The organism is Paenibacillus taichungensis, assembly GCF_047302525.1.
Taxonomy (GTDB): Bacteria; Bacillota; Bacilli; order Paenibacillales; family Paenibacillaceae; genus Paenibacillus; species Paenibacillus taichungensis_B.
Window position 1 is genome coordinate 171,923 of sequence record NZ_CP168020.1, and the last position, 57,671, is coordinate 229,593.

Here is a 57,671-nt window from a genome sequence, read left to right on the forward strand (position 1 = left end):
CACCATAGGTTTTGCCTTCAAAATCTTTGGGAGATTTGATGTTCCGATCCGCAGGAGCGGCAAATCCGGACGTGTTATGCTGAATGACTGCAGCGATGGACACGAGCGGTACGCCCTGTGTGCGGGCCTGGGTTACACTCTCCTGATAACTTACGCCAAAAGGCACTTCGTTCGAAGCTACCATTGTATCGGCGCCTCCGGCACCTGGCTGTACTATCTCTACATTTAAGCCTTCGGCTTTGTAAAAACCTTGATCTACGGCCGCATACAGGCCGGTATGATTCGTATTTGGTGTCCAGTCCAGCACCACTTTAATGTCCTTGAGGGCTGCGTTGTCACCTTCATTGCTGTTTTCGGTGTTGCTGCTGCCATTTTCTCCTGAAGGTGCTGCTTCTTTGCCGCCACATGCGGCCACAGCCACGAGTAGTACGCACAAGAGCATTAGGCCCATCATTTTACGCCATCTCATCTTCATTTCTCTCCTTCATGTTGTCCGGCCAGTGGCGCGGGGTACTCCTTGGCTTCATATCCAAGCTTCTTGCATAAATCGACAGATTTATACCAGCTATGATCCGGATGACGTCACTTTTTTTAGCTCTCTGGCTATATAAAAGAACATTAAAAAAGCGCCCCGTTAATCCGGGACGCGTGCAGGCGTTAGAGATGTGGCACTCAGCAAAGAGGCTGGGCCAATTCGATATACTCCGATTCCTACGCTGGCATGATCCAGATCAGGTCTAAGGGTCAGTATCTTGGTGGGATACACTCTCAGCCGGCCTATTCCGACTCCCCTGGGAAACTATGAAGTTACGGGCATTACTAGGTGTAATTATAGGCCAGAGGCCTACGCATGTCCAGTCAGGAACTGGATAGGGGCACGTATGAATGAATCAAAGAGGCCATTATACATGCGTATAACGACCTCTCTAGATGTGTTATTTTCAACAATTATCGTGGCGAATCATATAAGGAAATCTGACTGAGTGCAAAAGCATCGGATTTCGGGTCATAGCCTACCTGTTTCTGAGTGGTTCCCAGATTCAATCGTTTAAACCGATTATTCGAGATCCCATGCAGTATGGTGAAGGGCTCCAGATCTGTAGTTGTAATTGCTTTGAACATCAAATCACACAAGTCAGCCGGACTAATATACGCGCTCATATCCCTTGCCTCCAGCGCGGGTCCATCCGGTTGGAAATCATCATATGCACCTATACGTATTGCTACACTTTGTAAACCTTCGGTATACGCAAAATAGGAAGCGAGCGATTCACCAAAACATTTGCTAACCCCGTACAAATTCCGTGGGCGTGTCGGCATATCCGGATAGACTTGAGCATCAATGGGATACCCCTCAATCGTCTGTGCACTGCTTGCCAGAATGACTCTCCGCACACCCTGGTCTTTAGCTGCACGGAATACATTAAACGTACCCTTGATATTGATGTCCAACAACGATTCATAGAATCCGGCATGCGGGGAAGGATCTCCCGCCAGATGTACAACCACATCCATGCCTTCGCAAGCGTGCTGACAGGCTTCTGGATCTGTCACATCAAGTGTCATGATCTCATGGCTTGTCCCTTGATACGTATGCAGTCTGTCGATATTCAAATCCGTTAGTCGCAGGTGAAATGCTTCTGACAAGTGCTGGGACAAGTCACGTCCAATTTTTCCGGCTGCGCCGGTAATTAAAATGTTCATAAATCAGCTCCAATTCTTAGCGCTGGAAGAACTCAATCCATTCCTTCTCGGGTCCATAGATGAAGAAATAACGGTAACCGTTAGGCAGTGTAATAATCTCTCCATCAATAAACTCGGCCTCAGTTGCCTTAATGCGGTTGTACTCGGCCTCAAGGTCATCGACATGGATAGCAAAATGGTGCACCGTACCTTCGGAAGGCAGCTTGTCGCTGTATCCCTGAATCAACTCAATCTCGGTCTCATCGCTTCCGTTGAAGCCGAGAAAGGCGAGCTGAATGACACCGTTGGTGTGGGTTACCCGGTCTTTCAATTCAAGACCAACAATCTCCGTATAGAAACGCAGCGTGGTCTCTAGATCACGAACGGCAATGCCGACGTGGTCAATGCGCTTTTGAAAACTCATAATCCAAATCCTCCTTATATGCGGTGAATCTTTTCTACCATTTTAAGGGATATCATAGGGCTGTGCTATGGGGTTGTCAAATAGGATTTTAATTTGGGGAAATTATAATTGTTCACAGAATGTTCACTTATGAGGAGGGGGTCATTATCTCTATAATTACGAAGGTAAACAGAGAGGATGAGAGAATTGCCAACAACGAAGAAAGAACAGATTGTTTTTGGAATGATGATGTGCACAGGAATGGTCATCGTCATGATGACTTTCAATTTATGGCACAATGGGTTATTGAGCAAGATGTCCGCGCTTGAAATACTGCTTCAATTCATATTGTGCTTTATCATTGCGTTCCTGGTGGAGTCCTTCATTGTCGGACCTGTAGCGAGAAAAATTGCATTTTCCTTACCTTTTGACAAGTCTAACAAAATTTTGGGCGTGCTCGCTATGTCATTTTTCATGGTCATTGGAATGGTTCTGATCATGTCCTTGTACGGAATGATTTCCGCTTATCTTGCGAATCAGTTAATTGGAGCATCCGTACTAAGTACGTATCTTCATACGATTGCTCGTAATTTCAGCCTGGCGCTTCCTTACCAAATTATTATTCTGGGACCGCTCGTTCGATATGTATTCGGTAAATTCATTAAGGATAAAGGGAGTGTAGTTCCTTCAACCTAAATAACGTTAGTTCCGATTTAAAGCACCTAAAAGTATTTCCTGGGCAATCGACTACTGCTCTAAGATAAAGAAGTAATGGTTCATTTTAAATCAAAAAAGGCCTCATAGCATTCACCGCTACGAAGCCTATCTTTTTACAGCTATGATTAATTGAATTTAATTTATCTTCTGTTCGGTAGATGTTACGATGCTGAGCTTACAGTATGCCTGAGCTGCCATTGATAGGCGATCACGCTGATAATCAGCAGACCGACTGCAAAAAAGGCAAGCATCCATGCGGACTGGTTAACCTCCAGATGATCCAGACTCCAACCTGTAACCAAAGGCAGAATGGCACCGCCAACCCCACCTGATGCAATCAGGATGCTGGGCGTCGATTCTTCTGTTCCAGGAAGCATTTTGCTGGCGAAGACGAGGGCAATGGAGAATACGCCCGATAGTGCAAGCCCGAGTAACAGAATGATCAGAAATGCCGACCAGATCTGGTTGGTAAAAGGAAAGATCATCAGCAGCACAACTGCTGCAAGGCAACTGTACAGTACGTAGACGCGATATTGGAACTTCTCCGCAATATATCCGGCAAACAGTCGTCCAACAGACATGGCGATCCAGAAGCAGGTAACACTAAGCGCGGCACCTGCTTCCTTCATGTTCATTTTCTCAATCAGAATGGCTGGCATGAAGTTGGCAAGGCTCATTTCGGTGCCGACATAGAGAAAGAAAAATAGAACAAATAAAGACAAAAGAGCCAAATTACGGCCGCGATAGGTTGAACGGGTTGGCTTAATGTCTGCAGGGTTCGTTCCAATTGGCGATTCAGCAGCGTGAGTGTGTCCAGGAGTCTGGTCTGAGTTACGTCGACTCAGCTCGCTGTCCAGCTCACCGAATGAACTTTTGGCCCAAAAGATAAAAGTCATCGCTGCACAGACGGCAACCACGAGGAACGACATGCGCCAGTACCCGGCAGAAATCAGACCGCTGGCAATGAGTGGCATGACCATGGCCCCGATACCAAATAACACTTCGAGTCGGCTCATGGCAACCGCCGTATTATCTTTAATTGCAGCAATGATGATTGTACCGATGACAGCCTCGATCATGCCGAATCCGAATCCGGCTGCAGGTGCAATGACGAACATCCAGCCCCAAGGAGGCAGCAGCATATAGGATAACTCTGCAATGCAGAGAAGAGCTGCGGCAATTAATATGCCACCTCGCTTACCAAAGCGTTTATTCAACCACGGAGATAACAGTACACCACCCAGGAACCCGGCAAATTGGGCAAATATCAGTGTGCCTCCCTGACTATAATCCTTGCCATAATGTTCAAGGGCAACGGGCAGGATGGAGCCGAGAACGACGTGGGCAAGTCCGATGAGGAAATAGGACAAGCATCCAATCCAAAGCAATTTTTTCATGAAGAAAAACTCCTTCTTGATATTATGTTATGTAGTAAGTCTGCCATTCAGGAGTATTTCCTAAAAACAAACAATCTCTATCATAACAGGACATGTAAGGGTGTGCACGGATAACTTGCAATGGAGGCTAAAGTTCGTATATACTGAAAAACAACAATTACAGATCGGACCATGCCGTTGAAGAGCATCCAACTCGGAGGCGTTTTCGCCAGGGGAGCGAACCATTCCCCAAGTTAACCGGAACCGCCCGTTATCGCGGACCAAGAGGCTGAACCAGAATATTCTGGTTTGGCAAGTTGGGTGGCACCGCGAGCAGAGCGCTCCTCGTCCCAAGGGATGAGGGCGCTCTTTGTATTTTTACAGCCAAAGGAGACGGTGACCATGTTGGAAATGAAGTGGATTCGGGAGCATGCAGAAGAGGTGCAAGCTGCGGCAGTTGGCAAGAGAATGAATATCAGTATTCGTGAATTGTTGGAACGGGACGAAGAGCGCAGAGCACTTTTACTGGAGACGGAAGAAGGGCGTAGAGTACGTAATTCGTTATCTGCAGATATCGGCAGACTGATGCAAGCTGGTGAGCGTGAACAGGCCGAGGGTTTAAGGGAACAGGTGAAACAGCTGAATGGTCAGTTAGAGCAAGTTGAAGCCAAGCTTGCTGTTGTGCAAGAGGAAGTGACAAGGCTGCAATGGTTGGTACCCAATGTTGTATCGCCGGATACGCCAATGGGCGCATCGGATGAGGATAATGTGGAGCTGAGACGTGTGGGTGAGCTGCCGGTGTTCGATTATGAGGCCAAGGATCACGTGGAACTTGGTGAACGGCATGATCTAATCGACATCCCACGTGGAGTGAAAATCGGCGGAACACGAAGCTATGTGCTCAAAGGAGCAGGGCTTCTCCTGCACCGGGCTGTACAGCAACTTGCGCTTGATCTGCTGCTGAAGCATGGATTTACGCCAATGGAAGTTCCTCTGATGGTGAGGGAGAATACGCTTTTGAACACGGGGTTCTTCCCCACAGGACGGGATCAGGTCTATGAAATGCAAGGCGAGAACAAGTGGCTGGTGGGAACATCGGAAGTGCCGCTGGTTTCGTATTATGCGGATGAGATTGTGGATGTGCAGGAGCCGATCAAGCTGGCTGCCGTATCGACATGTTTCCGCAGTGAGGTTGGCTCAGGCGGGCGGGATGTGCGCGGGTTGTACCGGGTTCATCAATTTGCCAAAGTGGAACAAGTCATTATCTGTGCACCGGATGCGAAAGAATCGGAGCGAATGCTGCAGGAAATTACGGGACACGCCGAGGAATTACTGCAATTGCTGGAACTGCCTTATCGAGTGGTGGCTGTGTGTACAGGGGATATGTCGCAGAAAACGTACAAACAGTACGATATTGAGACCTGGATGCCAAGCCGCAATGCTTACGGGGAGACACATTCGTCGTCCAATCTGCATGATTTCCAGGCTCGGCGTTCGAATATTCGTTGTCGCGATGCCCAAGGTAAGCTTGCATACTGCCATACGTTGAACAATACGGCTGTGGCTTCGCCACGTATACTGATTCCATTGCTGGAGAATCATCAGCAGGCGGATGGAAGCATTCGTATTCCAGCCGCACTTCAGCCCTATATGGGCGGTGCTGAATATTTGGTTTTGCCGCACCAGGATGAAGAGAATTAAAAGGACTACAAGCTGCGTTGAGAAGTAAAAAGGGAACCCTTGTGGGGGTTCCTTTTTGTCTTGCCTGTGATTTTGGGACCAGTGCAGGTGGGCCGGGCTTTTATGTTACGGGTGCAGCAGTATAGGATGTGGGAAATGGCCGAACCAGACGGGTATGTCACACAGCTGTAACGTACAGATTGTATAGTAGAATCCAGTTTGGAAAGGAGGCGCAGATATGAACCTGCTACTCGCGGATGATGAGCCGTTGATGCTGCAAATATTAAAAGCCTATTTCGTTAAAGAGGGCTTTCAGGTGTTTTTAGCCGAGGATGGGGAATCAGCCCTGAATCTCTTTTATAATAATCAAATCGATTTGGCAGTTTTGGATTGGATGATGCCAGGACACAGCGGTGTCGAGGTATGTCGGGTAATCAAGCGTACGAGTCGGGCGAAGGTACTGCTGCTGACAGCCAAAGGGGAATCGGATGATGAGTTTGTTGCCTTGAAGGCCGGGGCGGATGATTATCTGCGCAAGCCGTTTGATTCGCGTATCCTGCTATTGCGTGTAAAGAAGCTGCTGCAACTTTCCTCCAAAATCATGGTGGGAGAACTGACTGTCGATCTGGATGGCCAGAAGATCTATCGTCGTGGAGTGGATGTAGGGGCTACCCATAAGGAATTTGAATTAATGAAAGTTCTGGGAATGAATAAGGGGCAGATTGTAACCCGTAAAATTTTGCTGGATCAGGTGTGGGGTTTCGATTACTTCGGCGAGGAACGCACCGTGGACACTCATATCCGCAGACTGCGTGAGAAAATTGGAGAAGATTCGATCAAAACGTACCGGGGAATGGGTTATTGCCTAGAGGATCAAGATGAGTAAACTGACCCGTAAACTGCTCGTGCGCATTATCAGTGCATTGTGTATTGTCTTTTTCCTATCCTTTATCGTCAATACGTTTTTCCTGCCTACCTATTTTTTGTATCAAAAAAAGCAGAAGTTGGCCGAGTTAACGACTGAAATCTCTGCTTCAGAACATAGCGTTCCAATACCACAGATTGAGAGCCTTGAAACGCAATACGAGGTCGCTATCGCTTATGCTTCGTTGAAGGATAGTGTGAATGATATTAACGATCAATTGTTATTTCAATATAACCGCAAGGGGATTGCCCTCAGTAAATTTTGGCTGACAGAAGAGAGTATCTCTGCGCTGCGTGAGGGTGCCCGGGTTAATAAATTCTATGATCAGACCAAGCTGAAATCAAGCTTTCTCGTGAACTTTGTGAAGGTGGGGGATTCAGTGTTTGCTGTCGGCGAATCCATCTCCCATTCATCGGAGACTATTCGAATTATTAATCAGTTCAATGCGTATATATGGCTCGGCATGCTGCTGTTGCTTATCCTGCTTTCCGTGCTGTATACCGCCCGGATCGTTAAACCGCTCGCAAAACTAAGCGAAACGGCTGAAGCCATTTCCAATTTATCGTTTGCGAAGGTTGATATAAAGACAGGTGATGAGATTGAGTCTTTAGGGCGCAGCATCAATGTGATGAGCGACAAATTGCAGCAGGCGCAACATTCTCTGGAAATAAAAAACGCCAATCTGCGAACGTTCATCTCGGATATCTCACACGAATTAAAAACACCGCTCTCCCTGATTCGAGTCTATGCCTCTGGTATTCAGGATGGTTTGGATGATAGAACCTACGCTGGAGTAATCCAGCAACAGAGCGAAGAGCTGGCTGGTTTAATTGACCGTCTGTTGGAGTTATCCCGTCTGCAGGCCGAAGTATACGATTTTGAACCCGTTGATCTTCGCCAATTGCTCTCGGAGACCCTTCATACCTATGAAACCGTATTTCAGCAGCATGGCTTGCATGTGGAAGTGGAGGATCGATGGACTGCCGAGACCTGGGTGCGGGCTGATCGACGAAAGCTGGAGTCTGTTCTTCACAATTGGATGACCAACGCGGTGAAATATACAAGCGGTGACCGAATAACCATTACACTTGAATTGAAAGGGGAAGCGGCATATTTCGGTATCGCCAATGAAACGGATAAGGAAGAGCATGAACAGTGGGATCAGGTTTGGGAGCCCTTCTATGTAATGGATAGTTCGCGCAGCAAAAAGTTTAGCGGGACTGGACTGGGCTTGTCTATCGCCCGGACGATTCTGGAGAACCACCATGCCGATTATGGCCTTAGCGTAGCCGATGGAAAAGTTAGGTTTTATTTTTCTTTACCGTTAATACAACGTTAATTAAGGAGCCGCCATGCAAATGGTGGTTTTTTTGTGTGAGAAGCAACCCGAATTAAAGCATGCTCACGTTGCGAAAAGCCGATTGTTCCCCCTGTCATACTGATGTAACACAATTGCCTTAGGATAGGCCTATCACCAAATCAGAACTTAATTTTTGGAGGGATATCCGATGTTCAATAAAACCTTTTTAATAACGGGAGGCACAGGCTCATGGGGAGAAGAGTTGGTCAAACAATTGCTCGTTCAGGAGCCGAAAGAGGTTCGTATTTTTTCACGAAATGAATCGCTTCAGGCTCAAATGAGACAAGCCGTCTCTGACCCGAGAGTGAAGTTTGTACTGGGGGATATCAGAGATCGATGGGAGCTTGCAGGTGCCTGCAAGGATGTAGATTATGTCTTTCATCTTGCGGCGCTTAAACATGTTCCGGTCTGCGAGGACCAACCGGATTGTGCAGTCAAAACAAATATTATCGGAACGCAGAACGTCATTGATGCTGCAATCGAGAATGGCGTGCGGAAGGTGGTATATGTCTCTACGGACAAGGCAGCGAATCCTTCCAGCATGTACGGGATGACCAAAGCCATCGGGGAAAAATTGATTTTATTAGCTGACAGCCGTTCCGCTACAAGCTTTGCTTGTGTACGAAGCGGGAATGTTCTTGGATCCACGGGCAGCGTAGTACCGTTATTCAAACGCCAGCTTGAGTTGAAGCAGCCACTTAGCGTTACCGATTCCAGAATGACACGTTTTTTTCTTCCCCTTGGAGACGCCGTGGAAATTCTCCTGTCGGCCATGGAGCAATGTGAGGGCGGCGAGATTATTGTACCCCGAATGCCATCCTGCAAAATAACGGATATCGCACGGGTTTTGGCAGAGGATGCTGGACAAAAGGATGTCCCGATACATTTTATCGGTGCCCGTCCGGGTGAACGGCTTTATGAAACGCTGATTTCAGATTGGGAAAACGTTAGTGACGTGGAAGAGAAGAAGTCCTACTTTGTTGTCATCGCCTCCCCTTCAGCCAAATTAGCGGATAAAGAGGGTTGTGGGACATTTGTTCTTGCTGGTAGAGGATATCATTCGGAAGATGTCATCATGACCAAGGCGGAAGTACGCGATATGCTGTGGAGAGGGGGATTTCTGTGTTCAAGCGGAGGATCATATTTACAGGAGGCGGCTCCGCCGGTCATGTGACAGCCAATCTCATTCTGATCTCCAGATTGCTTCAGGAGCAATGGGAAATTCATTATATTGGTTCCAAGCACGGCATCGAGCGTCAATTAATCGGCAAAATCCCGGCTGTTCACTATCATGCAGTTGCAACAGGCAAGTTGAGAAGGTATTGGGCGTGGGCGAATATTTCCGATGTGTTCAAAATTATACTTGGAGTGCTGCAAGCTTATCTGCTCATTTTACGAATTAAACCTCATCTATGCTTTTCGTTAGGGGGATTCGTAGCTGTTCCTGCTGTAGTGGGTGCCAGGTGGAACCGGGTTCCGGTGCTGATTCTGGAGCCGGATCTACATCCGGGTCTGGCCAACAGGCTATCACGGCGATACGCTCAAATGATGTGTACCACGTTTATGGATACAGCGACATTCGCTTCCTCTAAGGCGTCAGACAAGACAGTGTACGTGGGAGCTGTAATCAGGGAGGAGTTGAAGCTTGGCAGCCGAGCACGGGGGATTCATTTTTGCCGATTTGTCTCCGACAGACCTATTCTGTTAATTATGGGTGGCAGTCAGGGCTCGGAAAAGCTTAATCATATGGTAATTGAAACACTGCCGGAGCTGCTAAAGCGTTATCAAATCATTCATATATGTGGCACAGGTAAATTGAATTCATCCTTCCCACGGTTTGCAGGCTACAAGGTATTTGAATACGTGCATGAAGAACTTGCTGATTTAATGGCTATGGCGGATATGGTCGTGTCACGTGCTGGCTCCAATGCGATACATGAGTGGCTGCTGCTCCGCAAGCCGATGCTCCTGATTCCTCATGCCAACGGCGGATCTCTTGTTGGACAGACGCTGAATGCAAAGTATTTTCAGGAGCGAGGTTATGCAAGGGTTCTCCAGGAAGAGGAACTGACTCCTCAGACATTCCTGCGAGACATTGACCTTGTATATAAGGAAAGGGAGCATATGATAGACCATATGAAGGCGAGTGGAACGGACAACGCCGTTGACAAGGTTCTGCAGCTTATTCATACAACGGTTTCTTCGTTGGAAAAGAACTGAACATGAATAAAAGATTTCCCGAACTCGTACTGGTCATGTTCTTTTTGCTCATCGTATCTATCCTGATTATCTCTAAACGTTTATTGTATTAACTAGGATTGCAGTCTGTTACAATTACGTTCTTCTTCTGAATAAAGAGGCATTCTTCAGTCACTTCCTAATGACTTGAAGAATGCCTCTACCTATTTCGGAATATAGGGTTAGGGCTGTTGCAAGTAACGAATGTCGAATGTTCCTCTTATCCGAGATTCTGCTCCAACATGATTCACTTTTATGTAATGAGTTTCCGATATAATATAATAGAAGTAAAATATTGGATTACAGGAGATGAAGATTGCAATGAATGGAATGAAATTAGCAATACGAGGCACCTTGGCCTTTATTTTAGTATTAGCAGTACTGGCTCCTTCGCTTGCCCTAGCAGCCACGGGTGACGTGACATCCATTGAGATTACCAACAGCAGTCCGCAACAGATGAGTGTATCCCAGACAACTACGCTTCAAGTGATGGCGGTTATTGAAGGGTTTGATAACAAGCAGGATGTTACGGGAGGCGTCACATGGTCCACGAGTAACGAAGCTGTTGCCACCATTATAAAAGGCAAGGTGAAGGCTGTGGCAGCGGGAGAAGCGACGATATACGCACAGGTAGAGGGAGCCAAAGCGCAATTGGTTGTTAAGGTTCAGGATAAAATTAAAAGCATCAAAGCTTCGCCAAGTTCCTATAATTTTGTCAAAGGTAGTGAAAGTACGCTGCCCAAAGTAAGCATTGTGCGTGCAAACGGCAAGGAAGAAGACGTCACATCCGAGATCGTATGGACGGTATCGAGTGCTTCCGCAGTGCTGGAGAGTGGCAAAATTAAAGGAATCACGCCTGGCAGAGTGCTGTTACAAGGCAAATATGGCTCAGAGACGGTTAAAGTTCCCGTAGCGATTACGGACAAGATTACCAAAGTCGAAGTAACTCCTGCTGTTATGCAGCTGAATATTAAGAAATCGAAAGCGTTGAAGGTAATCGGTACATATGCCAATGGGAAAACGATTAATCTTTCGAAACAGGTGACATGGACCTCTTCCAACAATAATGTAGCCATCGTCAAAAATGGCACAGTAAAAACACTGACGGAAGGAAAAGCCACCTTGACAGGAACTTATCAAAATCAGACAATAAAGGCAGAGGTTACCGTTGTCCCTTTGCTCAAAAAGCTGATTACTGGCCAAAAAACACTCGTATTATCGCCACAGGCAAGTACAACACTGAGTGTGATGGCGCAGTACGATACAGGCAAAACCACGATTGTAACGAGCAGTGCCGTATGGAGCAGCACTAAACCAAGTGTAGCCACAGTGACGGGCGGCAAGATTGTGGCCGTGGGGAAAGGCAAAACATCCATTACCGCTAAGTGGGGCAACAAAAAAGTTACCATACCGGTAACGGTAAAATAAAGTTTCAACGAATGAAGCATATCAATTGAGGTAATTTCATCATCGTGAACAGAAACAGATGGGGCGTAGACATACGCCCCTTTTAGGTATAAAAAATTGGATGTGATGAAACTGAATTCTTCAATTATAAGCTCAGATAACAATTTCTATGGTTTGGCTTACGTGAAGTATCTTCTTCTCATCCTACTTTCGATACTGACACTCGGGATGATTGCCACAGTTGAGGACAAGAAGAAACGAGCCCATTCGAAGTACCTGGAACAATACCGATTGAAATTCAGTCCTGCAAAGGAGGGAGCATCCGAATGACAGATCATCTGCAACCGGAAAATTGGCCTGCGTGGGCGACAGAATCGGTAGAGGTTGTTGAAGCCAACCCTATGTGGGGCCTACAGGCTCAGGATGAAATTCTCCAGCTTAGAGACTTGTTACAGCAGCTCAATATTCATAAATTTGAACATATCGGAAGCACGTCCATCCCGGGATTGCCCGCAAAGCCCATTATTGATTTGATGGGAGAGGTGCAGTCATGGGAGGACATGGACTTGATTGCCGATCAGCTGAATCCGGTAGGCTGGAACTACGTTCCGCCTGAACTGGATGATCGGGAATATAGACGTTTCTGGGTCAGAGTGAAGGATGGTAAGAGGGCTGTACATCTTCATCTGATGCGCCCAGGCGAGGAACGTTGGGATCGCCAAATCCAGTTCCGGGATGTGCTGAGACAGCGGCCGGATCTGGTAGAGGTTTATGCGGCTTTGAAAGCTAAACTTGCTGATGAGAATAAGGACGACAGAGAAGCTTATACCGCTGCCAAAACGGAATTTATTCTACAAGTGCTTGATGACGGCATTTGATCCATGATGAAGGCATTTTTCAAAGAGAGGCTGATTTATTTCATCGCAGTGATCATAACCATGGCGGCAGGACTGTCGTCCAGACACTTTGGTGAACTTTTACCGGATTTTGTACGTGAACATTTCGGTGATGCCTTGTGGGCAGCGATGATTTATTTTGGGGTACGCATGGTTTGGATTAATCGCAGCAAAGAGTTGGCGCTGATCGTGAGCCTGATTTTTAGCTGGGCCGTTGAATGTTCGCAAATGATTCAGACCCCTTGGCTGAACGAAGTGCGTTCAACGGTGCTGGGTGCGCTTATTTTGGGACGTGGATTTCTGGTAATGGATCTGCTGAGGTATGCTGTCGGCATTCTGTGTGTGTATGGGATTGATCGATATTTCCTGAGAAATAAGAAGGCTAGATGATGGGGAGTGGGCTTACGTGAATGTAGATAAGCTTTTTGCGGAATCACCCGAGTTTGAGACAGAGCGGTTGGTACTTAGACGTCTTACGCTCAACGACCTCGATGATTATTTTGTGTTTGCCTCCGATCCGAAAGTGAGTCAGCAAAGCCTGTGGAACTGCCATGAGACGTTGGACGACTCTGTTCATTATATTCAAAGAGTGTTGGACAATTATGAGAAGAAGACGGTCTATATATGGGCCTTTATTCTGAAGGGAACAGGGAAGCTGATCGGGCGAGGTGGCATTTTTCATCTGAATGAATCCATGCAAAGTGCTGAACTGGGGTACGCGATTGCTAGCAGTTGTTGGGGCAAAGGCCTCGCAGCAGAAGCCATGCAGCCGATTGTTGAATACTGTTTTCAGGAACTGGACTGCAATCGGCTGGAGGGGAAATGCAATGCAGGCAACATCGGATCTGCACGAGTGATGGAGAAGCTGGGCATGTCGTATGAAGGTTTGCTGCGTAAACAATTGAAGATCAAAGGTGTGTTTACAGATCAAAAATTGTACTCCCGTATCCGGGATGATCTATAATACTTCCAATGACGTACAGGATACATAGAAGAAATTGAAGGAGGCGGAACAATGATCTACAGTATTATTTCCCAAGCGGTATGGGAGCAGGTATCCAAGCAGAGCGTGTATGCACCGGATAGCCTGGAGACGGACGGTTTCATTCATTGTTCCACTAAAGAACAGATTCCATGGGTAGCGGCTCAATTTTATCAAGGGCGTACGGATTTGTTATTGATTGGCATTGATGAGAGGGCCTTAAAGCCGGAACTGGTGTATGAGGACCTGTATGAGTTGAATGAACTATTTCCACATATCTATGGTGAACTTAATTTGGATGCTGTACGGAAAGTCATTTCCTTTGAACCGAATGAGGACGGGACGTTTTCTTTTCCTGAATAAACACATTTTGCGAAGGGTTGTGAACGTGTGGATATGAATCAGGTATTTCTGGATACAGCCGAGAAGCAATTTTTATATTACAAACAGCTTGGGGAAAAGGCTATGGAGCAACTGGAATCCGAGCAACTATTTCAATCCTGGAATGAAGATGCCAACAGCATTGCAGTTATTGTGAAGCATCTATGGGGCAATATGCTGTCCCGTTGGACGGATGTACTGACAACCGATGGAGAAAAGCCATGGCGTGAACGTGATGCGGAATTTGTGAATGATATTTCGACCCGGGAAGAGCTGCTCGCGAAATGGGAGGAAGGCTGGAACTGTCTACTTGGAGCCATTCGTTCTTTTACACCGGAGCAACTGTCTCATATTATATATATTCGCAATGAAGGACATACCGTCATGGAAGCAATTATCCGGCAATTGGCGCATTACCCCTATCATGTGGGGCAGATTATCTATGCAGCCAAAATGCTCAAAGAAACCTCTTGGAACAGTCTTTCCATTCCGAGAAATGGTTCGGACCAATATAATGGTGGCAAATTTGCCAAGCCGAAGGCACGAAAACATTTTACAGATGATGAATTGCGCATAGAAAAAGGTAAAGGTGAGGAACAGCAATGACACAGATCGCATTGATTCGCCATGGAAGCACGGCGTGGAATAAGGAAAAACGTTCGCAGGGACAGACGGATAATCCGCTGGATCAGGAAGGAAGAGAACAGGCGCTATTGCTTGCTGCAAGACTGAGTGAGGAAACGTGGGATGCCATCTATGCAAGTGACCTGGAGCGTGCAAGTGAGACGGCTCGCATCATTGGAGATCGTTTGGGAATACAGGAGATTCATTTGGATCCTAGGTTGCGTGAAATGGGCGGTGGGCAGGTGGAGGGTACGACCGAAGCTGAACGTGTAGCTCAATGGGGAGCGGATTGGAGTGATCTCGATTTGGGCCGGGAGCTTGCGGATGCAGGTACGATTCGGGGCAGTGCCGCGATAGAAGATATTGTACGACAGCATCCCAATGGAAGAGTGATCGTTGTCAGCCATGGCGCTATTCTCCGTAATACACTGCGAGGTCTGGTGCCTGAACTTGATGTGAGCGCAAAGCTGTCCAACACGTCGATTACCCGGATTTCTTGGGAAACGGAGTTCTGGCAATGTGAGCTATACAACTGTAGCGTACATCTGGATTCCTCCAAGGAGTTGTGATAGATGGATGCTCTGGCATTAAAACAGCAATTGCAGCATATTCAGTCGGCTAATCTATCCACCCATGAAGTAGAACATCCTTACGAACTGGCTCTGCATATGATGCAGCATATTGGCAGTCCAGATCCGGTTCTGCGGGATGAATTGATCTACGTTACGTTTGCGACCTGGATTGGACAGGGCGTATTCACGGAAGAACAGCTTAGTCAGTTGTTACAGATGGCGCTGGATGATCAGCACCTTTTTCATGGAATTGGAGAACAAGGTACGGACAGTGTGTTTACCCGAACCTTCTCTGTGCTGCTCCTGCCTCCAATTCTGAGTGTAGATCGTCAGCGGCCTTTTCTGAAAAAGGAAGATATAGAGGTTATTCATCATCGGTTGACTACGTATCTGGAGCGTGAAAAAGATGTTCGTGGCTATACCGATGATAAGGGCTGGGCGCACGCCCCGGCACACGCGGCAGATGCGGTTGAAGATCTTGCACAGTCGCCTTATATGGAGCGGGCAGCCTTGCGGGAGCTTTTGCATGCGCTCACTGTGAAAATTACCGAATCAAGTGTAGTCTACATCCATGATGAGGATCAGAGGATTGCTCATGCAGTGGTCACCATCCTTCGTCGCAATCTGCTGGAGCAAAACGATATTTCGTCTTGGATCGATTCACTGAATCCAAACGATAAGAAGGAGGGGAAATCTCATCTGGAGATCAGCCAGATGAGATTGAATGTGCGCGTCTTTCTGCAGACGCTTTATCTTGCCATACGGACAGAAGACGCAGAGCCTTTTCCCGCTGTTCGTTCACTTATTTTGCAGGCTTTGGAGAAAAAATGATCAAGGGATTATAAACTTGTGGACAAGGAGGGTGATAGCATGACTGAAATGCCGTATTTATGGACTGAGGATGTGCTGTCTCCTCTGGGCGAAACAGGGGTTATGATCCGTTGTGGGGACACCATATCCGAAGCGGTACACCGGAGGGTGATGTCGGTATGTGCTTTGCTGGAAAAGAGCCAACTACCGGGCATCATGGAGTGGTTACCTTCGTTTGCATCGGTCACACTGTTCTATGATCCATTGATCTCCCCGTACCACGAGGTATGCGGGATGCTGCTTCATGAGTTGAACAAGATGGAAGAGGTAACGCTGGATCAACCCAGAACGATCATTATTCCTGTATGTTATGGTGGTGAACTGGGTCCTGACCTGGATTACGTCGCTACTGAGCATGGGCTTACGCCAGATGAGGTCATAGCTATTCACACATCCGGAGATTACCTGGTTCACATGATCGGATTCGCGCCGGGTTTTCCTTATTTGGGCGGATTAACGGAGAAGATCGCTACGCCCAGACGATCTACACCTCGGCTTCGGGTTGAAGCGGGAACGGTGGGTATTGGTGGCAAACAAACGGGAGTTTACCCGGTAACGACCCCCGGGGGATGGCAGTGCATCGGCCGCACACCGCTGGCGCTATTTCGTCCGATGGAAAATCCACCAATCCTGCTGGCAGCAGGGGATCGAGTTCGTTTTGCATCGATATCACTGCAGGAGTATCTGAAACAAAAGGAGGGCGAACGATGAGTATTGAAGTCATTCGCCCAGGTTTGTTATCCACCGTTCAGGACGAAGGAAGGACAGGATTTCGCCGGTATGGAATTCATCCGGGCGGGGTTATGGATACCTTTGCAGCCAGAGCAGCCAATGCACTGGTTGGGAATTCCCGTGATGCGGCTGTGCTGGAGATGACGATGACGGGACCGGAACTTCGTTTCCATGAGACTCTGCTGATCTCTTTATGTGGTGCGGATCTAACAGCAACTGTGGATGGTCTGCCTGTTCCACTATGGCGTCCGGTCGTGTTGCTTGCTGGAAAAGTGCTGAGATTTGGGCGATGCCGTTCCGGCTTGCGGTCTTATATGGCGATTGCTGGTGGAATCGCAGTACCTGAGATCATGGGCAGTCGCAGCACGGATCTTAAGACAGGTTTTGGTGGGTTTGAAGGACGTGCCTTGAAGGTGGGCGACAGGTTGTCTGCGGGGGAAGCTTCTCGTGAAGCGCAAGCGGCGTTGCGTGGATTAAGTGTAGAAGCTGAAAAGAACAACGGGCGGATGCATGCACCTGCCTGGTATTTGTCCAGCAGGGAATGGCCCGCCTACCATGCTGAACCTGTTATTCGTGTCATGCCGGGCAAAGACAGTGCAGCGTTTAATGAAAATAGCCTGGTACGATTCCATAAAGAACGATATGTGATCTCTCCCCAATCGGATCGGATGGGGTATCGATTGGAAGGTGCAAAGCTGGAACTCGGTCAACCGATGGATCGGCTGTCTGAAGCCGTCATCTATGGCACAGTTCAGGTGCCAGCGGATGGTCAGCCCATCATATTGATGGCCGATCATCAGACCATTGGGGGCTATCCTGTGATCGCACAGGTGGCCCGAGTAGATTTGCCGATACTGGCACAGGCTAGGCCGGGGGCACCGGTTGCTTTTGAACGGATTACATATGAAGAAGCACAGCAACTATTCCTAGAGCAGGAGTTGGAGTGGCGGCTAACCGATCAGCTGATTCGCAGGAGATTGGCAGAAATGGGGGACCATCAATGAACACGGTGGATATCAACTGTGACCTTGGCGAAAGTTACGGGGTGTACCGGATGGCGTCGGATGAGTCGATTCTGCCGCTAATCACTTCAGCCAACATCGCTTGTGGATTTCATGCGGGTGACCCGGCAACGATGCGGCAAACCGTACAGCAAGCATTAGAGCATCAGGTTGCCATCGGCGCCCATCCCGGTCTGCCGGATTTGCAGGGTTTTGGCAGAAGACGTATGGATATTACACCACGGGAAGCCTATGACATGGTTGTGTATCAGATTGGTGCGCTGGATGCTTTTGTCCGTTCATACGGGGGGCGTATGCATCATGTGAAGCCTCATGGAGCCTTGTATAACATGGCTGCTGAAGATAATCAACTCGCTGAGGGAATCGCCGAGGCGCTTTATAAGGTGCAACCGGAACTGTACCTCTATGGCCTGGCCGGAAGTGCGCTGATACAGGCAGCGGATCGCATTGGACTGCGCAGTGTCAGTGAAGTTTTTGCGGATCGAACCTACGGACCGGATGGGACTCTAACCCCACGCAGTCAGCCCGGGGCTGTCATTCAGCAGACCGAACAAGCTCTTGTTCAAGTGCTGCGCATGGTGAAAGAGGGAATCGTTGTGTCGACGGAAGGTACACCTGTATCCATAAAGGCAGAGACAATTTGCATCCACGGCGACGGAGCTCATGCCCTTGCATTTGCTCAAGAGATACGTACGTTGCTTGAATCTGATGGAATTAACCTTTCTGCACCTGGAGTTACTAGATGATTGCTAAGGTAACCGAGGGCCAGAGGTCGAACTATACGAGTTTGTAAGGAGTGAGATTAGAGCATGAAAACGATACGTAATTCGGCAAAGGCTGTCATTGTACAGGATGGACGTTTGCTGGTGATCCGGTTGGAGGATCAATATGGTGACGCTTATGTTTTCCCCGGCGGAGGACAGGAGAAAGGCGAAGAACTCAAGGATGCCGTTGCCCGTGAATGTCTGGAGGAGATTGGACAGGCGGTGGACGTGGGAGAATTGCTGCATATCCGGGAGTATATCGGAAAAAACCATGAATTTGCCGTGTGGGATGCCGATGTCCACCAGGTTGAATTTTATTTTGAATGCAGATTGATTGATGCGAAAGCTACAATCTTTGAAGGCTCCAGCCCAGACGACCATCAGGTAGCCGTAGAATGGATTCCGCTTGAAGAGCTGTCCAAGGTTCGCCTATATCCGAAAACAATTGGTGAGTTGTTACTGGATCAGGCGTCTTCACGTATTTATCTTGGGGATTTGAATTAAAAATTAATCCATATGGTCACGAAATGCTTCCTTTATGTACACATTTTTATAAATAACTTTTCCAAAACTGTCACGTTTACGAACCGGTTCATGGATTCACCATAGATGAGGTGGGTACACTATAAGTACAGGCTTATTACACCTAACGTAAGCTGACTGTACTTATACACGGCAGCGGAGTGGATAAAAAACCTAAGGAAACAAAACCTGCAAAGTTGAGGCGTCGACAGGTTTTGATTTGAACTTTAGCTTATCCACTCCTCAATTTGAAAGAACAGTAGACGTAGTGAAGGAGACGGAATCGATTCTGTAGAAGCGAAGCGTTCGCCTTTATCCCCGGATTTTATCCTATGAAATAGGATTTCAAAAAAATCTGGGGATAACAGCGATCGAAAGAACGATCCGTACCCGTAACGGCCGCCTACAAGGCTCTTCAAATATCCCCCAAATCGAAAGGAGCATGTCCCATGAACCAGACTGAATTGGAACAAAACATTGTAAAAGCATTGGAAAACAACCCTTTTTGCAGCTTCTCCACGGTGGAGAACGGTAAACCGAAATCCCGCTATATGGCGCTTTTCAACGATGGAATGAACATTCATCTGGCGACAAACCGCCGTACGCACAAGGTAGAGGAGCTGGAGAATAATCCGAACGTCAGCCTTTTGCTAGGTTATGAAGCGGGCGGCTCCAAGGAAGTGGTTGAGATTGAAGGAACATGCGAAGTGACGAAAAATGAAGGTTTACGCGAACAGGTATGGAATGATGAACTAAAAGCTTGGTTTGACGGCCCGAACGATCCCAATTATGTCATTCTGGACATTACCCCAAAACGGATTGAATACATCGGCAAAGATCATGAGCATCAGGTGTGGGAGCAATAATTTTAGATATTGAAAATCACCTTTTCTAAGTGGAAGGCCGTGCCGACTATTTGGAAAAGATATAGCAAACCGTGAACGCCAGAAGGCTTCACGGTTTTTTGATATGGGTCGATTCAGCTAATATGGATATAGATGTAAGCCACATGTAATATACGTTTTTAACAGCGTGAGTAAACTATTTTCATCCAAAAACATGCAAAAGATGTCGAAATCACGCATGTTATTGTAAACTGGGGTAGGTATGTGCGGATAACGTAAAAAATAATGCTTTTCAATGACTGAACATTGCGTTATGATTTGGAATGTAAACGGTACGCACAGATATGAATAGATGTTCATGTGAGATAAACTAACCTGGAATTCTGAACCATACGATCAGAAAATCAGTACGAACAACCCATGAGATCTTTCGCATTTCTGCGCTTATTCGTTTGCTCACTAATACATGATTCAATGTACATAACCGGGAGGGGTTATTTTGAGAAAGAGTAAAAAAGTATTATCAAGCCTGACTGCCGCTTTGGTTGCATTAAACGTGCTTGCGGTATTTCCGGTACCTGTATCGGCTGCGGACGCTACCAAGGTTAAATTGCGAATCATGGAAACAACGGACATTCACGACAACCTGATTAACTATGACTACTATTCCGACAAAGAGACAGACCAGTATGGTCTGGCGAAGACAGCTACGCTGATCAAAAAAGCCCGTGACGAAGCGAAGAACAGCTTGCTGTTCGACAACGGTGACCTGATCCAGGGTAACCCGCTCGGGGATTATGTAGCGAAGATTGATCCACTCAAAAAGGGTGAGACTCACCCTGTATATAAAGCGATGAACCTGCTCGATTATGATGCAGGAAACATCGGTAACCATGAGTTTAACTATGGTTTGGATTTCCTTGACATGACGCTGGAAGGTGCGAACTTCCCTTACATCAATGCCAACGTATATGTAGATGACGGTGACGACGATGAGACGAATGACAAGAACTATTTTACCCCGTATAAAATTTTAGACAAAAAAGTTACCGATGAGAGTGGCAAAGAGCACACCATCAAGGTGGGTGTCATCGGATTTGTACCACCACAAGTCATGCAGTGGGACAGCGCTAATCTGGAAGGCAAAGTCATTGCCAAAGACATTATCGCTACTGCGAAAAAATTCATTCCTAAAATGAAGGCTGAAGGTGCCGACATTATTGTAGCTATTCCTCACTCCGGTTTTGAAGATATTCCGCAAACGGATCTGATGGAAAACTCGGTATTGTATCTGAGCCAGGTTGAAGGCATTAATGCCATTCTGTTCGGACATGCCCACAAAGTATTCCCGAGCGCTGATTTTGCCGGTAAAAAAGGTGTAGACCTTGAAAAAGGTACAATCAATGGCGTTCCTGCTGTAGAGCCAGGCTTCTGGGGTGACCACCTTGGAATTATCGATCTGGATCTGGAACTGGTAGACGGCAAATGGAAAGTGGCAGACTCCAAAGTGGAGGCACGCCCAATCTATGACACAGCCAACAAAAAGGCTCTGGTAGATGCTGATCAAGAGATCGTTGATGCTGTTCATGACGAACATGAAGGTACGCTTGAGTATGTGCGTGGCCCAGTCGGCGAAACGACAGCTCCAATCAACAGCTTCTTTGCACTGGTTCAGGATGATCCATCCATTCAGATCGTTACCAATGCACAGAAATGGTATGTTGAAAAACATATGCAAGGAACAGAATACGAAGATATTCCTGTATTGTCTGCAGGCGCTCCGTTCAAAGCAGGCGGACGTTCAGGTGCTTCGTATTACACGAATATCCCTAAAGGCACCATTGCGATTAAAAACGTAGCTGACTTGTACGTGTATCCAAATACGGTACATGCCGTATTGGTGAATGGCGCTGAGCTGAAAGAATGGTTGGAATGGTCTGCTGGTCAATTTAACCAGATCGATCCGGCAAAAGGTGGACAGCAACAATTGGTCAATATGGACTTCCCAACATATAACTTCGACGTTATCGATGGTGTTACGTACCAAATTGATGTAACTCAACCAGCGAAATACGATGGCAAAGCAACGATTGTAAATGCATCAGCTAACCGGATTAAAGACCTGAGCTTCAATGGTAAACCGGTTGATCCAGCACAAAAATTCATCGTGGCAACGAATAACTATCGTGCTTCTTCGTCCAAACTGGCTAACCCGGACGGTAAACGTATCGTCTTGGCTGCACCGGATGAGAACCGTCAAGTGATCATTGATTACATCCGTGAGAACAAAACGATTAACCCGGCAGCAGATGGCAACTGGTCGCTTGCACCAATTAAGCCTTCTGCAGGTGTAACGGCAGCTGCACTTAACGATCTTGAAGTGGTGTTCGCGTCTTCCCCAGATGCCAAAGCATTGGTTGAAGCGAACCCGGCGATGTCCTTCATCGGTACGAACGATGATGGTTTTGCTGAGTATGGTTTGAAATTGACAGGAGAAGCAACAACGACTCCAGAAACAGGTACGGAGCCTGCTCCAACGCCTACGAAGCCAGACCCAACTCCAACTAAACCTACAACCAAGCCACAACCTGAGAAACCAGCAGGCGGCAAAGTGGTACATGTAGTGAAAAAAGGAGATAACCTCTACCGCATTGGCTTGAAATATGGTGTGGACTGGCGCAAGCTGGTTTCCGTAAATAAAATTACAAATGTGCACAATCTTAAAGTTGGGCAGAAAATCGTAATCCCCGCTTCTTAAGATTAATTAGCGGTAAATGAAGACCGACAGTCATCAGACTGTCGGTCTTTTTCATGCTATGCTGATACGTTAATGTATCAGTAACTGTCATAGTTGAAGTCATCAAAACAGTAGAGAAAAATTTGAAGACCCATGTTATAATATTTACAAACTTTGGGTATATACCAGTAAACATTAATGAGATAGAATCACAAACTGGCAAGGGGGTTCTACATGAATTGCAGTGTCTGCAGTCCAATTCATCCTATAGAGGATCAAGGTACCCTGTATATGCGTCCTATCTCCCCCGCTTTGTTGGAAACACTGCAAACGCAGGGAAGGCATGTCGAACATTCGGATGAGCTCATCTGGATGCATTTTTTGAATCTTGAATCTGTACAGCGTTGTATTGAGGATATTCTCAAGATTGAATCGACCCTCCCGGATAAATTGACGGTCCAGGTCACTCCACTGTATGGCCAGGCAGATGCTGATAGCTGGATTAGTCTCTCCATGCAGGAAGCTCGACTCAAACATGCTGATCTGGTTTCTATTATCCTGGAGCATCAGTTCAGCAGTCATATGCAGCCGATCGTAGATGCATCGGAGCAGATTATCGGATTTGAATTTTTACTTCGTCCTACTGAACAGGGTAGACCTTTCAGTGCGTATGAATTATTTGAAGTTGCACGGGATACCGGATTGCATTCTTTTCTAGATCGGACAGCACGTATTGCTGCCATTGAGACGAGTGCCGTTCTTTTACCGCATGGTGTCAAACGTTTCGTGAATTTCCTGCCTTCCTCCATCTATAACCCCGAATATTGCCTGACGCACACATTTGAGACGATTGAACGCCTTTCGCTAGACCCTAAGGATTTTGTGTTTGAAGTGGTAGAAACGGAACAAATTCAGCATATGTCCATTTTGCAGCATATTTTTGAGGTGTATCGTTCTCATGGAATGTCGGTTGCCTTGGATGATGTGGGGGCCGGATTCTCGACGATCGAAGTCATGAACTGGCTGGAACCGGATTTTGTCAAAATAGATCGAAGTCTCATTGATCATTGTGATCATGATTTGAACAAACAGCAGCAAATTATCGAGATTGTTGAGATGTCACGTCGATTTGGCGGGCGAGTACTTGCCGAAGGCATTGAACGAATCGAGGAATTTGAATTCTGTCGATCCGTGGGTATTGATTTGGCACAAGGGTATTATTTTGGTAAGCCAACCGCATATCCGCCACAAGGTCCCTACGGAAAAACCTCTGCGTGAATGCAATAAAATATGGATGTACCAACAAGTCACTTCGCATGATCGGAGTGGCTTGTTTGATATGCCGTGTAAATATTTTCATTCAAATAAATACACTCCTCCAGCCGATATATAGGATAGGCCTTTAGATTTAGATTAGATGGGTGTCTATATGTGAAACCTTATTTAATCAGGTTGGAGTGGTCCTACATAAAAAGAAAAAGGGCAGATTTATATTTGGAGGGGGAGAAGCAAGATGGGTCACATTCGGGGAAATGAGCAAGAAAAGGCAGCAACCAAGCCAGCCAAGCCAAAAGATAATAAACCGAAAAAGAAAAACAAAAAGAAAAAAGGCTTCGTCTGGAGCATAAGAAACAAATTATTGGTATCCTTCCTGGCGGTTCTGCTCTTGCCGAGTCTAACCATTGGGATTGTTACGCTGATTATCGCTGATCATACGGTGGAAGACCAACTAATGGATAGTGCCAAACAAAGTGTAGACACAACGAATTCAATTATTGGAACACATGTGGATGCGAAGATCCATGATATCAATTATTTTGCCAGTTTGATTGTGACTGACATGATTAAAGGACAAGATGAAAGCCCTGAGCTTGAGACGAAATTGAAACAGTATCTTGGACTGCATCCGGATGCTTTAAATATCTTTGTGGGAACCAAAGAGGGAGTCATGGTCCGCGGTAAAGAATCTGCGGGAAGTTCACAAGGGTCCGCTTATGATCCACGGGAACGAGAATGGTACAAGCTCGCGATGGAGAAACCAGGTACTCCAGTAGTGTCACCTGTGTCGAAGAATACGGATGGCATTGCAGTTGTCTTTGTATCCAAAACGCTTGATGATCAATCGGGTGTAGTAGGTCTTTCTCTGGATCTGACCGAACTGCGTGAGCAGGCTTCCATTAAAGTAGGCAAGGAAGGGTATGTCGTCATCTTGGATGCAGACAAAAATTATGTCGTATCCCCAACCGTGGAAGCTGGTACACAGGAGCAGACGACTACCCTGGATCCAATGTTCGAGAGCAAGGAAGGCGAATTCAGCTATATCTATAATGATGATCCAAAGAACATGATTTTCTCTACTAATGAGGAAACCGGGTGGAAGATTGGGGGTACAATGTTCAAAAGTGAAGTATTAAATGCAAGTAAAGACATTCGGATGGCAACCCTGTTGGTCATTCTGACGGCAACCTTCTTAACGCTGATATTTATTATCTGGTTTACACGTTCGATGCTACGTCCAATCAAACGTCTGCAGGAATCTGCTAGAGCAGTGAGTAAAGGTGATCTAACCGTGAAAATGGAAACAGGACGAAAAGATGAAGTCGGCGACCTTGCGAAGTATTTTGAACGGATGGTCGACAACCTGCGCATGATGATACTGGGTGTGCAGGAAACGGCAGAGCAGGTATCTGCCTCCTCGCAGGAATTGTCCGCCAGTGCAGATCAAACAACCAAAGCTATTGAACATTCGACGATGGCAATTCAGGAACTTGCCGAAGGTGCCGAGCAGCAAGTGAAGAGTGTAACGGATGGATCAGGACAAATGAGCCAAATGGCGGAAGATGTTCGCATGATGTCTGAACGCGTGCAATCCATTACAACGAATATGCGGCATACATCTGGAGCGGCTTATTCAGGTAATGAGGCTGCGGGTCAAGCAGTAGAGCAGATGAACAGTATTCAGGAAACGGTTGAACAGCTGGCGACAGTGGTTCAGTCCCTGAATGCACGGTCCGTTGAAATTGGCAGTATGGTAGATGTGATTGCTACCATCTCGAAACAGACTAATCTGCTGGCTCTGAATGCTTCCATTGAAGCGGCAAGAGCGGGTGATGCTGGTCGTGGCTTCGCAGTCGTAGCGGGAGAGGTGCGGAAGCTTGCAGAGGAATCGGGAAGCTCGGCTGCGCAGATCGGTGAACTCGTTCATAATATCCGTCAGGATATGGATGCTGCCCTGAACACTATGAATGCAGCTCAGACTCGGGTTGGAGACGGAATTCAGGCCGTGAATACGTCTGGACAATCCTTTGCACAGATTCGGGAGGCTGTAGAGGATGCTGTTCATACGCTGGATGATTTGTCCGAAACCACGAAGCAATTGGAGAGTGGTGCTTCCCACGTTGCCAAAGCAATGAACGATATTTCGATCGTGACCCAAGAATCTGCTGCGAACACGGAATCTGTCTCGGCCTCTTCTCAGGAACAGCTGGCATCTGTGGAGGAGATCGCTTCGTCTTCAGCACATCTGAACAGTATGGCGGAGCAATTACAAGGATTGTTGGGTATGTTCAAAATGGTGGAGGACACACAGAAGGATGGGGACAAGTCCTGACCATTAGACGATATCTTTTATCGAAGTCTCTATAGAAGTTAGAAGGAAATAAAGATAGACATTTCTCCTGCAGCCCTGTATAACTATAGCGTCTGGTTTATCGGCAATAATTGCGGTGTAATCATATCTGGCAGGCCATTCACATATCATGCTCCAAAACATGATGAATATAGCGGCGCAGGAGGCTTTATGACATATGTAGCAATTCTGATTTTTGTCCTGACCATCACATTGGTTATCTGGCAACCACGGGGGCTGGGTATTGGTTGGTCCGCCATGGGTGGGGCTTTGCTAGCATTGATGTGTGGTGTCGTTAGTCTGAACGACGCCTCTGATGTGGCATCCATTGTATGGAATGCAACGCTCGCTTTTGTCGGCATTATTATGATTTCATTAATACTCGATGAGACAGGTTTCTTCGAATGGGCAGCTCTTCATATGGCGAGGTTGGCAGGAGGAAATGGGCGCAGGCTGTTTATCTATTCCATTTTGCTCGGGGCGGCGGTGTCGGCTCTCTTCGCCAATGATGGTGCAGCGCTCATTCTTACCCCGATTGTGCTCGCGATGGTACGTGCATTGAAGTTTGATGAGCGCATGGTGCTTGCCTTTGTTATGGCTAGTGGATTTATCGCGGATACAACGTCGTTGCCGCTGGTCGTAAGCAACCTGGTGAATATCGTATCCGCGGATTATTTTGGTATTACATTTGTGGAATATGCGGTGCGGATGATCGTACCCAATCTCTTTTCCATCGTGGCGAGTACTGGGATGTTGTTCTTGTTTTATCGCAAAAGCATCCCGCTTCACTACGATATCTCTGCAGCACGTGATCCACGGGAAGCCATTCGTGATCCGCGGATGTTCCGCATCGCCTGGTTCATGCTGGTGCTGCTGCTCGTAGCCTATGCTTCCAGTGAGTTTTTGCCGATTCCAGTATCGGTTATCGTGGGTGCCGTAGCACTTTTGTTCGCCATATTGGCAAGAAAGAGCGAAGCTGTGGACCTGAAACGCGTGATCAAAGAAGCCCCATGGTCCATTGTCGTGTTCTCGGTGGGCATGTATATCGTGGTGTATGGACTGCGTAATGCCGGATTAACCGATCACCTAAGCCGCTGGCTTGATGCCATAGCAGACCATGGTCTGTTGGTTGCTTCATTGGGGATGGGCGTAATCGCAGCGGTATTATCATCTGTAATGAACAATCTGCCCACCGTGTTAATTAACGCATTGGCGATTCAGGGTGCACATACCGAAGGCATTGTGCGTGAGGCGCTGATCTATGCCAATGTGATTGGTTCCGACCTGGGTCCCAAAATGACGCCGATCGGTTCACTTGCCACATTACTGTGGCTGCATGTGCTGTCCCGCAAAGGAGTAAAGATTACATGGGGATATTATTTCAAGGCAGGCATCATCTTAACCATTCCCACACTATTAATCACCTTGGCCGGATTAGCGTTATGGCTATGGATTCTGGGTTAGTAAAATCGTAATTTACATTAACAATCATCATATGATCCAACTTATTGTAAAAAGCTGCTCTCATGCGCTGGTGCTACCAACCAGCTATGAGGCAGTTTTTTTGTTTCTTCTATAGAAGAAACAAATTCTCTTTTTACACAAAGGCCAGCCTTCTATAGTGCTGGCCTTCTTTTTTTGCCATCCCCCCAGGCTGAGGATTAAAATGCCTGTGACCACACCAGCGCTGACACAGCGCAGGGAACGGAACGATTGTGTAAACGCGAAGCTTATTCTGTGTAAGGATTTTACCTATAAGAAAAGATCAAAATTATCATTTGTTCTTGATGGGTAGATAAAATACGTAACGTAGTGGAGGGGACGGAATCGATTCTGAAGAAGCGAAGCGTTCGCCTGAAAGCTTTCTGTAAGAAAGCTGCTTCGGAAGCATAAGCTGTCTCCAAACTTCAACATTTAAAATTGTTGATCAAGGAAGTTTGGAGACAACAGCGATCGGAAGAACGATCCGTAACCGGAACGGCCACCAAAAGTATTAGCGACTTATTCATTATGTGATAAAAATCTGGACACAATACGGATTGAAACAACGTCCGTGCCCGAAGCGTCACTTCAACGCAATTTGTCACAGATGTATTTCAATCCATAGTAAATATTTTTAACATTGCGTTTACAAAACATTGATTTTGAGATGACATAACGAAACTACAATGAATATAGAGTTGATGGTGAACAAAAATAAAAGCAAATCGCCGTCACTAATTTGGGGGAGGAAAACAAAACATGTTTAAAAAGTTGCCGTTCATTTTGATGACCTTAACGTTCGTACTGGTGCTCGCAGCATGCGGATCGAAAAATGACGCTGGTACAGAGGGAAGCAATGGTTCCACAGGAGAAACTGCTACTGAACTTAGCGGTAACATTCTGGCTGTTGGATCAACAGCACTGCAACCTCTGGTAGAGCAAGCTGGACAAAAATTTATGGCAGTTGATGAATATAAGAACGTGATGGTACAAGTACAAGGCGGAGGTAGTGGTACAGGTCTGACGCAAGTATCCGAAGGACAAGCTACAATCGGTAACTCTGACGTGTTTGCAGAAGAGAAAATCGATGACGCAGCAAAAGTAAGCGAACTGAAAGACCACCAAGTGGCTGTTGTAGCAATCGCTCCAGTAAGCAACAAAGATGCAGGTGTGCAAGATTTGACGAAGCAACAACTGATCGACATTTTCTCTGGTAAAATCACGAACTGGAAAGACGTTGGCGGTAAAGATCAAGCCATCGTTATCGTAAACCGTCCTAGCAGTTCCGGTACTCGTGCAACATTCGAGAACTTTGCACTGGGAACAAAAGTGGAAGATATCCAAGGTTCTATTCAGGAAGATTCCTCCGGTACAGTTAAAAAGCTCGTAGCTGAAACGCCGGGCGCAATTGGTTACTTGGCTCTGTCCTACCTGGATGACAGCCTGCAAGTTTTGAAATACGAAGGTGTAGAAGCAACAGTTGAGAACGTAGAAGCAGGAACTTATCCGGTATGGGCTTACGAGCACATGTACACCAAAGGTGACCCGGATGCAGCAACAAAAGCATTCCTCGACTACATCCTGAGTGACGAAATTCAACAAAACGACGTGACGGAGCTTGGTTACATCCCAGTATCCGGCATGAAAGTAAAACGTGACGCAGCAGGCACGGTGACTCAATAATCTTTGAACTTGCGCATACAGCGAGAGAGGCGGACCCAGGTCCTGCCTCTTTGCGCGGTTTGCTCTGGATTAATCCCATATTTTGCATGAATTCTACTATAGAAGGATGGTTGTTATGGAACAGACCGAAGGGGGAACGGTAATGAACAACAAGTTGAAACCGCGCCGGCCCTTGAGAGAGAAGCATTATTGGGAAGAGTGGACGGGACGGATCTATACGTCGATTTGTGTCGTTTTCCTGATCGTTGTCATGTTTTCCATCGTTTATTTTGTAGCGTCCAAAGGCTTGTCGACCTTTTTCCAGAATGGCGTAAGTTTACGCGAATTTTTATCCGGAAAAACGTGGAACCCAACGGGGGAACCCGCTGCCTACGGAGCGTTGCCGTTCATTACCGGTTCATTCATAACAACATTGCTTGCAGCTCTGATTGCAAGTCCGCTTAGCTTGTGTGCAGCGCTCTTCATGACCGAGATTGTACCAGGTAAAGGTAAAAAGATATTGCAACCTGCGATTGAGCTGCTGTCCGGTATTCCTTCCGTTGTGTACGGGTTTATTGGTCTCAGTGTTATCGTTCCTTTATTGCGCAGCATGTTTGGCGGAGCCGGCGTCGGGATTGCAGCCGGATGTTTGGTTCTGTCTGTTATGATTTTGCCTACCGTAACCAGCATTATGGCAGATGCGCTGTCTGCACTGCCGAAAGGTCTGCGTGAATCGTCCTACGCACTGGGGGCAACCCGCTGGCAAACGATCTACCGTGTCATTATCCCGACGGTTCTTCCAGCTTTGCTGACAGGGATTGTACTTGGTATGGCTCGCGCATTTGGTGAAGCTCTTGCCGTACAGATGGTCATCGGGAATGCACCGCATGTACCGACATCATTGCTCGAATCGGCTTCAACGTTAACGAGTGTAATCACCCTGAGTATGGGTAACACCACGATGGGATCTGTTCATAATAATGCACTGTGGAGTATGGCGCTTGTCCTGCTGGTGATGACCTTTGTCTTCGTCATTCTGGTTCGCCTGCTTGAAAGGAGGAACCGGGTATGAAAATGAAGGCTAAAACGGTAGATAAAGTTGCTACATCCATTATCGTTGTTCTGGCCCTGTTCATTGTTGTTCTCTTGCTCGGTTTGCTTGGCTTTATTCTGGTACGTGGGATTGGGCAGATTAACTGGCACTTCCTGACCAGTGCACCACAGTTGCTCAAAGGTGGAGGCGGGATTGGACCGCAATTATTCAACTCGATATTCCTGCTTGTTCTGACCTTGATTATTACCATTCCGTTAGGGTGGGGCGGCGGTATTTATATGGCTGAGTACGCCAAGCCGGGCCGGATTACAAGTTTTATTCGACTGGTTGTCGAAGTGTTATCCTCGTTCCCATCTATCGTTATTGGTTTGTTCGGACTTTTGTTAATTGTTAATACATTTGGTCTCGGGTTCTCCCTGTTATCGGGTGCTATGGCCTTGGCTATATTCAATCTTCCACTTATGGTGCGGACAACGGAGCAAGCGTTCCGGGCCGTTCCAAAAGAACAGAAGGAAGCGGGTCTTGCACTCGGGTTGTCCAAATGGAAAATTATTACCTCCATTCTGCTGCCTGTGGCATTGCCAAGCTTAATCACGGGTACGATCCTGGCATCTGGCCGGATCTTCGGTGAAGCAGCAGCCCTGATGTTCACAGCGGGTATGAGTAGTCCACCACTGGACTTCACGGACTGGAATCCAACGAGTCCAAGGTCGCCGATCAATCCATTGCGTCCGGCAGAGACGCTGGCCGTGCACATCTGGAAAGTAAACAGTGAAGGCATTGGCCCGGATTCCAAAGAAGTAGCAGCTGGCGCTTCAGCCGTGCTTGTACTTCTCGTACTGGCGTTCAATCTGAGTGCACGCTGGATCGGTCGGGTGGTTTACCGCCGCATGACAGCTTCGAAATAAGGAGGAACCAACATGGCCATACCTTTTGGTACGGAACAGTTAAGCATATATTATGGGCATTTTCAGGCAGTTAAGCAGATCAGCCTGACTTTTCCCGAAGCCAGTGTAACGGCACTCATTGGACCATCCGGCTGTGGTAAATCCACGTTCCTGCGGTCGCTCAACCGAATGAACGACGAGATTGCCGGTTCCCGTACGGAGGGACATATCTGGATGGATGGCAATGATCTGAATGAGCCAGGCACAGACGTGATCAAGCTTCGCCAGAAGATTGGCATGGTGTGGCAGAAGCCGAATCCTTTCCACAAGTCTATCTACAACAATATCGCGTTTGGTCCCCGCTACCGCGGTATCAAGAACAAGAAGGCACTGGATGAAATTGTGGAAAAAAGCTTGCGCCGTGCTGCGCTCTGGGACGAAGTGAAGGACAGACTGAATGAATCTGCCCTGGCCCTTTCGGGTGGACAACAGCAGCGGCTCTGCATCGCCCGCGCGTTGTCGGTTGATCCGCAGATTTTGCTGCTCGATGAGCCGGCATCTGCGCTTGACCCGGTATCAACGGGTAAGGTGGAGGAGTTGATCTCGGAGCTCAAGAAGGAGCTGCGGATCGTGATTGTTACCCATAATATGCAGCAGGCGGCACGCATCTCGGATTATACAGCTTATTTTTATCTGGGAAGCATGATTGAGCACGGGGATACGGAACATATTTTCACCAACCCGGACAATCGTCTGACACAAGAATATATTATGGGACGTTTCGGTTAATTGTTATATTGGATGGAGTATGAGATAGAGATAGATTTATAGAGATAGAAGGAAGCATAACACTCGGGCGAAGCAGTTCGGGGGTTATGCTTTTTTACATAATCACGTATATGGAATAGTTTGCCAAAATAAAAACAATCATGCTACGATATTCGTGAGCACCACCTTTAATTTGATAAGAGAAGGAGATGTGGATCATAACTACCCATAAGATTTCCCATGACACCATGGCAACTGAAATTATCTCGCATTATTCCATAGAAAAACCTTCGGTTTCCTTTATCCGACATAATGAAAATCTAACGTATCAGGTGGTTGATAAATCAACCGGACAGAAGTACCTATTGCGTATACATAAAGCCGCTTTTGCAAGCATGACGGGGATCCAGCATACACGACCTGCACTTGAAGCGGAGATGAATCTACTTCATGAATTACGGGCTACCAGCCCATTGCGAGTGCAGACACCTGTGCGAAATACATCGGATGAGTGGGTCACCGTCTGGTTGAACCAAACTGGAGAAGAGATCTGTTGTACCGTTCTGGAATGGATTGAGGGCAGGGATATCAAGCAGGGAGAACGTCTGACAACAGCGCAGATTCATGATATGGGTGTACAGTTGCAGACGTTGCATCAATATGGACGAAGACCAAAGGAAGCTCCCAAGCCGCAGGTGGGTTCACAGAAGCCTGAAAGCGGACAGCAGGTGAATGACCGTGAACAGCATGCTGAAAGGGCGATCAACTCAGAGATGTATACCGTTAGCGATCGCCCTGCCTTAAAGCAAACGGGAGTAAGACCAGCCTATGGCTCGATCAAAGAGAATCTGGTCATGTTGGAGCAATTGGAGGAAGGCGTTAGACGTGGCATCTTTACTCCTGAAGATTTCGATCTAATTCGCGAGACGTTTGAGAACATTAACAGGCAACTCGAAACGTATCCGCATAATGCTGAGACATGGGGAGTGATTCACGGCGATATTACCCGCGGTAATCTGTTAGTTACGGATCAGGGCATATCTATGATTGATTTTTGTTTATACGGTTATGGCTACTATCTCTTTGATGCCGGAGGTGCAGCTCTTATTTTCAATCGGGAGGAACGGGATGTCTTCCTATCGGGTTATACGGAGCAGATGGGACCACTGACGAAGCGTGATATTCGGTTAATGGAAGGATTCATGCTGATTTTTACGTTCGGCTATTTCGCATTCCAGATGGAGAATGAATCCAGGTACGAATGGATGAAAGAGCGAATGCCTCTTATATGCAGCAAATTTTGCAAACCATATCTACAGAATGAGAGTATTTTCTATGAGTTATAATTTGTGATTTCTAGTGGGTGGGTAGCGCTATGAAGAACATTCGTGCAAAGAGAGTTGCATCGAAGGGGCAGTCTGGTGGCTGGAAGCATGCCGGATTGCTGCTTAGCGGAGTGGGCATATCCAATCTGGGTGATTTCATATATATTGTGGCGATTAACCTGATGGTATTGAATATGACACAGTCCCCAGCGGCAGTCGCAGGGTTATGGATTATCTCGCCGATTGCTTCGGTATGCACTAAGTTTTGGTCAGGCAGCCTGATTGATCGTTATGATCAGCGGCAGTTGATGATTGGTGCCGATATGCTAAGGGCAGTGTTGGTAGCAACTCTCCCACTGATGTCCAGTCTATGGATGATGTACGCAGTGATGTTTCTGATCAGCATGTCCTCATCCATATTTGCCCCTTCCTCTCAGGTATACATTACCCGGCTGGTACCTGCTGAACGGCGCAAGCGCTTCAATTCCTTACAAGCCCTGATCAGCTCAGGGGCATTCATTACCGGCCCGGCAGTTGCAGGAGTGATGCTGATTTATTTATCTCCGGAGGCAGCCATTTATGCCAATGCGGCTTCTTTTGCTGCTTCTGCGTTGATTCTAGTGTTTCTTCCCAAACTTGGCATTGGAGAACAGAATATAGGGACGGGAAGCAGATTGACACCTCGGATGATTGCCCAGGATTGGAGAGCTGTGCTGACCTTCAGCCGGAAGTCGGGCTACGTGGTCGGTATATATACCCTATTCCAGATTATTCTGGTAGTCGGCATGTCGCTGGATGCTCAGGAAGTGGTGTTTATCCGTCAGGTGATGAACCTGCCTGAATCGCAGTACGGGGCATTAATGAGTATCACCGGAATCGGTTATTTGGCAGGCTCCATGCTGGTTTGGGTGTTCGCCAAACGTTTACCGATCCGTCACATGATGGGTGGCGGTGTACTTCTGGTTGCGCTGGGTTATTTCCTGTTCGCCCGTTCATTCTCGTTTGAGCTGGCGGCGGTTGCCTTTATTCTGCTCGGACTGTGCTCGGCACTGGCGAATACGGGCCTGGTTACCTTTTATCAAAATAATATCCCTGTCGATCTGATGGGGCGAATGAGCAGTGTACTTGGACTGGTGTTAAGTGTGCTGCAGGTGGCCTCCATTTTGATTGCAGGGGTAGTGGCAGAGCAGTTGTCACTTCGTATGGTATATACAGTTGTATCTGGGGTTATGCTGCTGGCTGCGTTGGGATTGTGGGTGACGAGCATGCTTCCTTCCCGAAGCAGGTATTACGATGAACCGGCGAAGCCTAAGGCGATGGTGGGGTGACAAGCAGAAACACAACAATTCTAGTACAGAATAATGGTTGCCTGAATACCCGAACCGTTCTGTGGAACATAACATAGATAGTATTAAACACAGATATTGGCTAATAGAAAATGAACAATGTATACGCTTTCGAGATGAAACGCATTAACACATTCATGTGATGAAAGTTTACAATTCGTTAGTTTAACTTGTGTATAAAATGGAAAAAATCAAATATTTACAAAGAAATCGTTAAGTTTGTTGACACTGATCTTCCGGTCGATTAATCTTAATGAGAAAGTATTAAAAACTTCAATTATCGTTCTGGTACAAGATCGGAATGGTTCCATACAGCGAATGATAGCGAGCGGGAGAGACCTGGGCATGCCGAGTAAAATGGCAGCTGTCAGGCACCGAAGGAGCAAGCTGCTACGCACCCGGCGCAGCGGTTAATCTCTCAGGTAAATGTACCATCGTTGGACGCAACTCTGGAGAGTGCGCGATATGCGCCACCCAAGGGGTATATGGTCAAGCAGCACGGTGTGCGGGGTGACATCACCCGTGAATACAGGGAATGCATCAATCCGCCGCGCTTCTTATCATGAAACTCTCAGGTATCGAGGACAGAGAGAGGGCCTAGGGCCTTCTTCTGTCCTTTTTTGATGTCATCATTCAGTAATAAAGGAACATTATGGGTGTGCGTCTGGATGAAAATGACGATTATAAATGGAGGGTTTGCGATGCGTTTTAAAGACGTTTTTTCAATTATTGGTCCGTCAATGACAGGTCCATCAAGTTCACATACGGCTGGAGCGGCAAGACTGGGGCGAATTGCCCGTCAGTGGCTGGGATGCACGCCTGAACGCGCCCGATTAACTCTGTATGGCTCGTTCGCCGATACGTATCAGGGGCATGGTACGGATCTTGCGTTGATCGGCGGCCTGCTTGATTATGTAACTGATGATCCACGTATACCGGATGCAGAACAATACGCAGAGGAAGCGGGTATGGAGGTAGAGTTTTTTACAAGTGGCCTGCCTGCTCCTCATCCGAATACGGTCAAGATTGAACTGTGGCACGGAGACCGCCAATGTTCACTAATCGGTGCATCCATCGGCGGTGGTAGTGTATCGGTGCATGCATTGAATGATTTTCGTGTACAGATCAGCGGAGAGTTTCCCACACTTGTACTGCGCCATTCGGACAAAGCAGGGGTGCTCGCTTCGGTAACCTCCACAATCAGTTCGTCCGGAGTGAACATCGGGTACATGCAAGTGGATCGGAAAGCCCGGGATGGTGAAGCATTGACAGCGATGGAGATGGATGGTGTGCCGAATCCTGAGATGCTGAACCGTCTGCGGTCACTGGATCATATGCTGGACATTCGCGTGATTGATTTGAAGAGAGGGGTCGAGCCTGATGCGGTTTAAACATCTACATGAACTGAATACCATCTGTACAGCAGAATCCAAAACCATTGCCGAGCTGATGATCGAAGAACAGGTTCAGGAGACCAATATCCCGGAAGCGGATGTTGTACGGCAGATGTCGGATTACTATCAGGTGATGAAGGAAGCTGTACACAAAGGGCTGACAGAAGATACGACCTCACGTAGCGGCTTGACTGGCGGAGACGGCAAAAAAATGGCTGAGTACATTCGTAAAGGCGAGACTTGCTCTGGAGATGCCTCTGCACTAGCTATGGCGTATGCTCTATGTGTATCGGAAGTGAATGCCTCCATGGGCCGGATCGTAGCGACACCGACAGCCGGATCTTGCGGCATCATTCCGGGTGTGTTTATCAGCTCCCAGGAGCGTTTTGGATGGAGTGACGAGCACCTGGTGAACGGTCTGTTCTGTGCGGGAGCGATCGGTTATGTCATTGCCAACAATTCATTTATCTCCGGTGCCGAGGGCGGCTGTCAGGCTGAAGTGGGTTCTGCCATCGGCATGGCCGCTGGAGCTATGGTGGAGCTGCGTGGAGGAACGCCGGAGCAAGTGGTTCATGCGGTTGGTCTCGCGTTAAAAAACACATTGGGCCTTATCTGCGATCCTGTCGCAGGCCTCGTGGAAATCCCTTGCATCGTGCGTAACGGACTGGGTGCCGTAACCGCGTTGGCTGCGGCCGACATGGCGCTGGCTGGGGTACGAAGCGCCATTCCGTCTGACGAAGTCATTGATGTCATGTTGGAAGTGGGCAGTGCGATGCCGAGCAGGCACCGTGAAACAGCCCAAGGTGGGCTTGCCCAAACACCGACAGGACGGAAAATGATGGAGAAGCTTGCCAAACCGAAGGCGAAACGTGCAGAACCTGAGGCTGAAGTTGAGTCTCCTGCTGAAAATGAACCAGAAGCCAAGGCATAACATCCGTAAACGAATATGAACTGAATTTAACTCGTGGAGTCTGGATCATTAACGGTAATGATCTGCGCCCCTCATGATATGAAAGCTGATATGAATTCTTCCTGGTGAAGAAGTGTATCGGCTTTTTTTGTTGTTCCATCAAAGAAAAAATAAAAAGGTATTGACGTTTATATATCGATTAGATATATTATGTATTGTCATATAACAGTGCGATATATAAGACCGAGAATAAGTTATACAACTTAAGGAGATGGATATCATGAAAAGTGTTTTTCAAACGAGTCTTCTGTTTTTGAAAAATGGAGCTACAGTGGTCGGGTTAATTACAGCCGTACTGTTCCAGGTTTTTTTTAATACCATCTGGCTTAGTGGGTATGATCAGGTGAATGCACGGATGAATCAGCTTGCTGTGACCATCGTAAATGAAGATGGGGCTGTGGCTGAGCCAGTGGCAAAGTCTCTTGCAACGGGTTTGAATTTCGTGATCAAACCATCTGAATCAATGGAAGAAGCCAGACAGATGTTAACGGACCGGGATGTATATATGATTATCGAGATTCCATCCGGTTTCATGCAGCAGGCGGGAGATTTGTCGAGCCCGGTGGCAGTGAAGTATGTAATGAATGAATCCAACGTGGCTACCGTAAAAAGTGTGATGCAGACCGTATCCGCACAAGTTACAGCGACGTTGAACCGTGAAGTACAGCAAAACAGCATTCGTGGAGTATTGGATCAATCAGGTATGGCTGCCGATCAGGCGAATGCGCTGGCAGTGGGGTTATCTTCCCGTGTGGAGGCAGAGGTGGAACGGCTGAATCCAGTTCATAACTTTGCCTTTTCCATGGTACCGATGTTGATTGTGACCGCTACCTTTACAGGTGCAATGCTGCTTGGCATGAATCTGCAAAAGGTTTCTGGTGAACTAAGTAACAAGGCAGGGAAATGGGAACGCTTTTGGGCACGCAATATCATCAATGTTGGTGCTGCATTAATCGTATCGCTTGTTGGAGCGGGGATGATGCATGTTATGGGAGTATCATCAGCAGATGGATGGTGGATGTTATGGCTATTTCAGTTGTTGATTACTCTATCTTTTCTATTCGTGGCGCAATTGAGCTTGTTGCTGCTTGGAAATGCTGGAGCATGGTTAAACAGTGCATTGTTGCCTCTGCTGATGTTGTCATCGGGCGCAACCATTCCGCGCGATGTCATGCCTGACTTCTATCAACAGATCGGTCATTATCTGCCAGCAACCTACGCGGTGGAAGGCATGATGAATCTGGTGCTTGGCGGCGATGGGATTAGTCATGATGTTCTGCTTCTGGTGGTAATTGGAGCGGCGACGTTGCTTCTGGGAGCTGTGTGCACGTGGGTCAAACGTTCAGGTCCTGCACAATCCGGCATACCTTTGGAGTCCAAGTCTGCTGCGACACCTGTCGCTCTGACTGGAAACCTGCCTTCACCTGATCGTGGATAACATGGATAACGATAAGCCCCCTTTTGCCGGATAAGCCGATCCGTGGACGTCTGATGATGTTGAACGTATAAGGGAGGATGTGATACGTTAAGAGCAATTGGAAAGGAGCGGTACACCGATGAACACGCAGCATGTCATCCTCGGAATACTGCACAATCAGCCATGTTCCGGATATGAGATCAAGCAGTACTTTGAACAATATTTTTCATTTTTCTTCGATGCCAGCTTTGGCACCATTTATCCCACACTTGCGAAGATGGAAAAGTCAGGGTTATTGACCAAAGAATCCGTTAGACAAGAAGGGAAACCTGACAAAAATGTGTATACCTTAACCCCGGAAGGGTCTGCGGAGTTCAATACCTATTTGATGAGTCCCCTGGAAGCAGAGGTGTTCCGTTCTGATTTCCTGATGCGTCTGTATTTCGGAGAGCTGGCGGATGAAGATACTGTCGCAGGGTGGGTCCAGTCGGAGCTGAATCGTAAAGAATTGCTGTATGCCGAGCTGCAGCGCCAGATGAAGCAATTCGGCGAACAGATCTCACCTGCACAGCGTTTATGTATGCAAGTGGGGCTTGTGCAATATGAAGCTACCATCCGATTGCTCAAGGAACAGCTGACCGCGCCACAGTAGCTTTCTATAAGTATCCGTGTCACTAAATCAATTGAAGATCAATTGAAGATACATCCATAACGCAGAAAAGCGCTCTACAGATCAATAACAGATCTGTGAGCGCTTATTCGGCGTTGCTTTCAATGCGTTGGAATTGCAAGGATACAACAATATTAAGATGCTACGCGATATCTGTACTTAGTACAGCATATCCATATGCGGGCAGCTCAACGGCCAGGATTCCCTCTTCCTTGGCTGTACGATAATTCTCCCCAAATAACTCCGTCCACTCCCCGGCACCTGCTTCCAACTCGACGATAGCTGTTTCTTCCGAACGATTAAAGAGGACCAGAATACGCTCCTCCTCATCCTGTCGTTCCATCACAAGCTGGCTTCCGCCTTCACGGGCCTGCAGGAATCGAATGCTGCCTTCTGCACGCAGGGCAGGATGGGCATGGCGCAGTGCTATCAGCTTCTGATAAAAGGTGAACAGCTCGCGATCCTGCTTCGTCTCATCCCACTCCATACATTTCCGACAACCGGGATCATGATCGCCGTCCAGCCCAATCTCGTCCCCGTAATAGATACACGGGGTACCCATATAAGTGAATTGGAACAGCGCGGCCAGTTTCATCTTCCGCTGGTCGCCCTCACATAAGGTGAGCAGCCGTGGTGTATCGTGGCTGTCCAGCAGATTAAATGCCACTTCGCTGGCTTGCAGCGGATAGCGGGACAGCTGTCGACCGATCGAGTTCGCGAACTGTGCGGCGTGCATGACATCTTTTACAAAAAAGCGATTTACGGCTTCCGTAAATGGATAGTTCATCGAGGCATCGAACTGATCGCCTTGCAGCCAGGAGGAGGACTCATTCCATACCTCACCCAAGATATAGGCATCCGGATTCGCAGCCTTGACCACTCGGCGGAAGTCGCGCCAGAATGCATTATCCACTTCATCCGCGACATCCAGCCGCCAGCCGTCGGTGCCGACTTCCTTAATCCAGTATTCCGCCACCTCCAGCAAATACGCCTTCACCTCAGGATTTTCCGTGTTCAGCTTCGGCATATGGGCTTCGAATCCAAAGGTTTCATACGTAGGAATGCCATCCTTCACGTCCAGCGGGAATTCATGTACATGGAACCAGTCCTTGTATTTGGACTTCTCCCCGTTCTTCTGCACATCGACAAATGGAGCAAACGTCTTCCCGGAATGATTGAACACCGCATCGAGTAGTACCCGGATTCCGCGTGCATGGCACAGTTCAACAAGCCGTTTGACCGTATCTGCATCACCAAAATGCCGATCTACTCGTAGATAATCTTCGGTATCGTATTTGTGATTGGTCGTTGCCTCGAAGATGGGTGTGAAATAAATGGCGTTAATGCCCAACTCTTCAAAGTAATCCAGATGGTCGATGACGCCCTGGAGATCACCGCCGAAGAAGTTAAACGGGGTCGGCTCACCACCCCAGGGTTCCACTTTCTCTGGATCGAGGTCCGGGTTGCCATTTGCGAATCGTTCAGGGAAGATCTGATAGAAGATCGCATCCTTCACCCACGCAGGCGGTGTAAATACAGCTCCGGGGTGGATATACGGAAACTGGAACATGTGACCAGGATCGTCGGGTTCATGCGTTTGGAAATCCGTTTCGGTCATCCAGATCTGTTCTGTGCCACTTTTCAGCAGGAAGGAGTATTTAAGACGGTGATACGGAGGCTTTACTTGCCCCTCATAATAATCGAACATGGAATCGGATGTATATTTGGTTAAAGGAACCAGCTCTTTGGTGCGATCCCAGGCGTATTTGTCCCCAGTCAGGGCATGTACCTCGGTTAGATCATTCTTTTTGGCACGCAGACGCAGACGAATGGTATCCTTATCGTAGGCATAGGCCCAGTTCCGTTTCGGTTGATGATAGATGGCTTCCAGCAGCATGTTGAATTTCCTCCCGTCGTATACACACGTAGTATGTGAGCAAGTAGCCGCATTCGATGCAAATCAATCTCGGGATGAATGCCACATGCTTATGTTGTTGAATCAACCTCTCAATCCCTGCATGAATTATGCGAAGCGGATGATTAAGGTATAATTTAAAATAAAAGGATATCAATGGTCGTGTGATCATCATTCGTACATTTTATATAAACAAGATACTTCATTATGTTTCAAATATATAATTAACCCAAAGGGTACAGAAAGGAAACGAATACGCGCATGAAAACGAAACTGTTATACATTGAAGACGATACGGAAATTGCCACATGGGTTAGGGCCGACTTGGAGGAGCGTGGATATGAGGTGGTATGGCTCGGAAGTGGTGAAGGTGCGGCTGAAGCTGCCGGGGGCTGCTCGTTGGTTATTCTGGATGTCATGCTGCCGGGACTGGATGGATTTACGGTAGGACAGCGACTCAAAAAGGAATATCCTGAAGTGCCTATTGTCATGCTCTCAGCCAGAACGTCCATTGACGACAAGCTACATGGGCTTGATTTTGCCGATGATTATGTAACCAAGCCATTCCATCCCGATGAACTCGCCGCACGGATTGAAGTCCAGCTTCGGAAGGCGGGAACAGCAATCTCGGCCGATACCGTGGTGAAACTGGATCACTTGTCCATCTACGAGAAGGATCACCGAATCGTGAATGAGGAGACGGGGGAAGAAATTATTTTATCAGGCAAACAGTTTCATATCTTTGCCTACTTGCTCAGGCATATGGGCATGATTCGAACCAAGGAACAGATCTACGAAGCCGTTTGGAACGAACCTTATCTGGACGGGGACAAGACATTAATGGTACATATCCGGCATCTGCGCGAGAAGCTGGAGCGTGATCCGGCGAATCCGACCATCATTCAAACCGTTCGCGGTGTCGGGTATCGTGTGAAGAAGCCATGAGCAAAAAAGCGACGATGCGCGATCCATCCGATAGGGATAGAGGAGTGAAACGTAGCCTTCCAGGCAAACGGAAAATGCGTTTTGGACGGACCTTGATGTCCCAATATATTCTCCTGATCTTGGCAGCGGTTTTGTTTGTGCCGGTCGTTCTCCCCATTACATCCATCATCTATGTGGTGGTGGTGAACAATACAAATAAAGACAATACGGCACCTTATGGCGATAGCACGAAAATCAGCAACCTGTGGACCCGGGAATCCGAGAAGCTGGATGGGGCGACCTCTGAAAAAATCAATCAGCGTATGGCACAGCTGCACCGCAAATATCCCAAATCTTCGATGTACCGCGTAGACCAGAATGGTGAAACGGCATTTATTCTCGCTGGGGAGGACGTTGATGTATTGGAATCCACCGTGGATGGAACAACAATGACGACATTGAGGTGGACGTTGGATCATCCGAATACAGAGACCCGGATTCCTTCGATATGGAATGCAAACACCACCCTGGAATTTATGAAGGAAGCCTCCTATCGTGATCCGCTAACGGTTGTTTCTTTTGTGGGTGGAGATAGCGAAGACAAGGGACAAGGCTTTATGGTGATTGAGGTTCCAAGGTATCTTTTGCAAAAGCCGCAGAACAACTGGCCTATGGAACTTTTGTATTTGGGTGGATTGATGATGATCATCTTCCTGTTATTTATTATCATGTCGATCCTGTTCTTTGCGCGAATTCGCAAGCGGCTCATCCGTCTCCAGACGGCGATGATCGCTACGGGCAAGGAAGGCATTCCACTTCCTGTGGAGATTCGCAGATCGGACGAGATTGGACATCTGGAGGAATCGTTCAACGAAATGGTGCATCAGTTGACAGACAGCCGTCACCGGGAGCGGGAGGAAGAGCAGCTTCGCAAACGTCTTGTCGCGGGATTGTCGCATGATCTGCGTACACCGCTGACTGTCATTCGTGGACATATGCATTCCCTTCACAAAGAACCACTAAGCACGGCTGCGGATACTTCATTGCGTCGTATGGAAGCCAAGATGGATGATTTGAGTGGATTGATCGATAACATGTTATCGTACAACCTGCTCACCAGCGGAAAATATACATTGAAGCTGGAACAGAAGGACGTCCTGCGAATCGTCAGAGAAACGGCAGCGGCCTGGTATCCCGTTTGGGAGAAAGAGCAGTTTGAGATTGATATCGATCTGCCGGAAGAGCCGTTGATCTGGCAGGTGGATGAGCAGGGATTACGTCGTGTTCTCGATAACCTGTTTCAGAATGTCATCCGTCATGCAGCGAGTGGAAAATATATTGGCATATCGACAGAACAGATCCATGGGGAGAAGGCTCTTGTTATTCAGGATAGGGGCCCAGGATTCCAGGAAGATTCGGATACCAAGGGAACAGGTCTGGGGTTATCCATCGTGGATCTGCTGATTCGTGAGATGGGGCTGCGGAAGAGGGTAGACAGCTCTGAGAACGGATTGCGGGTCTGCCTCTATAGCGGCGGGGGAGCTGGGAAGCCAAGGCCCTAACCTTTTTTTAAACTAAACTTAAACTTCAGCCGACTTCAGCTTTAACCTTGGAAGGTTACGATGATATCCGAGGTGATTAAACAGTGACTGATAACATTATTCAAACCGCTAACTTATGGAAAACATACCGCGACCGTGCGGCGGTCCGTGAACTTGATCTGCATATTAAAAAGGGAGACATTTATGGCTTCCTTGGTCCCAACGGGGCTGGCAAAACAACAACCATTCGTATGCTTCTTGGCTTAATCAAGCCAACCAAAGGTGTCATCCGTATATTCGATAAGGATATTCGCAAGGATCGCATGGACATTCTGCGACGTGTAGGTTCGTTGGTTGAATATCCGTCTTATTACGGACATCTGAACGCGGTGGAGAATCTGGAAACCTTGCGCCGAATATTGGGTGTGCCAAAATCGAGAATTGCCGAAGTGCTCTCCATCGTGGATCTGACCCGGGATGCCAAACGTTCCGTAAAAGGTTACTCGCTTGGTATGAAACAGCGTCTGGGGATTGCAAGTGCCTTGTTGGGTCAGCCGGAGCTGCTGATTTTGGACGAGCCGACGAACGGTCTTGATCCAGCGGGTATTCAGGAGATCCGGGAGCTAATTAAACGTATGCCGCTGGAACACGGTATCACCGTGCTGGTGTCCAGCCATTTGCTGAGTGAAGTGGAACAGATGGCGAGCCGGGTTGGCATTATCCGCGAGGGGAAAATGGTCCTTCAGGATACGATCGCCAATCTGCATAGCCAGACGGGTAGCTCCATTCGATTGACCGTTTCCGAGCCGGAAGAGGCGATGAAGCTGGCACGAGAGCAGGGACAATTCGGTCAACGTGAAGGAGCGGCGCTCACATTCCCGTATATGGATAATAGCGCGATTGCATTGCTGGTCCGTCGATTGGTTGAGCAGGACCATGCGGTTTATCGTGTGGAAGAGCACCGTCAATCCCTGGAAGACTTGTTCATGCGGGTCATCGGTGAGGGGGCAACGGTATGACGGGCCGTGCGTTATCGTCCGACTGGCTCAAAATTCGTGGCAAAGGTATCTGGTTTCTCGTTTTTCTGGCACCCATTGGACTGACGGCGATGCAGGCTTTGAACTTCGGACTTCGTTTGGGCTATCTGAAAGAACAGTATGGGAATCATCTGTGGGAGGGTTTGCTGGACAATGTGGTTGTTTTTGTACCACTTGCCTTGATGCTGGGGGCGACGATTCTCAGCTCGATGATCGCAAATGTTGAACATGAACAGGGATCGTGGAAGCAATTGCTGGCGATGCCGATCACGAGACCTGCGGTGTATCTGTCTAAATTCCTGCTCGCTTGTTTGCTGCTCATTATCTCCTGCTTGTTATTAACAGCGGGAACTATTGGTCTGGGACTGCTGCTTGGGTTCGACGCTGGTGAGATTCCCTGGACGCATGCAATCAAGCTGGGTTTACTGCCACTGGCTGGCGCACTTCCGGTGTTATCGCTGGAGCTATGGCTTACGATGGTAAATAAAAATCAGGCTCTTCCCGTCACTCTTGGGATTGTACTCGCAGTAATGGGGATGTTCGCACTCAGTATCTCACCATACTTTCCGCTTGCTTGGGCACAGATGGCTTGGATCAGCCCCAAACCATTCGTATACGCTGGTTTGGGTGTAGGGGCGGGGCTCCTAATCATGTTGCTGGGTATGGTGCACTTTAGCCGGAAGGATGTGGCCTAAGATGAGTTTTGCAACAACCTATTTCCGAATCCTGTCCTCTGAGCGACTCAAAATGGGCAAATCACCTATCTGGCTTCTGATTCTGCTGAGTCCGGTAATCGCACTGCTGATTGGGCTGCTATCCACACCATCAGGTCAATGGAATGTGCTTATGGGTTCAATGGTCTTTCTGCACGGTTTGTTATTACTGCCCATCCTGACCGGCGTATTTACGTCTTTCGTCTGTCGTTTCGAGCATGCGGGGGGAGGCTGGAAGCAAATGCTGGTGCTGCCGCTTACTCGGAACGGCGTATATGCAGGCAAACTGACCATCGTGATTCTGCTTCTGGCAGGCACACAATTACTGTTGTTAGGGTCCATCCTGCTGGCAGGTATGATCCAGGGCATGACGGATCCCATCCCATGGGGATTCCTTGCAGGTAAGCTGCTGTTGGGACTATTCGCTTGTGTGCCGCTCGCTGCTCTCCAAATGTTCGTTTCCTTGGTATGGAGCAGCTTTGCCGCACCGCTGGCATTGAATTTTGCGTTGACCGTACCAAATATTCTGATCGTGAACTCGGCTACATTTGGCCCGTATTATCCTTGGGCGCAACCGATGATTCTAATGACCCCGTTTGAAGGTGGGGGATTCGGAGCTTATAATGTTCCACTTGGGACGATGCTTGCAGTAGTCGGGGGCAGTGCAGTTCTCTTTATTTTAATCGGAGTTTTATATTTTAGAAAAAAAGAAATTTAATCAATCTTTATCAAGGCTGATCAACATTGAATAAAGATCTCGTTCAACCACCATACTCTGAGATTTACGTATGGTGGTCGAGCGGGATTTATTTATTTTCTCACCCAGCCATCATGAATGGTAAGTTCCCGAATTACTTTTGCAGGTGTTCCAGCAACCAATGTATTGTCAGGTACATCTTTGGTGACAGTGCTCCCCGCAGCGACAACTGAATTTTTTCCAATGGTTACTCCCGGGAGGACTAACACTCCGGTACCGATCCAGACATTATCTTGAATGGTGATTTTTTTGGTCATGTTGCTTCCATCATCAAGCGAGTCAATTCGGTGATAGGCGCTATCGAATATACTGGTTCTTGGTCCAATCATGACATTATTACCAATGGTGATCTCGATGTTGGCTGCTATCCCCACACCTGCGTTAATCATGACGTCATCCCCAATGGTCAATCTGGCCCCTTTTACAACCGTTAGTTGCGTCCCCCAGGGTTTGCCTATAATATTGAGTCGTTTTCCCACTCGGAGATCACCAAATTTATTCAGATACACTTTGCCTCTTATTCGAGGCAATAATCCAAAGGAAGATTGAATTTTTCCGAATAAAGTAAGCCCCCGTACTTTGTGATAAGCATACTTAACCCTGATAGGTAGCATGATATCCATCCTCTCCATAATTAGCGACGTCCCGTTGAGAAATCAGAATATGATAGGTCCATTATCACCTGTACAGACACCCACGTCCTTTTGGTATCGATTATAGCTTATGTGATACAAATTGTATCTATTTTATTGTAATTAACATCCAACCATGGAATTTCAAATCGAATTGGTCGGTATACAATTTCATTAATGGTTTAATTTATATAGTTTAAAATTTAACTTTTTTATATAACGATATTACAATTTTAATACGAGATTGTAAGCAAAATGAGATTGGAATCTAGTAAAATAAAAAAAGCTGTTTCTAGGAAGGCTTACATGGTTATTCGAGGGTAGGCCCATTTCTCTGAAAATTATATTTTTTTGGTTGTTAGATGAAGATATAGGCTAAGAAAAGAGGGGTAAGCCTTGGATATTAATAAAACGGAAACCCTGAAGCGCATTATTTCTGAGGGAAGTTCTTACCAATCATTGTTTTTTAATCACCCAGATGCCATATATGTGATGGACATCCATGGAAATTATATTGATGCCAATCCCTCGATTGAGAGGATTTCAGGGTATACATTTGAAGAACTCCGTAGTTTGAATCGAGATAGGATTTGCCCTCCCGAGAGCGAGGAGTCACGTAAAGAATACATTCGTGAGGTGCTGGCTGGACATTCAGTCAGTAAGTCGATCACATTTTATCATAGAGACGGTTCTCTGAAACAGGCTGAGATTACCTATGTACCCATAACGGAACAAGAAGAGATCGTGGGGATATACGGAATTGCCAGGGATGTAACCGAGATCGTAGAAGTGGAACGTAAATTGCATGAAACGCAGGAGAAATATCAGATGTTGGCGGATCATGCCCAGGATCTAATCACCACAAGTTCGATGGACGGCAAGCTGCTTTATATTTCTCCTTCCGTCTATTCGTTGCTGGGATATCGTCCGGAAGAGGTGACAGGGAAGTTCCTGAAGGATTACTGTTATCCTGGGGATTACCCTGAACTTCTGGAGATGTCGTCGAGTGGGGATGGTTGCAAGATGCGAGTTCTTCATAAGAAGGGGCACTACATCTGGATGGAAACGCTGGCGAAGCCTGTAGCCGGAGAAGAGGGCAAGAATACTCAGATTGTAAGCGTCAGCCGGGATATAACCCAGCATAAAAATGCAGAAAGACGTCTTAGAGAGAGTCGTCAACGGTACAAGTCTCTGTTCGAACATAATCCGGCAGCGGTGTATTCGCTGAATCTCGAAGGTAAATATACTGCAGTGAACCGCAATCTGGTCAAAATGCTGGATGTGCCTCGGAGCAAATTGATCGGGCAATCCTTTCTTTTGCATCTGGATAAAAGTGAAGTGCACGGCGGGCAGGCATACTTCGAACTGGTGAAGCAGGGGAAGCCCCAACATTATGAAACTCGGATCGTGAATTCCGGTGGCAGGAAGGTTGATGTGTCTATCATTAACGTTCCAATCATTGTGGACCAGGAACTCGTGGGTGTGTATGGGATCCTGTCTGATATTACGGAGCGTAAGGATTATACAGAGCAGATCCAGGAGCTCAGCAAACAGCATGCCCTGATTCTTAACTCTGTTACAGATGGCATCTATGGATTGGACGCAGATGGCATCACCAGGTTTATGAATCCGGCTGCTGCTTCCATGTTCGGCTACGAAGCGGAAGAGTTTGTCGGCAAAAACTCGCATCCCATCATTCATCATTCACGTGCAGATGGCAGCTATTTTCCAAAAAAAGAATGCCCCATTCATATGACGGTGATGGACGGGCAGCGTCGTACAGTGAAGGAGGATGTGTTCTGGCGCAAAGACGGAACCAGCTTTCTGGTGGAATACCAGGTTACACCGATTATCGATGAGGGTCAGATTCGTGGCGCCGTTATCGTGTTCAATGATGTGACTGGTGATCGCGAAATTGTGCGCGCCAAGGAAACCGCTGAACTCGCGGCACAGGCCAAGTCGGAATTCCTGTCGATGGTCAGTCATGAAATTCGCACACCAATGAATGGAATCGTAGGCATGACTGAATTGCTGATTGGCACCGATTTATCGGAGGAACAGCGAGAATATGCCGAGATCATCCGTGAGAGCGGCGATGCACTATTGAATATCCTGAATGACATCCTTGATTTCAGTAAATTGGAATCCGGAAAAATGGCTCTGGCCTACGAACCGTTCTCGCTGCGCATCATGTTGGAACAGGTTGCGGAGCTTTTCTCCCCTAAAGCGGAAGAGAAGCAATTGAAGATCCGATATCGTCTCAATCCCGACATTCCTGAGTTTATGGTGGGTGATGCGATGCGTATTCGGCAAATTCTCGTCAATCTGGTGAGCAATGCCTTGAAGTTTACGGATCAGGGGAGCATTGATGTCACGGTGGATATTATTCGCGGTAATAGACCGGAATCGAGTGTGCTGGACTTTGCGGTGAAGGATACGGGAATCGGCATTCCAGAGGATAAGCTGGATCAGTTATTCCAGTCGTTCTCTCAACTTCATCCTGTGATTAACCGCAAATATGGCGGGACAGGTCTTGGATTAGTCATCTCGAAGCGACTCGTGGAGATTATGGGTGGCAGTATCAGTGTGGAGAGTGAAGATGGAAAGGGATCAACTTTCCGCTTCGCTGTGCCTGCCACAAGTGTAGATGCGACTGCAGAGCAATCTGCACGTCAATTCAGCCATGATCGAACACGACAGGGGGATAAGGTGGCGATGCGTATTCTCGTTGCTGAGGATCACCCGGTAAACCGGAAGATTTTATCGGAGTACCTCGAGAAGCTTGGTTATCAAGCAGATGTATGCACCAATGGCGTTGAAGCGATCGAAGCCATTTCGCAAAATGCCTATGATATTGTCCTGATGGATCTTCAGATGCCTGTTATGGATGGACTCAAAGCGACAGACCTTGTACACCGATTAATTCCGCAGGAGCGTATTCCAGCTATTATCGCGGTAACCGGAAATGCCAAACGTGAAGACAAGGAAGCTTGTTTGGAGATTGGGATGCGTGATTTCATCAGCAAACCAATAATGCTGAGTGAATTAAAGCGGGTATTGCAGCAATGGGGGCCAGCAGATGAACCGCAGCTTGCACCAAGCTGAAGACTCGTACTCCCAAGGTGGATAAAAACAAACAAACAAACACAAAAACGCCAATGACACTTCTGTATCAGGAGGTTATTGGCGTTTTTGTGTTTCTGCCTATTTTGTTATGGACCATCCTTGAGTGGCTGAACTGGTCAAACCAGGGTAAGACGATTGATGTTGCCTGACAAAACTTCACAGGAACGCTCGAATTTCTCACGTTCAGATGCATCCAGATTTAATTCGATAATCTCCTGAATCCCATCCCCACCAATAATGGCTGGAACACCTGCACAGACGTTGCTCTGTCCATACTCACCATCAAGGATCGCGGAGACAGCAATGATCTTGTGTTCATCGTTGAGAATCGAACGGGTTATATGTGCGAGTGCGTTACCGATTCCGAATTGGGTGGAACCTTTACGAGTGAAGATTTCCCAACCGGCGTCTTTCGTTTTGCGGGCGATATCTTCCAGGTCCAGATGTTTGAAGCGTTCCTTGTGCTGCTCCATAATGTGCATAATCGGTTTGCCTCCGATGGTGACATGCGACCATGCGACGAACTGGGATTCCCCATGCTCCCCGAGAGCATATCCGTGCACGCTGCGTGGATCAATGGAGAAGACCTCTGACAACAGCGTTTTGAGCCGGGAGGAATCAATAGACGTACCTGTACCGATGACTCGTTCACGTGGAAGGCCGGACAGCTTCCATACCATATAAGTTACTATGTCAACCGGATTGGCCGCGACGACAAAAATTCCCCGGAATCCGCTATTCATGATGGGAACAACGATATCTTTGGCGATGGACTCCGCTTCTTCCAGAATATCCAGACGAGTCTGCCCTGGCTTCGGATTCGCTCCGGCAGTCAGGACAATGACGTCCATGCTGCTGCAATCTGCATAAGTGCCAGCGTATACCTTCGTGCGGTTATGTGTGAAGTCCATGCAATGGGAAAAATCCAGCGCCTGTGCAACCGCGCGATCATACGTCCGGTCAACCATCATAATTTCTCTGCATATCGATTGATTAATCATCGAATACGCACAACTTGAACCGACAAGTCCCGCCCCGATCACCGCTACTTTACCTGATTTGCCTAACACTGCCGTTCAGCCCCCATTTACATTTGATTTATCCGTTCATAATGAGACTTATGTTAAGTATAGTCCTTTATTTTATGCTAATAACTGCTTCTACGTTACATAAGATAACACATGGAAAAGCTGTGCAGCAATGATTTCCTCTGTCGCGGGAGCGTATTGGAGTGACGGAGTTAATAAAATTGACATGAATAATTCATTTTCATAAAAAGTGACGGCGTTTGCACCAACGAATTTCGACATGACAGCATTCATGCTCATTGTCGGATGAAGGGTTATTTTTACGAATGAGGCAACTGACAAAAGTTCTTATGAATCCGCAGAAACAGAAGAAAAGCGTCAAAGGGATCTGCAAAGAGACTGACGAATACATACGGACAAGCAAATGAAAAATGCGTACTTGATCTATGAGACAGGTTGACCCGATCCGATGACAGTTCCAGAAGGGAACGCTGAAGCCACTACCTTGTATTCAAAAAGACTTCATTCCGGGAGGGAATAATAATGATTGAAGAAGCAGGAGCAACGACGGAAACGGCCAAGAGCCTGGGCATTGGTGCCAGTACTCTTCGTAAATATGCGGCAGCGCTTGAGGAACAGGGGTACCGATTCGAGCGTTCCGCCAACAAATCCAGATTGTTCAAGTCGGACGATATCGAGTGCATCGAACGTCTGATGACAGAACTTAGGGAACATAACCTGCCACTTGCAGATGCTGTGGTGACCGTACTGACTCCAGACGTGCCTGAGATGGTAATGGAGGATGCCTCAGAGACGGAATGTGCGGCAACAGTGATGCCCGCAATATTTCCTGAGGGACCTGAACCAACTGGAGCATTGAGATCTTATGAAGGTCTGGGACAACTGGTGAGTGAAGTGACATACGGTGCTGTCGGCCAGCAGGATGATCAGGTCCAACTGCTGCAGCATCGGGTGGACGAACTGGAGTTAACGCTGCAACATCTGGCGGATACCCATCTTGCTCTCCAGGAGCAGATGGAGAAGCAGCGCCTGTGGATGAATGAGAAGCTGGAAGAGGAGCGTGACCGTGAACTGGTCACCAATCTGCGCAGCTTCCAGGGAAGAAAACGCAAACCCAAAGGAACATCGCTTCGAATGTTGTTCGGGCTGCTGCCCAAAAAGCACAAAGAAGCCTGAGAACCCGGCCTATGCTCGTCGTGATTTTGCACAGGTAGCTTGATATAATGAGCCCATACAACAACAAGACTGGCTGCTAATCTGCCCTGCATAAACGGAGAACAGGAGAGATCAGATAGCTGGCGTGGGAGGACCTGTGGAGCTGCGACGAAGCTGGCAAAGACTGCTCGGCCTATGGACTGATCGTCCCCGGAGGAAAGGTACGAAGATCGCCGGGCGTTATACGATATATGACTTGCTTGGTATGGGAAGTTATGGACTGACATACCTGTGTAACGATGAACAGACTGGCAAGGATGTAGCGTTAAAAGAATCCAAACCCAGCAAGGGTAGACTCGCTGTACAGTTGCTGGACAGGGAGGCGGATGTGATGAATCGGATGGATCATCCGGCCATCCCTAAGTTGCTGGATGTGTTCACATACCGGGCGCGCAGTTACATTGTCACCGAGTATATCCTTGGGGAGACACTGGAACAGTCCATATTCGAGCAAGGCCGCAAATATACGGAACAGGATTGTCTGGAGCTGGTAAAACAACTGCTAGCTCCCATTGTGCATGTTCATGAGCAGGGATATATTCATGGGGATGTCCGTATTCCAAATGTCATTTTACGTGACGGGCAGGTGCATTTGATTGATTTTGGCCTGGCGCGGCGCATGGGGGAGCCGTTGTTGCCTGAGCTAAAACGGCGGATGCGTGAATTGCCCGAGCCTGAAGATGAACCGGCTGCACCGGACCAGGATTTGCAGGATATCGGTCATTTTCTTTTGTTCATGCTGTATTCCGCTTACGAGCCAGAGAAGGGCCGCAAACCGGCCAGTTGGCAGGAAGAACTCAAGCTCACGCCGGAAGTTCGCCACATGTTGGAACGGCTGCTTGGACTTCGTCCAGGCTATGAAGGCAATGGGCTGGAATTACAGGCGGATATTGACCGTGTGCTGATAAAATTGCGATGAAGAAAAAAGGGTGTTTTGCTAACCGTGAGGACGGCTGGCAGAACACCCCTTTCAATACATATATCATGATTTAGCGTCAGTCTAGCTGGTAGGAACATTTCTGTTTGGAAATAGTAGTACCAGCTTAGCTGGAGCTATATTTTCTGCTTTTATAGTAACCGGAGCCATGGCGGCTATCCCGGTGTTTTGCATCTGAAGATGAATATCGTCTGTAGTTGCGTTTGCCAGAGGAACTGCTATACCGTTTACGGTGCGAAGAAGATTTGGAATCCAAAAGTTTGCCTAACATTTTCCTGAGCATGAGGTTTTCCTCCTTTCGACTTCAGCCGTTTTAAGCATATACGGGGCTTCGATTGGACGGGTTTCGGATTTTTTTAAGGGGGATTGTATTCATTAGACAGGGGCTAGGCGTATAATAGGATGTTGAGGATTACACGGAATTTTTTATTTTGAGCATTTCGCGTTACAATAGAAGACAGGATGAGATTTTAACGGACAGGAGTAGTTGTAATGATTACGTTGAAGACTAAAGAACAAATAGAACTTATGAAGAAGGCCGGAGAAATTCTTGCCGCATGCCATAGAGAAATAGCCGGAATGATCCGTCCAGGGATCACGACACAGGAAATTGATCAGTTCGCAGAAGCTTTTATGAAGAAAAATGGCGCTACACCGGAACAAAAAGGGTACAACGGGTACCAATTTGCGACATGTGCGTCGGTTAATGATGTGATCTGTCATGGATTTCCGGGGAAATATGTACTGCAGGATGGCGACATCGTTACGATTGATATGGTCGTGAATCTGGACGGCTGGCTGGCCGATTCCGCGTGGTCGTATGCGGTAGGTCAGGTGACTCCAGAAGCACAACATCTGCTGGAAGTCACCAAAACATCCCTCTATAAAGGGATTGAACTAGCTGTGATCGGGAACCGGATCGGTGATATCTCCAATGCGATTCAGACGTATGCGGAAGGTGAAGGTCTATCTGTTGTCCGTGAATTTATCGGTCATGGAATCGGCGAGAAGATGCATGAGGAACCACAGGTTCCTCACTACGGCCCACCACACCGTGGTCCACGTCTTAAAGAAGGTATGGTTATTACGATTGAGCCGATGCTGAACATTGGTACGTACCGTAGCAAGCTGGACTCAGATGGTTGGACAGCACGTACTCAGGATGGAAGTCTGTCTGCCCAATATGAGCATACGATTGCCATTACAGCAGATGGTCCTGTCATTCTGACTGCTCAATAATGGCTCCCGATGTCTCCAATGTGATGATATTTGCATATTTCAAGGCGGCCCACGTTTGTGATCCGCCTGTTTCGGTTTAAACTATTTAGAGGCGATACACATAGAGCCGGTGGTGAATGATATCAGCTGACAGAGGGTTAACCCTGGTCCACTGGCAAGAAGGAGGTCATTTTGGTGTCTGAAAATAAACAGATCGTACTTGCGTCTCGTCCCGAAGGTGCCCCATCCAGAGAAGACTTTAAATTCATTGATGCACCGCTTCCTGAACCGGAAGCAGGACAAGTCCTGGTACGTACGCTATATTTGTCTGTAGACCCATACATGCGGGGCCGCATGAAAGATACAAAATCCTATGCTCCCCCCTATGCGTTGAATGAAGTGATCAAGGGAGGAACGATTGGGCAGGTGGTGGATTCTTCGGAACCCAATCTGCGCAAAGGGGATTTAGTATCCGGAATGTGGGGCTGGCAGCAGTATGCAGCCGTAAATACGGGAGACATTTCCCTGATTGATACAGAAGAGGCTCCAATTACGGCTTACCTGGGTGCGCTTGGCATGACCGGTTTGACCGCTTATTTTGGCATGGAAGACATCGGTAAGCCGAAGGACGGCGAAACGGTAGTGGTGTCGGGAGCAGCAGGAGCGGTAGGCATGATTGCGGGGCAGATCGCCAAGATTGTAGGTGCGCGTGTAATCGGGATTGCAGGTTCTGACGAAAAATGTGCTTATCTGAAAGAAAAACTGGGATTCGACGTGGTGTTAAACTATAAGCATGAAGAGGATATGTCTGCTGCCATTGAACGGGCTTGCCCGGCTGGCGTAGACGTTTATTTCGACAATGTTGGCGGTGAAATCTCCGATGCGGTACTGCGTCATATTAATCGGAATGCACGTATTCCGCTCTGTGGGCAGATTTCGTCATATAATCTGGAGAAACCGGATATCGGCATGCGCCCGCAGACGTTACTGTTAACCAATACAGCGTTGATGAAAGGTTTCCTGGTGGGTGACTATGCCAAATCCTTTAAGGAAGGCCGAGCTAAATTGGCGAAATGGATCAAGGAAGGCCACATACAGTTTGAAGAAAACATTGTGGAAGGTTTTGACCAGACGCCGGAAGCATTTATGGGCCTTTTCTCTGGAGATAACCTGGGCAAACAGCTTGTAAAGGTTGCGGACCCTGAATAGATATAGAATCCCTTGAACATATGCCAGAACAGGAAAAGACACGTTCCGCACGGTGAAGTGCACAGAACGTGTCTTTTTAGTTGTTAGGATGTTGCGATGATGCTAAGATTCTGCAGCAACAACTTCCTTATAGTGCTTGTACATATATACCCGCCAGCGTACGATCATGCCGAAGGCCAGAAGGAAGAACAATCCACCCGTTTGAGGAATACTCACATAACGCTGAATGACTTCATGCAGGATTAGACGTATAGCCAGCAGTCCGAGCAGAATGAAAGCGAAGCTTCGTGAACGTGTGGCAAAAATTTCTTCGTTAACTCGTTCAAAACGGGTACTGCGAATGAGGGGATACGAGAATATAAACCAGCCCACCAACAGCGCGATAAGTGCCCATAGAAGCGGAACATGTGTCTCGGGTACTACAAACATGAGAAAACCCGTACTCATTCCCAACGGGGGAATAAGTATTTTGCGAATGGTTACCGGACGGTGGCTGGCTTTCATTCGAATAAAAATGGCAAGTAGGGCCATGACGAGCATACCCAGAGTTGCACCGATCTGAAGGTAAGACGGACTGATTTGAGCCACGTAAAACTCCCTCTTTCTGGAATAATATGTTATCCGGACATCCGGAACATGATGCGAATTACCGGAATTTTCTGTTTCTATTATATCACAAACGAAGAAAGCCGATAGAATGCTTAGTGTATCATTTACCCGGATTGTATATAGAGGGTCCATTTGAAAAATTTGTATTATTGTACCCAGTGTGAGGCGGTTTATTCGAGTAATATACCGATCATAGTAATACCTTGGAACAGAGCAAGGAGGAATACGCTTCATGAATAGAAATCACAGGCCGCTCACGGTATGGACATTGGCTTGTCTGACCGTGGTATCAGTGATTCTGGTTATCCCATGGATTTTGTGGCAATCACAGGCACCGACACCGCTTAACATCATGATTGTCGACAAAAGTAAACCGGACTTGTCCTATGTGGGGCATAAGGGACTGGTATGGATTCTGAATCAGCAGAAGATTGTCCAACAGACAGGGGAACATTATAAGTATGAAGAAGACTACTACGGGTATGATATACAGAACGGGATCTCCCGGATTGAGCGGACATTGCCGGATGAGGTGACAGACACGGACCTGATCTATCTGACGGCGAATCATCATATATCATCTACAGATCCGAATGAACGTATACAAGGCAAAGCCTATGAGGGTCTTACGATATATGATGCGCACAAAATTCGTGAAGCGGCAACCAAAGGCGTAACGATTGTCACTGAGTTTAGCGCCTTGTCGAATGCTGTTTCGAACATGACAAGAGAGCAATTATATCCGATTTTGGGCATGAAAAGCAGCGGATGGCAGGGGAGGTCGGTATCGGATCTGCAGAGCTTGGATGAAGTACCACAGAGGGTGCGAATGAACTATGAGCGTAGGGAGAAAAAGGAGTGGCCCTATCATGGAGCAGGTATTGTATTGGTTCATGAGGATGGACGGGTGATTGTACTGAAGCAAGGCCGGGATGTAAAGACCGGTGACATAAAACTCGCCTTTACACAGGAAGGTGGGAAATGGAGTGGAATTACCGAGAACATCCATTACAGCGAATGGTTCGACATCATTGTGCCCGAACAACAAGCTACTGTACTGGCCTGGTATAAGACGGACCTGACGGAGAATGGTCAGCAAAAACTGATGAACGCAGGTATTCCGGCGGACTTCGCTGCTCTTATCCGGCATGAGGGCTACAATCGGACGTATTATATGGCAGGATCCTTCGGAGAGCTGGAGCATTATTCGTTCTGGCGCCGTATCAAGGGATGGGATGTGGTAAAAACGAGGCTCACACCGGATCAAAAGGGCGTTCCGGATCGGTTTTACTGGAAAGTATACGTACCCGTGATGAAGAAGATTTTGCAGGAAGTCCAGACAGGGCAAGCACCCTGGCAATAGAAAAACCGTTCCTTCGGTAGCGGGACGGTAGGATACATAAGGAGGGCTGCAGATGATCTGCAGCCCTCTTCCATTTTGCATCGAGAT

General features: G+C 47.5%; 53 protein-coding genes and 2 riboswitches (1 of these 55 cut by a window edge). Of the genes, 44 read left to right on the forward strand and 9 right to left on the reverse strand.

The features are described from left to right. The 3 genes from ACDJ58_RS00970 to ACDJ58_RS00980 form a co-directional block, all read right to left on the reverse strand. Positions 1 to 469 carry the 5' portion of an ABC transporter substrate-binding protein gene (locus tag ACDJ58_RS00970; RefSeq protein ID WP_408893693.1) on the reverse strand. The gene continues 572 nt to the left of window position 1, outside the view, so only the first 469 of its 1,041 coding nucleotides appear in the window; it begins with the start codon at positions 467 to 469; the stop codon falls past the left edge of the window. Positions 470 to 690: 221 nt separating this feature from the next. After that, a riboswitch (TPP riboswitch) is annotated at positions 691 to 803 on the reverse strand. 145 nt (positions 804 to 948) lie between these two features. Further along, complete coding sequence (locus tag ACDJ58_RS00975; RefSeq protein WP_413374756.1) at positions 949 to 1,704, reverse strand: NAD-dependent epimerase/dehydratase family protein; 756 nt, start codon at positions 1,702 to 1,704, stop codon at positions 949 to 951. Positions 1,705 to 1,720: 16 nt separating this feature from the next. Then, complete coding sequence (locus ACDJ58_RS00980) at positions 1,721 to 2,107, reverse strand: VOC family protein (protein ID WP_413374758.1); 387 nt, start codon at positions 2,105 to 2,107, stop codon at positions 1,721 to 1,723. A 186-nt stretch (positions 2,108 to 2,293) separates the two neighbouring features. Between ACDJ58_RS00980 and ACDJ58_RS00985 the strand changes: the two genes are divergently transcribed. Beyond that, entirely contained in the window at positions 2,294 to 2,782 is a 489-nt protein-coding gene (locus ACDJ58_RS00985) for a hypothetical protein (RefSeq protein WP_413374760.1), read from the forward strand. A gap of 182 nt (positions 2,783 to 2,964) precedes the next feature. On the opposite strand, the gene ACDJ58_RS00990 is transcribed toward ACDJ58_RS00985, so the two are convergent. After that, complete coding sequence (locus ACDJ58_RS00990) at positions 2,965 to 4,200, reverse strand: MFS transporter (protein ID WP_413374762.1); 1,236 nt, start codon at positions 4,198 to 4,200, stop codon at positions 2,965 to 2,967. 381 nt (positions 4,201 to 4,581) lie between these two features. Here ACDJ58_RS00990 and serS point away from each other — a divergent pair, with 381 nt between their 5' ends. The 32 genes from serS to ACDJ58_RS01150 all read left to right on the forward strand — a co-directional run bounded on the left by serS (position 4,582) and on the right by ACDJ58_RS01150 (position 39,321). Then, entirely contained in the window at positions 4,582 to 5,880 is a 1,299-nt protein-coding gene (gene serS / locus ACDJ58_RS00995) for a serine--tRNA ligase (protein ID WP_413374764.1), read from the forward strand. Between the two features lie 217 nt (positions 5,881 to 6,097). Beyond that, positions 6,098 to 6,745: a response regulator transcription factor gene (locus ACDJ58_RS01000; protein WP_413374766.1), complete on the forward strand. Its 648-nt coding sequence runs from the start codon at positions 6,098 to 6,100 to the stop codon at positions 6,743 to 6,745. Continuing rightward, the gene (locus tag ACDJ58_RS01005) at positions 6,738 to 8,123 is read left to right on the forward strand and encodes a sensor histidine kinase (RefSeq protein ID WP_413374768.1); all 1,386 of its coding nucleotides are present in this window, start codon (positions 6,738 to 6,740) and stop codon (positions 8,121 to 8,123) included. Before ACDJ58_RS01000 ends, ACDJ58_RS01005 begins: the two co-directional genes overlap by 8 nt. Positions 8,124 to 8,292: 169 nt before the next feature. Continuing rightward, a complete protein-coding gene (locus ACDJ58_RS01010; protein ID WP_413374770.1) occupies positions 8,293 to 9,318 on the forward strand; it encodes a polysaccharide biosynthesis protein in 1,026 nt (341 codons plus the stop codon). Further along, a complete protein-coding gene (locus ACDJ58_RS01015; RefSeq protein WP_413374772.1) occupies positions 9,267 to 10,364 on the forward strand; it encodes an undecaprenyldiphospho-muramoylpentapeptide beta-N-acetylglucosaminyltransferase in 1,098 nt (365 codons plus the stop codon). Before ACDJ58_RS01010 ends, ACDJ58_RS01015 begins: the two co-directional genes overlap by 52 nt. A 339-nt stretch (positions 10,365 to 10,703) precedes the next feature. After that, the gene (locus ACDJ58_RS01020; protein WP_413374774.1) at positions 10,704 to 11,810 is read left to right on the forward strand and encodes an Ig-like domain-containing protein; all 1,107 of its coding nucleotides are present in this window, start codon (positions 10,704 to 10,706) and stop codon (positions 11,808 to 11,810) included. Positions 11,811 to 12,115: 305 nt separating this feature from the next. Next, on the forward strand, positions 12,116 to 12,667 hold the full coding sequence (locus ACDJ58_RS01025; RefSeq protein ID WP_413374776.1) for a GrpB family protein: 552 nt from the start codon (positions 12,116 to 12,118) through the stop codon (positions 12,665 to 12,667). 3 nt (positions 12,668 to 12,670) lie between these two features. Further along, complete coding sequence (locus tag ACDJ58_RS01030; RefSeq protein WP_413374778.1) at positions 12,671 to 13,075, forward strand: DUF2809 domain-containing protein; 405 nt, start codon at positions 12,671 to 12,673, stop codon at positions 13,073 to 13,075. 16 nt (positions 13,076 to 13,091) lie between these two features. Beyond that, entirely contained in the window at positions 13,092 to 13,649 is a 558-nt protein-coding gene (locus ACDJ58_RS01035) for a GNAT family N-acetyltransferase (protein WP_413374780.1), read from the forward strand. Between the two features lie 51 nt (positions 13,650 to 13,700). Continuing rightward, positions 13,701 to 14,030, forward strand: coding sequence for a DUF952 domain-containing protein (locus ACDJ58_RS01040; RefSeq protein ID WP_063566229.1), 330 nt, complete (start codon positions 13,701 to 13,703; stop codon positions 14,028 to 14,030). A gap of 33 nt (positions 14,031 to 14,063) precedes the next feature. After that, a complete protein-coding gene (locus tag ACDJ58_RS01045; RefSeq protein WP_053779860.1) occupies positions 14,064 to 14,654 on the forward strand; it encodes a DUF1572 family protein in 591 nt (196 codons plus the stop codon). After that, the gene (locus ACDJ58_RS01050; RefSeq protein ID WP_413374782.1) at positions 14,651 to 15,241 is read left to right on the forward strand and encodes a histidine phosphatase family protein; all 591 of its coding nucleotides are present in this window, start codon (positions 14,651 to 14,653) and stop codon (positions 15,239 to 15,241) included. The genes ACDJ58_RS01045 and ACDJ58_RS01050 overlap by 4 nt, the downstream gene beginning before the upstream one ends. A 3-nt stretch (positions 15,242 to 15,244) precedes the next feature. Further along, positions 15,245 to 16,075 (forward strand): DUF2785 domain-containing protein, encoded by an 831-nt coding sequence (locus ACDJ58_RS01055; protein WP_413374784.1) that lies wholly within the window; start codon positions 15,245 to 15,247, stop codon positions 16,073 to 16,075. Positions 16,076 to 16,114: 39 nt separating this feature from the next. Then, positions 16,115 to 16,825: a 5-oxoprolinase subunit PxpB gene (gene pxpB, locus ACDJ58_RS01060; RefSeq protein WP_413374786.1), complete on the forward strand. Its 711-nt coding sequence runs from the start codon at positions 16,115 to 16,117 to the stop codon at positions 16,823 to 16,825. Next, on the forward strand, positions 16,822 to 17,850 hold the full coding sequence (locus tag ACDJ58_RS01065) for a biotin-dependent carboxyltransferase family protein (protein ID WP_413374788.1): 1,029 nt from the start codon (positions 16,822 to 16,824) through the stop codon (positions 17,848 to 17,850). The genes pxpB and ACDJ58_RS01065 overlap by 4 nt, the downstream gene beginning before the upstream one ends. Further along, complete coding sequence (locus ACDJ58_RS01070; protein WP_072734935.1) at positions 17,847 to 18,614, forward strand: LamB/YcsF family protein; 768 nt, start codon at positions 17,847 to 17,849, stop codon at positions 18,612 to 18,614. The genes ACDJ58_RS01065 and ACDJ58_RS01070 overlap by 4 nt, the downstream gene beginning before the upstream one ends. A gap of 63 nt (positions 18,615 to 18,677) precedes the next feature. Then, the gene (locus ACDJ58_RS01075) at positions 18,678 to 19,136 is read left to right on the forward strand and encodes an NUDIX domain-containing protein (protein ID WP_413374790.1); all 459 of its coding nucleotides are present in this window, start codon (positions 18,678 to 18,680) and stop codon (positions 19,134 to 19,136) included. A gap of 467 nt (positions 19,137 to 19,603) precedes the next feature. Further along, the gene (locus ACDJ58_RS01080) at positions 19,604 to 20,020 is read left to right on the forward strand and encodes a pyridoxamine 5'-phosphate oxidase family protein (protein ID WP_063566223.1); all 417 of its coding nucleotides are present in this window, start codon (positions 19,604 to 19,606) and stop codon (positions 20,018 to 20,020) included. A gap of 478 nt (positions 20,021 to 20,498) precedes the next feature. Further along, positions 20,499 to 22,757 (forward strand): bifunctional 2',3'-cyclic-nucleotide 2'-phosphodiesterase/3'-nucleotidase, encoded by a 2,259-nt coding sequence (locus ACDJ58_RS01085; protein WP_413374793.1) that lies wholly within the window; start codon positions 20,499 to 20,501, stop codon positions 22,755 to 22,757. A 213-nt stretch (positions 22,758 to 22,970) separates the two neighbouring features. Then, positions 22,971 to 24,014, forward strand: a complete 1,044-nt coding sequence (locus ACDJ58_RS01090) for an EAL domain-containing protein (RefSeq protein ID WP_413374795.1) — start codon at positions 22,971 to 22,973, stop codon at positions 24,012 to 24,014. A gap of 235 nt (positions 24,015 to 24,249) precedes the next feature. Then, complete coding sequence (locus tag ACDJ58_RS01095; RefSeq protein WP_413374797.1) at positions 24,250 to 26,346, forward strand: methyl-accepting chemotaxis protein; 2,097 nt, start codon at positions 24,250 to 24,252, stop codon at positions 26,344 to 26,346. 189 nt (positions 26,347 to 26,535) lie between these two features. Continuing rightward, on the forward strand, positions 26,536 to 27,828 hold the full coding sequence (locus ACDJ58_RS01100; RefSeq protein WP_413374799.1) for an arsenic transporter: 1,293 nt from the start codon (positions 26,536 to 26,538) through the stop codon (positions 27,826 to 27,828). A gap of 777 nt (positions 27,829 to 28,605) precedes the next feature. Continuing rightward, positions 28,606 to 29,529, forward strand: coding sequence for a phosphate ABC transporter substrate-binding protein PstS family protein (locus tag ACDJ58_RS01105; protein WP_053779802.1), 924 nt, complete (start codon positions 28,606 to 28,608; stop codon positions 29,527 to 29,529). A gap of 142 nt (positions 29,530 to 29,671) precedes the next feature. Next, positions 29,672 to 30,580, forward strand: coding sequence for a phosphate ABC transporter permease subunit PstC (pstC, locus tag ACDJ58_RS01110; protein ID WP_099858708.1), 909 nt, complete (start codon positions 29,672 to 29,674; stop codon positions 30,578 to 30,580). A 2-nt stretch (positions 30,581 to 30,582) separates the two neighbouring features. Then, positions 30,583 to 31,470, forward strand: coding sequence for a phosphate ABC transporter permease PstA (gene pstA, locus ACDJ58_RS01115; protein ID WP_024632234.1), 888 nt, complete (start codon positions 30,583 to 30,585; stop codon positions 31,468 to 31,470). 12 nt (positions 31,471 to 31,482) lie between these two features. Beyond that, the gene (gene pstB, locus ACDJ58_RS01120; protein ID WP_063566217.1) at positions 31,483 to 32,238 is read left to right on the forward strand and encodes a phosphate ABC transporter ATP-binding protein PstB; all 756 of its coding nucleotides are present in this window, start codon (positions 31,483 to 31,485) and stop codon (positions 32,236 to 32,238) included. 188 nt (positions 32,239 to 32,426) lie between these two features. Further along, positions 32,427 to 33,563: a phosphotransferase enzyme family protein gene (locus tag ACDJ58_RS01125; RefSeq protein WP_413374802.1), complete on the forward strand. Its 1,137-nt coding sequence runs from the start codon at positions 32,427 to 32,429 to the stop codon at positions 33,561 to 33,563. A gap of 29 nt (positions 33,564 to 33,592) precedes the next feature. Then, a complete protein-coding gene (locus tag ACDJ58_RS01130) occupies positions 33,593 to 34,870 on the forward strand; it encodes an MFS transporter (RefSeq protein WP_413374804.1) in 1,278 nt (425 codons plus the stop codon). Between the two features lie 337 nt (positions 34,871 to 35,207). Next, positions 35,208 to 35,331, forward strand: a riboswitch (glycine riboswitch). Positions 35,332 to 35,589: 258 nt separating this feature from the next. Next, positions 35,590 to 36,279 carry an L-serine ammonia-lyase, iron-sulfur-dependent subunit beta gene (sdaAB, locus tag ACDJ58_RS01135; protein ID WP_076290630.1) on the forward strand — a complete coding sequence of 230 codons (690 nt, stop codon included), beginning with the start codon at positions 35,590 to 35,592 and terminating at the stop codon, positions 36,277 to 36,279. Next, positions 36,269 to 37,213: an L-serine ammonia-lyase, iron-sulfur-dependent, subunit alpha gene (sdaAA, locus tag ACDJ58_RS01140; protein WP_413374806.1), complete on the forward strand. Its 945-nt coding sequence runs from the start codon at positions 36,269 to 36,271 to the stop codon at positions 37,211 to 37,213. Before sdaAB ends, sdaAA begins: the two co-directional genes overlap by 11 nt. 259 nt (positions 37,214 to 37,472) lie before the next feature. Continuing rightward, positions 37,473 to 38,690 carry a YhgE/Pip domain-containing protein gene (locus tag ACDJ58_RS01145; RefSeq protein WP_413374808.1) on the forward strand — a complete coding sequence of 406 codons (1,218 nt, stop codon included), beginning with the start codon at positions 37,473 to 37,475 and terminating at the stop codon, positions 38,688 to 38,690. Positions 38,691 to 38,808: 118 nt separating this feature from the next. Further along, positions 38,809 to 39,321, forward strand: a complete 513-nt coding sequence (locus ACDJ58_RS01150) for a helix-turn-helix transcriptional regulator (protein WP_413374810.1) — start codon at positions 38,809 to 38,811, stop codon at positions 39,319 to 39,321. Positions 39,322 to 39,481: 160 nt separating this feature from the next. On the opposite strand, the gene ACDJ58_RS01155 is transcribed toward ACDJ58_RS01150, so the two are convergent. Continuing rightward, complete coding sequence (locus tag ACDJ58_RS01155) at positions 39,482 to 41,236, reverse strand: alpha-glycosidase (RefSeq protein WP_413374812.1); 1,755 nt, start codon at positions 41,234 to 41,236, stop codon at positions 39,482 to 39,484. Between the two features lie 279 nt (positions 41,237 to 41,515). Here ACDJ58_RS01155 and ACDJ58_RS01160 point away from each other — a divergent pair, with 279 nt between their 5' ends. The 5 genes from ACDJ58_RS01160 (at position 41,516) to ACDJ58_RS01180 (ending at position 46,187) form a co-directional block, all read left to right on the forward strand. After that, positions 41,516 to 42,199, forward strand: coding sequence for a response regulator transcription factor (locus ACDJ58_RS01160; protein ID WP_413374814.1), 684 nt, complete (start codon positions 41,516 to 41,518; stop codon positions 42,197 to 42,199). Further along, positions 42,196 to 43,740: a histidine kinase dimerization/phospho-acceptor domain-containing protein gene (locus ACDJ58_RS01165; protein WP_413374816.1), complete on the forward strand. Its 1,545-nt coding sequence runs from the start codon at positions 42,196 to 42,198 to the stop codon at positions 43,738 to 43,740. Before ACDJ58_RS01160 ends, ACDJ58_RS01165 begins: the two co-directional genes overlap by 4 nt. Positions 43,741 to 43,823: 83 nt before the next feature. Next, positions 43,824 to 44,738 (forward strand): ABC transporter ATP-binding protein, encoded by a 915-nt coding sequence (locus ACDJ58_RS01170; RefSeq protein WP_413374818.1) that lies wholly within the window; start codon positions 43,824 to 43,826, stop codon positions 44,736 to 44,738. Beyond that, on the forward strand, positions 44,735 to 45,451 hold the full coding sequence (locus ACDJ58_RS01175) for an ABC transporter permease (protein WP_413374820.1): 717 nt from the start codon (positions 44,735 to 44,737) through the stop codon (positions 45,449 to 45,451). Before ACDJ58_RS01170 ends, ACDJ58_RS01175 begins: the two co-directional genes overlap by 4 nt. A gap of 1 nt (position 45,452) precedes the next feature. Beyond that, a complete protein-coding gene (locus ACDJ58_RS01180; RefSeq protein WP_413374822.1) occupies positions 45,453 to 46,187 on the forward strand; it encodes an ABC transporter permease in 735 nt (244 codons plus the stop codon). A gap of 92 nt (positions 46,188 to 46,279) precedes the next feature. Here ACDJ58_RS01180 and ACDJ58_RS01185 read toward each other — a convergent pair whose 3' ends face one another. Continuing rightward, positions 46,280 to 46,840 (reverse strand): DapH/DapD/GlmU-related protein, encoded by a 561-nt coding sequence (locus tag ACDJ58_RS01185; protein ID WP_413374824.1) that lies wholly within the window; start codon positions 46,838 to 46,840, stop codon positions 46,280 to 46,282. 414 nt (positions 46,841 to 47,254) lie between these two features. Between ACDJ58_RS01185 and ACDJ58_RS01190 the strand changes: the two genes are divergently transcribed. Beyond that, positions 47,255 to 49,963: a PAS domain S-box protein gene (locus ACDJ58_RS01190; RefSeq protein WP_413374826.1), complete on the forward strand. Its 2,709-nt coding sequence runs from the start codon at positions 47,255 to 47,257 to the stop codon at positions 49,961 to 49,963. 137 nt (positions 49,964 to 50,100) lie between these two features. On the opposite strand, the gene ACDJ58_RS01195 is transcribed toward ACDJ58_RS01190, so the two are convergent. Next, on the reverse strand, positions 50,101 to 51,054 hold the full coding sequence (locus ACDJ58_RS01195) for an L-lactate dehydrogenase (RefSeq protein WP_413374828.1): 954 nt from the start codon (positions 51,052 to 51,054) through the stop codon (positions 50,101 to 50,103). A 501-nt stretch (positions 51,055 to 51,555) separates the two neighbouring features. Here ACDJ58_RS01195 and ACDJ58_RS01200 point away from each other — a divergent pair. Together ACDJ58_RS01200 and ACDJ58_RS01205 are read left to right on the forward strand one after the other, a co-directional pair. Next, positions 51,556 to 52,209, forward strand: coding sequence for a hypothetical protein (locus ACDJ58_RS01200; RefSeq protein ID WP_413374830.1), 654 nt, complete (start codon positions 51,556 to 51,558; stop codon positions 52,207 to 52,209). A 136-nt stretch (positions 52,210 to 52,345) separates the two neighbouring features. Further along, entirely contained in the window at positions 52,346 to 53,167 is an 822-nt protein-coding gene (locus ACDJ58_RS01205) for a serine/threonine protein kinase (protein ID WP_413374832.1), read from the forward strand. A gap of 124 nt (positions 53,168 to 53,291) precedes the next feature. On the opposite strand, the gene ACDJ58_RS01210 is transcribed toward ACDJ58_RS01205, so the two are convergent. After that, positions 53,292 to 53,468, reverse strand: a complete 177-nt coding sequence (locus ACDJ58_RS01210; protein WP_173405241.1) for a hypothetical protein — start codon at positions 53,466 to 53,468, stop codon at positions 53,292 to 53,294. Between the two features lie 209 nt (positions 53,469 to 53,677). Here ACDJ58_RS01210 and map point away from each other — a divergent pair, with 209 nt between their 5' ends. Both map and ACDJ58_RS01220 read left to right on the forward strand, forming a co-directional pair. Further along, positions 53,678 to 54,424: a type I methionyl aminopeptidase gene (gene map / locus ACDJ58_RS01215; protein WP_413374834.1), complete on the forward strand. Its 747-nt coding sequence runs from the start codon at positions 53,678 to 53,680 to the stop codon at positions 54,422 to 54,424. Positions 54,425 to 54,598: 174 nt separating this feature from the next. Then, positions 54,599 to 55,612 carry an NADP-dependent oxidoreductase gene (locus ACDJ58_RS01220; protein WP_413374836.1) on the forward strand — a complete coding sequence of 338 codons (1,014 nt, stop codon included), beginning with the start codon at positions 54,599 to 54,601 and terminating at the stop codon, positions 55,610 to 55,612. Between the two features lie 102 nt (positions 55,613 to 55,714). Here ACDJ58_RS01220 and ACDJ58_RS01225 read toward each other — a convergent pair whose 3' ends face one another. Further along, entirely contained in the window at positions 55,715 to 56,200 is a 486-nt protein-coding gene (locus tag ACDJ58_RS01225) for a CcdC family protein (RefSeq protein ID WP_175382111.1), read from the reverse strand. Between the two features lie 253 nt (positions 56,201 to 56,453). Here ACDJ58_RS01225 and ACDJ58_RS01230 point away from each other — a divergent pair, with 253 nt between their 5' ends. Continuing rightward, complete coding sequence (locus ACDJ58_RS01230; RefSeq protein ID WP_413374838.1) at positions 56,454 to 57,584, forward strand: hypothetical protein; 1,131 nt, start codon at positions 56,454 to 56,456, stop codon at positions 57,582 to 57,584. Positions 57,585 to 57,671: the final 87 nt, after the last annotated feature.

Excerpts from the sequence above, each read along its gene's own strand:
- ACDJ58_RS01165 (WP_413374816.1), top strand. The coding sequence starts at position 42,196 with ATGAGCAAAAAAGCGACGATGCGCGATCCATCCGATAGGGATAGAGGA.
- ACDJ58_RS01145 (WP_413374808.1), top strand. The coding sequence starts at position 37,473 with ATGAAAAGTGTTTTTCAAACGAGTCTTCTGTTTTTGAAAAATGGAGCT.
- ACDJ58_RS00975 (WP_413374756.1), bottom strand. The coding sequence starts at position 1,704 with ATGAACATTTTAATTACCGGCGCAGCCGGAAAAATTGGACGTGACTTG.
- pxpB (WP_413374786.1), top strand. The coding sequence starts at position 16,115 with ATGACTGAAATGCCGTATTTATGGACTGAGGATGTGCTGTCTCCTCTG.
- ACDJ58_RS01130 (WP_413374804.1), top strand. The coding sequence starts at position 33,593 with ATGAAGAACATTCGTGCAAAGAGAGTTGCATCGAAGGGGCAGTCTGGT.
- sdaAA (WP_413374806.1), top strand. The coding sequence starts at position 36,269 with ATGCGGTTTAAACATCTACATGAACTGAATACCATCTGTACAGCAGAA.
- ACDJ58_RS01150 (WP_413374810.1), top strand. The coding sequence starts at position 38,809 with ATGAACACGCAGCATGTCATCCTCGGAATACTGCACAATCAGCCATGT.
- ACDJ58_RS01070 (WP_072734935.1), top strand. The coding sequence starts at position 17,847 with ATGAACACGGTGGATATCAACTGTGACCTTGGCGAAAGTTACGGGGTG.
- ACDJ58_RS01100 (WP_413374799.1), top strand. The coding sequence starts at position 26,536 with ATGACATATGTAGCAATTCTGATTTTTGTCCTGACCATCACATTGGTT.
- ACDJ58_RS00980 (WP_413374758.1), bottom strand. The coding sequence starts at position 2,107 with ATGAGTTTTCAAAAGCGCATTGACCACGTCGGCATTGCCGTTCGTGAT.
- ACDJ58_RS01020 (WP_413374774.1), top strand. The coding sequence starts at position 10,704 with ATGAATGGAATGAAATTAGCAATACGAGGCACCTTGGCCTTTATTTTA.
- ACDJ58_RS01080 (WP_063566223.1), top strand. The coding sequence starts at position 19,604 with ATGAACCAGACTGAATTGGAACAAAACATTGTAAAAGCATTGGAAAAC.
- ACDJ58_RS01000 (WP_413374766.1), top strand. The coding sequence starts at position 6,098 with ATGAACCTGCTACTCGCGGATGATGAGCCGTTGATGCTGCAAATATTA.
- ACDJ58_RS01095 (WP_413374797.1), top strand. The coding sequence starts at position 24,250 with ATGGGTCACATTCGGGGAAATGAGCAAGAAAAGGCAGCAACCAAGCCA.
- pstA (WP_024632234.1), top strand. The coding sequence starts at position 30,583 with ATGAAGGCTAAAACGGTAGATAAAGTTGCTACATCCATTATCGTTGTT.
- pstB (WP_063566217.1), top strand. The coding sequence starts at position 31,483 with ATGGCCATACCTTTTGGTACGGAACAGTTAAGCATATATTATGGGCAT.
- ACDJ58_RS01185 (WP_413374824.1), bottom strand. The coding sequence starts at position 46,840 with ATGCTACCTATCAGGGTTAAGTATGCTTATCACAAAGTACGGGGGCTT.
- pstC (WP_099858708.1), top strand. The coding sequence starts at position 29,672 with ATGAACAACAAGTTGAAACCGCGCCGGCCCTTGAGAGAGAAGCATTAT.
- serS (WP_413374764.1), top strand. The coding sequence starts at position 4,582 with ATGTTGGAAATGAAGTGGATTCGGGAGCATGCAGAAGAGGTGCAAGCT.
- ACDJ58_RS01045 (WP_053779860.1), top strand. The coding sequence starts at position 14,064 with ATGAATCAGGTATTTCTGGATACAGCCGAGAAGCAATTTTTATATTAC.
- ACDJ58_RS01230 (WP_413374838.1), top strand. The coding sequence starts at position 56,454 with ATGAATAGAAATCACAGGCCGCTCACGGTATGGACATTGGCTTGTCTG.
- ACDJ58_RS01050 (WP_413374782.1), top strand. The coding sequence starts at position 14,651 with ATGACACAGATCGCATTGATTCGCCATGGAAGCACGGCGTGGAATAAG.
- ACDJ58_RS01105 (WP_053779802.1), top strand. The coding sequence starts at position 28,606 with ATGTTTAAAAAGTTGCCGTTCATTTTGATGACCTTAACGTTCGTACTG.
- ACDJ58_RS01155 (WP_413374812.1), bottom strand. The coding sequence starts at position 41,236 with ATGCTGCTGGAAGCCATCTATCATCAACCGAAACGGAACTGGGCCTAT.
- ACDJ58_RS01125 (WP_413374802.1), top strand. The coding sequence starts at position 32,427 with ATGTGGATCATAACTACCCATAAGATTTCCCATGACACCATGGCAACT.
- ACDJ58_RS01090 (WP_413374795.1), top strand. The coding sequence starts at position 22,971 with ATGAATTGCAGTGTCTGCAGTCCAATTCATCCTATAGAGGATCAAGGT.
- sdaAB (WP_076290630.1), top strand. The coding sequence starts at position 35,590 with ATGCGTTTTAAAGACGTTTTTTCAATTATTGGTCCGTCAATGACAGGT.
- ACDJ58_RS01175 (WP_413374820.1), top strand. The coding sequence starts at position 44,735 with ATGACGGGCCGTGCGTTATCGTCCGACTGGCTCAAAATTCGTGGCAAA.
- ACDJ58_RS00990 (WP_413374762.1), bottom strand. The coding sequence starts at position 4,200 with ATGAAAAAATTGCTTTGGATTGGATGCTTGTCCTATTTCCTCATCGGA.
- ACDJ58_RS01075 (WP_413374790.1), top strand. The coding sequence starts at position 18,678 with ATGAAAACGATACGTAATTCGGCAAAGGCTGTCATTGTACAGGATGGA.
- ACDJ58_RS01005 (WP_413374768.1), top strand. The coding sequence starts at position 6,738 with ATGAGTAAACTGACCCGTAAACTGCTCGTGCGCATTATCAGTGCATTG.
- ACDJ58_RS01200 (WP_413374830.1), top strand. The coding sequence starts at position 51,556 with ATGATTGAAGAAGCAGGAGCAACGACGGAAACGGCCAAGAGCCTGGGC.
- ACDJ58_RS01010 (WP_413374770.1), top strand. The coding sequence starts at position 8,293 with ATGTTCAATAAAACCTTTTTAATAACGGGAGGCACAGGCTCATGGGGA.
- ACDJ58_RS01025 (WP_413374776.1), top strand. The coding sequence starts at position 12,116 with ATGACAGATCATCTGCAACCGGAAAATTGGCCTGCGTGGGCGACAGAA.
- ACDJ58_RS01160 (WP_413374814.1), top strand. The coding sequence starts at position 41,516 with ATGAAAACGAAACTGTTATACATTGAAGACGATACGGAAATTGCCACA.
- ACDJ58_RS01065 (WP_413374788.1), top strand. The coding sequence starts at position 16,822 with ATGAGTATTGAAGTCATTCGCCCAGGTTTGTTATCCACCGTTCAGGAC.
- ACDJ58_RS01210 (WP_173405241.1), bottom strand. The coding sequence starts at position 53,468 with ATGCTCAGGAAAATGTTAGGCAAACTTTTGGATTCCAAATCTTCTTCG.
- ACDJ58_RS01030 (WP_413374778.1), top strand. The coding sequence starts at position 12,671 with ATGATGAAGGCATTTTTCAAAGAGAGGCTGATTTATTTCATCGCAGTG.
- ACDJ58_RS01040 (WP_063566229.1), top strand. The coding sequence starts at position 13,701 with ATGATCTACAGTATTATTTCCCAAGCGGTATGGGAGCAGGTATCCAAG.
- map (WP_413374834.1), top strand. The coding sequence starts at position 53,678 with ATGATTACGTTGAAGACTAAAGAACAAATAGAACTTATGAAGAAGGCC.
- ACDJ58_RS01055 (WP_413374784.1), top strand. The coding sequence starts at position 15,245 with ATGGATGCTCTGGCATTAAAACAGCAATTGCAGCATATTCAGTCGGCT.
- ACDJ58_RS01180 (WP_413374822.1), top strand. The coding sequence starts at position 45,453 with ATGAGTTTTGCAACAACCTATTTCCGAATCCTGTCCTCTGAGCGACTC.